This window comes from Geothermobacter hydrogeniphilus, from assembly GCF_002898515.1.
In the GTDB taxonomy this organism is placed as follows: Bacteria; Desulfobacterota; Desulfuromonadia; order Desulfuromonadales; family Geothermobacteraceae; genus Geothermobacter_A.
The window spans coordinates 1-57,671 of record NZ_PPFX01000021.1 but is presented as its reverse complement, the minus strand read 5'-3'; the positions used below and the strand labels follow the sequence as shown (position 1 = coordinate 57,671).

The 57,671-nt window shown below is 56.7% G+C and carries 52 protein-coding genes and 1 other RNA gene (1 of these 53 running past the window's edge); 47 read left to right on the top strand and 6 right to left on the bottom strand.

Features of this window, described 5'->3' with window-relative positions:
- Together C2E25_RS10225 and C2E25_RS10220 are read right to left on the bottom strand one after the other, a co-directional pair.
- Positions 1 to 350, bottom strand: the 5' portion of a protein-coding gene (locus C2E25_RS10225) for a LysE family translocator (protein WP_103115644.1). Its footprint begins 271 nt before the window's first position; the window shows 350 of its 621 coding nt (coding positions 1–350); the start codon lies at positions 348 to 350; the stop codon falls past the left edge of the window.
- Between the two features lie 213 nt (positions 351 to 563).
- On the bottom strand, positions 564 to 2,789 hold the full coding sequence (locus tag C2E25_RS10220) for a vitamin B12-dependent ribonucleotide reductase (RefSeq protein ID WP_103115643.1): 2,226 nt from the start codon (positions 2,787 to 2,789) through the stop codon (positions 564 to 566).
- A 420-nt stretch (positions 2,790 to 3,209) separates the two neighbouring features.
- Between C2E25_RS10220 and C2E25_RS10215 the strand changes: the two genes are divergently transcribed.
- From C2E25_RS10215 to dsr2, 41 genes are all read left to right on the top strand, one after another.
- The gene (locus C2E25_RS10215; protein ID WP_103115660.1) at positions 3,210 to 4,259 is read left to right on the top strand and encodes a GGDEF domain-containing protein; all 1,050 of its coding nucleotides are present in this window, start codon (positions 3,210 to 3,212) and stop codon (positions 4,257 to 4,259) included.
- Positions 4,260 to 4,334: 75 nt separating this feature from the next.
- Entirely contained in the window at positions 4,335 to 5,753 is a 1,419-nt protein-coding gene (locus tag C2E25_RS10210; protein WP_103115642.1) for a sigma-54-dependent transcriptional regulator, read from the top strand.
- Positions 5,754 to 5,925: 172 nt separating this feature from the next.
- Positions 5,926 to 6,375 (top strand): hypothetical protein, encoded by a 450-nt coding sequence (locus C2E25_RS10205; RefSeq protein ID WP_103115641.1) that lies wholly within the window; start codon positions 5,926 to 5,928, stop codon positions 6,373 to 6,375.
- Positions 6,375 to 7,169: a hypothetical protein gene (locus tag C2E25_RS10200; RefSeq protein ID WP_146032943.1), complete on the top strand. Its 795-nt coding sequence runs from the start codon at positions 6,375 to 6,377 to the stop codon at positions 7,167 to 7,169. Before C2E25_RS10205 ends, C2E25_RS10200 begins: the two co-directional genes overlap by 1 nt.
- On the top strand, positions 7,166 to 8,269 hold the full coding sequence (locus tag C2E25_RS10195; RefSeq protein ID WP_103115639.1) for a right-handed parallel beta-helix repeat-containing protein: 1,104 nt from the start codon (positions 7,166 to 7,168) through the stop codon (positions 8,267 to 8,269). The genes C2E25_RS10200 and C2E25_RS10195 overlap by 4 nt, the downstream gene beginning before the upstream one ends.
- Before the next feature lie 63 nt (positions 8,270 to 8,332).
- A complete protein-coding gene (locus tag C2E25_RS10190) occupies positions 8,333 to 9,235 on the top strand; it encodes a PhnD/SsuA/transferrin family substrate-binding protein (protein WP_103115638.1) in 903 nt (300 codons plus the stop codon).
- A gap of 4 nt (positions 9,236 to 9,239) precedes the next feature.
- Positions 9,240 to 9,791 carry a hypothetical protein gene (locus tag C2E25_RS10185; protein ID WP_146032942.1) on the top strand — a complete coding sequence of 184 codons (552 nt, stop codon included), beginning with the start codon at positions 9,240 to 9,242 and terminating at the stop codon, positions 9,789 to 9,791.
- Positions 9,792 to 9,793: 2 nt separating this feature from the next.
- Positions 9,794 to 10,867, top strand: a complete 1,074-nt coding sequence (yedE, locus tag C2E25_RS10180) for a YedE family putative selenium transporter (protein WP_103115636.1) — start codon at positions 9,794 to 9,796, stop codon at positions 10,865 to 10,867.
- Between the two features lie 19 nt (positions 10,868 to 10,886).
- Positions 10,887 to 11,201, top strand: a complete 315-nt coding sequence (gene pqqD / locus C2E25_RS10175) for a pyrroloquinoline quinone biosynthesis peptide chaperone PqqD (RefSeq protein ID WP_103115635.1) — start codon at positions 10,887 to 10,889, stop codon at positions 11,199 to 11,201.
- Positions 11,194 to 12,198: a GeoRSP system radical SAM/SPASM protein gene (locus tag C2E25_RS10170; RefSeq protein ID WP_233189398.1), complete on the top strand. Its 1,005-nt coding sequence runs from the start codon at positions 11,194 to 11,196 to the stop codon at positions 12,196 to 12,198. The genes pqqD and C2E25_RS10170 overlap by 8 nt, the downstream gene beginning before the upstream one ends.
- A gap of 27 nt (positions 12,199 to 12,225) precedes the next feature.
- A complete protein-coding gene (locus tag C2E25_RS10165; protein WP_103115634.1) occupies positions 12,226 to 13,170 on the top strand; it encodes an SPASM domain-containing protein in 945 nt (314 codons plus the stop codon).
- Between the two features lie 103 nt (positions 13,171 to 13,273).
- Positions 13,274 to 14,437, top strand: coding sequence for an aminotransferase class V-fold PLP-dependent enzyme (locus tag C2E25_RS10160; RefSeq protein ID WP_103115633.1), 1,164 nt, complete (start codon positions 13,274 to 13,276; stop codon positions 14,435 to 14,437).
- Positions 14,438 to 14,449: 12 nt separating this feature from the next.
- Positions 14,450 to 14,728, top strand: coding sequence for a hypothetical protein (locus C2E25_RS10155; protein WP_085009867.1), 279 nt, complete (start codon positions 14,450 to 14,452; stop codon positions 14,726 to 14,728).
- A 74-nt stretch (positions 14,729 to 14,802) separates the two neighbouring features.
- Positions 14,803 to 16,119: a PhoH family protein gene (locus C2E25_RS10150; RefSeq protein ID WP_103115632.1), complete on the top strand. Its 1,317-nt coding sequence runs from the start codon at positions 14,803 to 14,805 to the stop codon at positions 16,117 to 16,119.
- 102 nt (positions 16,120 to 16,221) lie between these two features.
- Entirely contained in the window at positions 16,222 to 17,241 is a 1,020-nt protein-coding gene (gene tsaD / locus C2E25_RS10145) for a tRNA (adenosine(37)-N6)-threonylcarbamoyltransferase complex transferase subunit TsaD (RefSeq protein ID WP_103115631.1), read from the top strand.
- 7 nt (positions 17,242 to 17,248) lie between these two features.
- Positions 17,249 to 17,728 (top strand): DUF2062 domain-containing protein, encoded by a 480-nt coding sequence (locus tag C2E25_RS10140; protein WP_103115630.1) that lies wholly within the window; start codon positions 17,249 to 17,251, stop codon positions 17,726 to 17,728.
- Positions 17,728 to 18,525, top strand: coding sequence for a 16S rRNA (adenine(1518)-N(6)/adenine(1519)-N(6))-dimethyltransferase RsmA (rsmA, locus tag C2E25_RS10135; protein ID WP_103115629.1), 798 nt, complete (start codon positions 17,728 to 17,730; stop codon positions 18,523 to 18,525). The genes C2E25_RS10140 and rsmA overlap by 1 nt, the downstream gene beginning before the upstream one ends.
- Positions 18,526 to 18,575: 50 nt before the next feature.
- On the top strand, positions 18,576 to 19,469 hold the full coding sequence (locus tag C2E25_RS10130; RefSeq protein WP_103115628.1) for a peptidylprolyl isomerase: 894 nt from the start codon (positions 18,576 to 18,578) through the stop codon (positions 19,467 to 19,469).
- 171 nt (positions 19,470 to 19,640) lie between these two features.
- On the top strand, positions 19,641 to 24,350 hold the full coding sequence (locus C2E25_RS10125) for an NAD-glutamate dehydrogenase domain-containing protein (RefSeq protein WP_103115627.1): 4,710 nt from the start codon (positions 19,641 to 19,643) through the stop codon (positions 24,348 to 24,350).
- 180 nt (positions 24,351 to 24,530) lie between these two features.
- Positions 24,531 to 25,127 (top strand): flavin reductase family protein, encoded by a 597-nt coding sequence (locus C2E25_RS10120; protein WP_103115626.1) that lies wholly within the window; start codon positions 24,531 to 24,533, stop codon positions 25,125 to 25,127.
- Positions 25,128 to 25,584: 457 nt separating this feature from the next.
- Entirely contained in the window at positions 25,585 to 26,391 is an 807-nt protein-coding gene (gene panB / locus C2E25_RS10115) for a 3-methyl-2-oxobutanoate hydroxymethyltransferase (protein ID WP_103115625.1), read from the top strand.
- Between the two features lie 115 nt (positions 26,392 to 26,506).
- Entirely contained in the window at positions 26,507 to 27,358 is an 852-nt protein-coding gene (gene panC / locus C2E25_RS10110) for a pantoate--beta-alanine ligase (RefSeq protein WP_103115624.1), read from the top strand.
- Positions 27,359 to 27,395: 37 nt separating this feature from the next.
- Entirely contained in the window at positions 27,396 to 29,051 is a 1,656-nt protein-coding gene (gene panP / locus C2E25_RS10105) for a pyridoxal-dependent aspartate 1-decarboxylase PanP (RefSeq protein WP_103115623.1), read from the top strand.
- Positions 29,048 to 30,334, top strand: a complete 1,287-nt coding sequence (locus tag C2E25_RS10100) for an amidohydrolase family protein (RefSeq protein ID WP_103115622.1) — start codon at positions 29,048 to 29,050, stop codon at positions 30,332 to 30,334. The genes panP and C2E25_RS10100 overlap by 4 nt, the downstream gene beginning before the upstream one ends.
- Positions 30,335 to 30,421: 87 nt before the next feature.
- Positions 30,422 to 30,880, top strand: coding sequence for a SoxR reducing system RseC family protein (locus C2E25_RS10095; RefSeq protein WP_103115621.1), 459 nt, complete (start codon positions 30,422 to 30,424; stop codon positions 30,878 to 30,880).
- Positions 30,870 to 31,322 carry an SsrA-binding protein SmpB gene (smpB, locus tag C2E25_RS10090; RefSeq protein WP_103115620.1) on the top strand — a complete coding sequence of 151 codons (453 nt, stop codon included), beginning with the start codon at positions 30,870 to 30,872 and terminating at the stop codon, positions 31,320 to 31,322. Before C2E25_RS10095 ends, smpB begins: the two co-directional genes overlap by 11 nt.
- Before the next feature lie 120 nt (positions 31,323 to 31,442).
- Positions 31,443 to 31,795, top strand: a transfer-messenger RNA (tmRNA) gene (gene ssrA / locus C2E25_RS10085).
- Between the two features lie 318 nt (positions 31,796 to 32,113).
- Positions 32,114 to 33,292: a Fic family protein gene (locus C2E25_RS10080; protein WP_103115619.1), complete on the top strand. Its 1,179-nt coding sequence runs from the start codon at positions 32,114 to 32,116 to the stop codon at positions 33,290 to 33,292.
- Positions 33,293 to 33,410: 118 nt separating this feature from the next.
- Positions 33,411 to 33,701, top strand: coding sequence for a nucleotidyltransferase family protein (locus C2E25_RS10075; protein ID WP_103115618.1), 291 nt, complete (start codon positions 33,411 to 33,413; stop codon positions 33,699 to 33,701).
- A 176-nt stretch (positions 33,702 to 33,877) separates the two neighbouring features.
- Entirely contained in the window at positions 33,878 to 35,029 is a 1,152-nt protein-coding gene (locus C2E25_RS10065) for a hypothetical protein (RefSeq protein ID WP_103115617.1), read from the top strand.
- Between the two features lie 5 nt (positions 35,030 to 35,034).
- On the top strand, positions 35,035 to 37,437 hold the full coding sequence (locus tag C2E25_RS10060) for a TOTE conflict system archaeo-eukaryotic primase domain-containing protein (protein ID WP_233189397.1): 2,403 nt from the start codon (positions 35,035 to 35,037) through the stop codon (positions 37,435 to 37,437).
- Between the two features lie 182 nt (positions 37,438 to 37,619).
- Positions 37,620 to 37,859: a hypothetical protein gene (locus tag C2E25_RS10055; protein ID WP_103115615.1), complete on the top strand. Its 240-nt coding sequence runs from the start codon at positions 37,620 to 37,622 to the stop codon at positions 37,857 to 37,859.
- A 257-nt stretch (positions 37,860 to 38,116) separates the two neighbouring features.
- Positions 38,117 to 39,751 carry a formate--tetrahydrofolate ligase gene (locus C2E25_RS10050; protein ID WP_103115658.1) on the top strand — a complete coding sequence of 545 codons (1,635 nt, stop codon included), beginning with the start codon at positions 38,117 to 38,119 and terminating at the stop codon, positions 39,749 to 39,751.
- Positions 39,752 to 40,012: 261 nt separating this feature from the next.
- Complete coding sequence (locus C2E25_RS10045) at positions 40,013 to 40,345, top strand: hypothetical protein (protein WP_103115614.1); 333 nt, start codon at positions 40,013 to 40,015, stop codon at positions 40,343 to 40,345.
- A gap of 227 nt (positions 40,346 to 40,572) precedes the next feature.
- A complete protein-coding gene (locus C2E25_RS10040; RefSeq protein WP_103115613.1) occupies positions 40,573 to 41,337 on the top strand; it encodes an SIR2 family NAD-dependent protein deacylase in 765 nt (254 codons plus the stop codon).
- A gap of 587 nt (positions 41,338 to 41,924) precedes the next feature.
- Positions 41,925 to 42,683: an HNH endonuclease gene (locus tag C2E25_RS10030; RefSeq protein WP_103115611.1), complete on the top strand. Its 759-nt coding sequence runs from the start codon at positions 41,925 to 41,927 to the stop codon at positions 42,681 to 42,683.
- A 29-nt stretch (positions 42,684 to 42,712) separates the two neighbouring features.
- Positions 42,713 to 42,937: a helix-turn-helix transcriptional regulator gene (locus C2E25_RS18125; RefSeq protein WP_420094627.1), complete on the top strand. Its 225-nt coding sequence runs from the start codon at positions 42,713 to 42,715 to the stop codon at positions 42,935 to 42,937.
- A 5-nt stretch (positions 42,938 to 42,942) separates the two neighbouring features.
- Entirely contained in the window at positions 42,943 to 44,556 is a 1,614-nt protein-coding gene (locus C2E25_RS10020; protein ID WP_103115609.1) for a type I restriction-modification system subunit M, read from the top strand.
- Positions 44,546 to 45,919, top strand: coding sequence for a restriction endonuclease subunit S (locus C2E25_RS10015; protein ID WP_103115608.1), 1,374 nt, complete (start codon positions 44,546 to 44,548; stop codon positions 45,917 to 45,919). Before C2E25_RS10020 ends, C2E25_RS10015 begins: the two co-directional genes overlap by 11 nt.
- Positions 45,916 to 47,211: a hypothetical protein gene (locus C2E25_RS10010; protein WP_103115607.1), complete on the top strand. Its 1,296-nt coding sequence runs from the start codon at positions 45,916 to 45,918 to the stop codon at positions 47,209 to 47,211. The genes C2E25_RS10015 and C2E25_RS10010 overlap by 4 nt, the downstream gene beginning before the upstream one ends.
- A gap of 67 nt (positions 47,212 to 47,278) precedes the next feature.
- Positions 47,279 to 51,007, top strand: coding sequence for an anti-phage defense-associated sirtuin Dsr2 (gene dsr2, locus C2E25_RS10005; protein WP_103115606.1), 3,729 nt, complete (start codon positions 47,279 to 47,281; stop codon positions 51,005 to 51,007).
- Positions 51,008 to 51,146: 139 nt separating this feature from the next.
- On the opposite strand, the gene C2E25_RS10000 is transcribed toward dsr2, so the two are convergent.
- Positions 51,147 to 52,358 (bottom strand): IS256 family transposase, encoded by a 1,212-nt coding sequence (locus tag C2E25_RS10000; protein WP_103115605.1) that lies wholly within the window; start codon positions 52,356 to 52,358, stop codon positions 51,147 to 51,149.
- 73 nt (positions 52,359 to 52,431) lie between these two features.
- Here C2E25_RS10000 and C2E25_RS09995 point away from each other — a divergent pair, with 73 nt between their 5' ends.
- The 4 genes from C2E25_RS09995 (at position 52,432) to C2E25_RS09985 (ending at position 54,845) form a co-directional block, all read left to right on the top strand.
- Entirely contained in the window at positions 52,432 to 52,875 is a 444-nt protein-coding gene (locus C2E25_RS09995; RefSeq protein ID WP_103115604.1) for a DUF6978 family protein, read from the top strand.
- Positions 52,872 to 53,642, top strand: a complete 771-nt coding sequence (locus tag C2E25_RS09990; RefSeq protein ID WP_103115603.1) for a DUF1829 domain-containing protein — start codon at positions 52,872 to 52,874, stop codon at positions 53,640 to 53,642. The genes C2E25_RS09995 and C2E25_RS09990 overlap by 4 nt, the downstream gene beginning before the upstream one ends.
- Before the next feature lie 67 nt (positions 53,643 to 53,709).
- Positions 53,710 to 53,868: a hypothetical protein gene (locus C2E25_RS17490; protein ID WP_158247213.1), complete on the top strand. Its 159-nt coding sequence runs from the start codon at positions 53,710 to 53,712 to the stop codon at positions 53,866 to 53,868.
- On the top strand, positions 53,865 to 54,845 hold the full coding sequence (locus C2E25_RS09985; protein ID WP_103115602.1) for a DUF3644 domain-containing protein: 981 nt from the start codon (positions 53,865 to 53,867) through the stop codon (positions 54,843 to 54,845). Before C2E25_RS17490 ends, C2E25_RS09985 begins: the two co-directional genes overlap by 4 nt.
- A gap of 98 nt (positions 54,846 to 54,943) precedes the next feature.
- Here the strand turns inward: C2E25_RS09985 and C2E25_RS17685 are convergent, their stop codons facing one another.
- Positions 54,944 to 55,336 (bottom strand): hypothetical protein, encoded by a 393-nt coding sequence (locus tag C2E25_RS17685; RefSeq protein ID WP_199177405.1) that lies wholly within the window; start codon positions 55,334 to 55,336, stop codon positions 54,944 to 54,946.
- A gap of 5 nt (positions 55,337 to 55,341) precedes the next feature.
- On the opposite strand from C2E25_RS17685, the gene C2E25_RS17680 reads away from it, so the two are divergent.
- Together C2E25_RS17680 and C2E25_RS09975 are read left to right on the top strand one after the other, a co-directional pair.
- A complete protein-coding gene (locus C2E25_RS17680; RefSeq protein ID WP_199177404.1) occupies positions 55,342 to 55,953 on the top strand; it encodes an AAA family ATPase in 612 nt (203 codons plus the stop codon).
- Positions 55,950 to 56,495, top strand: coding sequence for a hypothetical protein (locus C2E25_RS09975; protein ID WP_103115601.1), 546 nt, complete (start codon positions 55,950 to 55,952; stop codon positions 56,493 to 56,495). The genes C2E25_RS17680 and C2E25_RS09975 overlap by 4 nt, the downstream gene beginning before the upstream one ends.
- 184 nt (positions 56,496 to 56,679) lie before the next feature.
- Here the strand turns inward: C2E25_RS09975 and C2E25_RS09970 are convergent, their stop codons facing one another.
- Positions 56,680 to 57,015 carry a 4a-hydroxytetrahydrobiopterin dehydratase gene (locus C2E25_RS09970; RefSeq protein WP_103115657.1) on the bottom strand — a complete coding sequence of 112 codons (336 nt, stop codon included), beginning with the start codon at positions 57,013 to 57,015 and terminating at the stop codon, positions 56,680 to 56,682.
- Positions 57,016 to 57,022: 7 nt separating this feature from the next.
- Positions 57,023 to 57,671, bottom strand: a 649-nt coding sequence (locus tag C2E25_RS17855; protein ID WP_233189396.1) for a hypothetical protein, incomplete at its 5' end; no start/stop codon positions are given.

The window sequence follows — 57,671 nt, the reverse complement described above, 5'->3', positions numbered from 1 at the left end:
TGCAACGCGAGCTGCCGGGGCGAATCTTCGATTCCGGGTTCACCGTCCAGGTCCAGCGCGAGTTTGCCCCGTGAGAGCCAGAGCTGCAGCCCGAGCCAGCCGAGGTAGAGACCGCCGATGATTTTCAGCAGGATGAAAATAGCGGGGTAGTTCAGCATGATTGCCGCGGCGCCGATGACCGAAGCGCCGGCAACCAGGCCGACTCCGATCAGTTCACCATACATCATCCAGAAAGTGCGCCGCACGCCGATGGTCATTCCCAGGGTCAGGGAGAGGGTCATGCACATCCCCGGGGTCAGGGAAACAAGGAAAAATGTCGGAACGAAGATTGAGAGAGGCGGCAGGGTCATGGGAAAGAAAAGCTCTGTCGAGTGAGGGAATACGCCGGTCGCGGATTCAGCCCGAAGCTTATCATGGACAGGGCGGTCCCGGCCAGAGCCAATCTCGATGGTGCCGCAAAAAATTCACCCTCTTGTTGGCGGGGGAAGGAAAGGACAAAAGAGAGGGGAACGGCTGGTCCGTTCCCCTCTCCTGCAGAGCAGTACTGGAACTGTTCTTATGGCTCAGGCACACTCCGAGTAGCCGCAGGCATGGCAGACGCAGCAGCCGCCTTCGTGCTCGACGGGGCCACCGCAGTCGGGACAGGCGCCGCCGTTGCCGACGAACCTGGTCGGGGCGCCCCCCTCGGGCAGCATGTGCAGCTCGATCGCCTTGGCCACGGCATCGGCGCAGGAGGTGATGCGGTTGGCGCCGAACCCGGCCGGTTTGTGGCAGGAAATGCCGATCATCTGCTTGACCGCCTGGCGGGCCTGGACACCGGAGCGCCAGGCGAGGGAGACCAGTCGGCCGATTGCTTCACATTGGCTGGCCGCGCAGCCGCCGGCTTTGCCCATGGTGGTAAAGAGTTCGAAAGCGCCCTTGTGGTCTTCGTTGATGGTGACATAGAGAGGGCCGCAGCCGGTTTCCATCTGGTAGGTGGATCCCTTGAGAGCCCGAGGGCGTTCCCGTTTGCGGGATTTTTTTTCCACTTCCATCGGCACCTCGGGCGCGCTCTTTTCGTCGGACTTTTTCACGGAAAGAACCTGCATGTCGCGGGACCCGTCACGGTAGATGGTAACCCCCTTGCAGCCGGTCTGGTAGGCCAGTCGGTAGACTTTGGCCACGTCATCACGGGTGGCGTCGTTACAGAAGTTGACGGTCTTGGAAACGGCGTTGTCGCAATATTGCTGAAAGGCCGCCTGCATCCGCACATGGTCCTCGGGAGTGATGTCGTGAGAGGTGACGAAGACGCGGCGGATGTCTTCGGGAATCTCGGCGATATCCTGGACCGTGCCGTGTTCGGCGATTTTCTCCATCAGTTCTTTGGAGTAGAAGCCGCGTTCGCGGGCGATCTTTTCAAACAGCGGATGAACCTCGATCAGCTTGTCGTTGTCGAGAACCTGGCGGATATAACTGACAGCGAACAGGGGCTCAACACCGGATGAGGTATTGCTGATGATTGAAATGGTGCCGGTCGGGGCGATGGTGGTGCAGGTGGCATTGCGGATCTCCCGTCCTCCCTTGACGTCGAAGATCGAGCCGGCAAAATTCGGGAAGGCGCCACGCTCTTCGGCCAGTTCAATCGACATCTGGTGGGAGGTGTCGTTGATGAATTTCATCACCTTGCCGCCCAGTTCAACGGCACTCTCCGAATTGTAGGGGATGCCGAGCAGAATCAGCATATCCGCCCAACCCATGACACCGAGACCGATCTTGCGGTTGGCGCGGGTCATCTGGTCGATTTCAGGAATCGGGTAGTTGTTGACTTCAATGACATTGTCGAGAAAACGGGTCGCCAGGCGCACAGTTTCGCCGAGGCGGTTCCAGTCGACATCACCGTCGAGAATGAACCGGGCCAGGTTGATTGAACCGAGGTTACAGGATTCATAAGGCAGCAACGGTTGTTCGCCGCAGGGATTGGTGGCCTCGATTTCGCCGACCTGGGGGGTCGGGTTGTCGCGGTTGAGACGGTCGAGGAAGATGATCCCCGGTTCGCCGTTGTGCCAGGCCATGTCGACGATGTGGTCAAAGACTTTGCGTGCCGGCATCTTCTGCATCGGTTTCCCGGTGCGCGGGTTGATAATTTCGTAGTCGCCGTCGACTTCCACCGCTTCCATGAAGGCTTCGGTCATGCCGACCGAGATGTTGAAATTGGTCAGCACCGTCTGGTCCCGTTTGGCCATGATGAAATCCATGATGTCGGGATGGTCGACACGCAGGATGCCCATGTTGGCGCCACGTCGGGTACCGCCCTGTTTGATGGTTTCGGTCGCCGCGTCGAAAACCTTCATGAAGGAGATAGGACCGGAGCTGACCCCCTTGGTTGAACTGACGACGTCGTTGGCCGGGCGGATGCGCGAGAAGGCGAAGCCGGTACCGCCGCCGCTTTTATGGATCAGCGCGGTGTTCTTGATTGCTTCAAAGATCTCTTCCATTGAATCGCCGACCGGCAGCACGAAACAGGCGGACAACTGACCAAGTTCGCGGCCGGCGTTCATCAGCGTGGGGGAGTTGGGCATGAACTCCAGGCGGGTAATCATGCGGAAAAAATCTTTTTCCAGTTGTTTGGCGTCAACACCGGTTTTCAGACATGTCTCGGCCGAGGCGATGGTCCGTGCCACGCGCTGGAACATGTCGGTCGGGGTTTCGAGAACCTTGCCTTCTTCGTCGCGCTTGAGATAGCGACGTTCAAGGACCGTGACGGCATTCGGGGAAAGGGGGAGTTCAGGTTTACGAGACTTCTTAGGCATGTTGCAACCCTCCTGAATTAAATCGCAATGTTCGATTTAAGGTTGTCGTAATCGGTTTTGAAAACGTTCGAGGTGTCCTGGGGGAATAACACATACTGTGGTAAGGATGACTTTAAACCACAATATATAGTGGCTGTCAAGCCGGAAAATCGAATTCTTCGGCAAGGAAAAAAGATCGATTTTTTACCTACTTGGAAAATGACTAAAAAGGTATTGAATTTATTGTGAAATTGACTTTGGAAGAGATTGCCGGGTTGATTTTCAGGGCAATAATGGAGGGTGAAAACTGGTTCGGCGAACGGGGTTGCCGGGGAAAAAAGCCGTAGGGAAAACTTGGCTTTGCAGTTTCCTTAAAAGCATGTTAGAAAACAAAGTTGTTCAATGCATTTTCTGCACGAATGCGCCACTCTGGAAACCGCAATGACGCGAAAAAAGGATGACCCGCAGGATCTTGAAAAAGAACTGCGGGGCCTGAAAAATATTCTCAGTGTCGCCCAGGTGGTGGTTTCATCCCTGCGCCTGGAGGAAGTTCTCGACAATATTCTCGGCAGCGCCATGGCAGTTATGGAAATGCCGGCCGGGAGCATTGCGCTCTACGATCGGGCCGGCAACTATCTTTCCCTCAAGGTTCATCATGGCCTCAGTGAAAATTTTATCGCCCGTGATCGCTGGCGGGTGGGTGAGGGGGGGCTGACGGCCACCATTCTCAGCCAGGGAACGGCCTTTGCCGTCGAGGACACTGACGAAGCTGATTTTTTCAACAACCCCCTGGCGGTCACCGAGGGAATCCGGTCCCTGATTGCCGTTCCGTTGAAAATTCAGAACAAGGTGATCGGCATCCTCTACGTCGATGATTTCAAGCCGCGCCGTTTCGACCAGATGGATCTGCGGTTGTTGTCAATCCTCGGGTCTTTTGCGGCGATGAGCATCGACAATGCGCGATTGCACGAAAAAACCCGTCGTCTTGCCTCCACCGACGGGTTGACCGGCTTGTACAATCACCGCCAGTTCAAGCGGCTCTTTTCCGAGGAATTGATGAGGGCGCGGCGTTATCGGAAACCTCTCGGTCTGGTGATGCTTGACGTCGATAATTTCAAACACTTCAATGACAGCTATGGTCACCCGGTCGGTGACAAGGTGCTGGTGGCTGTCGCCGAGATTCTGACCGAGACCCTGCGTGACTGTGATTATATTTTTCGTTATGGCGGTGAGGAATTCATTGCCCTGCTTCCCGAGTCGGATGCCGCTGCCTCTCTGGCCGCCGCGGAACGATGCCGGGCCCTTATTGAACAGGAGTCGGCACGCTATCTTGACGGTCTCGCCACGACCGGCGTCACAGTCAGTATCGGAGTGGCGACCTATCCGCGGGACGGTGACACATTCGATGGCCTGCTCAAGATCGTTGATGATCTGCTCTATGCCGCTAAACGCGAGGGTAAGAACAAGATCCACTATCTGTCGGATAGCTGATGCGTTTTTTGTCGTGCGGCCCTCCCTGCCTGTTTTCAACCCCGGAAGAATCTACCCGTGCTAGAATGCAGAACCATGGCTGGTGAAAAAATACTTATTGTTGACGATGAAGAGGGGATGCGGCGGTTGTTGAGCCGCATTCTCGTCAGAGAAGGTTATGAAACCCATGCGGTCGGCAACGGCGACGATGCTCTGCAGGCGATTGCCCAGGACCCGTATGACCTGATCATCACCGACATCAAGATGCCGGGGATGGGAGGTTTGGAGCTTCTTTCCGAGCTGCGCGCCTACGACCCGCGTCTGCCGATTATCGTCATTACCGCCTACGGTACCGTCGAGAGTGCCGTTCAGGCGCTGCGGGCCGGTGCCTACGACTACATCACCAAGCCTTTTGAAACCGACGAGATCCGGTTGACCGTTGCCAAGGCCCTTGAGCGGGAACGATTGCTGGCCGAGAATCGCTACCTGCATGAAGAACTCGAAGGCCGCTACAAGTTTTCCGGCATTATCGGCAACGCCAGGGCGATGCAGGATGTTTTTGATATTACTGCCTCGGTTGCCGCTTCCAATGCCAATGTCCTGATTACCGGGGAGTCGGGAACCGGCAAGGAACTGATCGCCCGCTCAATTCATTTCAATTCCCCTCGCAAGGATAAGCCCTTCATCGTTCTGAATTGCGCCGCGTTGTCGGAGAGCGTTCTCGAAAGTGAGCTCTTCGGTCATGAAAGAGGGGCTTTCACCGGGGCGTTGCATACCAAGAAGGGCCGTTTTGAATTGGCCGACCAGGGAACCCTGTTCATTGATGAAGTCGGTGAAATGAGTCTTGCGGCCCAGGTCAAGCTGCTGCGGGTTATCCAGGAACATGAATTCGAACGGGTCGGCGGCAATCGCACCATCAAGGTTGATGTCCGCATCGTCGCCGCGACCAACAAGAATCTCGAAGAAGAGGTCAAGAAGTCGACTTTTCGGGAAGATCTTTTCTACCGTCTCAATGTCATCAATGTTCACCTGCCCCCCCTGCGGGAGCGGCGGGAGGATATCGAACCGCTGGCGGCCCACTTTCTTGACAAGTATACACGGGAAACCGGCAAGAAAATTGAGCAGATTTCTCCCAAGGCCATCGCCTGTCTGATCGCTCACGACTGGCCGGGCAATGTGCGCGAGCTCGAAAATGCTATCGAGCGGGCGGTCGTTCTGGCCAAGGGAGAGATCCTGACCCCGCGTGATTTTCCCCAGGGAATCCAGGATCAGGACCAGATCTGCCTGTCTCTGCCGGAGAATGGTGGCAGCCTGACCGACATTCTTGAAGACCTGGAGCGGCAGTTGATCGTTCAGACGCTCAACCGGGAAGGTCGTTCCCAGACGCGCACCGCCGAAGTCCTCGGCATCAAGCGCACCACCCTGCGCTACAAAATGGAGAAGTACCACCTGCTCGGTCATGGTGGGGAAGACGACGCCGCCGGGGGGGATGGTGATGAGGACGGGGAAGAATGACGAAAAAGTGTCTTCCCCGCACGTCACCGAGGGTTTCGCTCTGCCAGTGCTGATGCTCTGAAAATCCCGGCAAGGCTGGACAATTGGGGTTTGCGGGAATGGTACGTTCCTTGCTGACTGATTCGCTGTGTTTTCCTTTCCTCTCCGACATAAATGGATCCTGTGCCTGCTGTTGTTCACCGGTCTGCTGTTGCCCGTTGCCGGTGACGGCTGTTTCGGCTCCAAGCTGTTTATCGGCCTGGATGGTTCCGTCCGCCAGGAAACCCTGTACGCTCTGGTCTCGATCTACATCAAGGAAAAAACCGGAACCGAGACGGTCGCGGTGTATCTTGACGGAGCGACTCCCGCCGAGGCTGTGACCAAGGACAGGGCCGACCTGGTTTTTTGCGAGAACATTCCCCCGGCCGGCCGCGTGGTTTTCAAAAAAGAAGAGATACCCTTCATTGTCAGCGGCGAAAGACCGCAATCCGACCTGCAGTTCACCCTGGTGATTCCCGCCCTGAAAAAACTTTCCGGGCTGTTGCCGGCGGATGACTTTTCCTCCCTGGTCCAGGCCGTCGCGTCCGGTGCGCCTCCTCTTGCAACCGCGCGTGAGTTTCTCGACTCCCGAGGGTGGCTGTAGTGCGTTTTCTTTATCTGGCATTTCTCCTCCCGCTGCTTATTTCCTGCGCTCCACCGCCGTCACCACGGCTCTACGCCCCGCCCCCGCTACCGCGGCTCTCCGGCGTCATCCACGGCCAGGTGGAGGTTTCCGGAGAAATGGTCCTGGCCGATGACCTGCGTATACCTGCCGGGAGCAGCCTGACTTTCGCTCCCGGGTCGCTGGTCTGGGTGCGTCCTGCCGAGTCAACCAAGATCTTTCCGGAATATCTCTCCAGTCTGACCGAGATTCTGGTTTACGGAACCCTGCGGATTTCCGGCAACCGGCAGAACCCGGTCCGCTTTCTCCCGCTGCAGCCGATCGACCCGGTCGCTGACGGTGATCCGTTGTGGGCCGGCATTGAACTGTTGCCCGGCGCGGTTGCGAGTCTCTCCGGTTTCGAACTGCGGCGTGCCGATGTCGGTCTTCTCGTTCAGCAGGCCGAGGTCAGCTTCTCCGGCGGCCGCTTGACCGGTTGTCGGTACGGACTGCTGCTTCAGGAGGGTTCACGGCTGACGGCTGAAAGGATGGATGTCCGACAGGGGGAGGTGGGGCTGTTCTGTTCCGGTGACGCGGTACTGGCTCTGTCCGACAGCAGCTTCAGCCTGATGGATGAAGAGGGGCTCTATCTCGACCGACAGTGTACGGTCCGTCTGCGTCAGGTTGTTTCCCGTCGGAATGATGTCGGTCTGGTCGCGGTTGATCACTTCCGGCCCGGTCTGACCCTGGTCGACAATCGTCTGCCGCGGCTCTATCTCGGGGGAGGGGCGCCATGACCAGACTGCTGTGCCTGGTGCTGCTGCTGGCCTCCTGCCTGCCTGCTGCTGCCGAAACCCGCTACAGCGGTGAACAGACACTGTGGCAGGATACGGTCTGGTCCGGCGATGTTCTCATCGACGGAATCCTGACGGTTGCGCCCGGGGTCCGGCTGGAAATCCGCCCGGGGACAGCGGTCCGGTTCACTTTTTTCGACAGTAACGGCGACGGTCTGGGAGAACATGAAATTTTCATCCAGGGGCGTTTACTGGCCCTTGGCACGGCCGAGCAACCGATCCTGTTTACCTCCGCGGAGGCCGTTCCCCGTCCCGGAGCCTGGGGTGCCATCAACATGATGGCTTCGGAAGATGACAACCTGCTGCGTCACTGCGTTGTCGAATATGCTTATCGCGGTTTTCATGCCCATTTCGGCAAGGGGCGCATCGAGGACAGCCTTTTTCGTCGCAATCTGCGTGCCTTCCAGTTTCAGGATTCGACGGTCAAGGTCAGTCGTTGCCAGGTGCTTGACAATTTCAACGGACTGCAGTTCCGGGACGCCACCGTGGTCCTGGAGCAGTGCCGGATTACCGGTGGCCAGTGGGCAATCCGCGGCATCTACAGCGATCTGACGCTGACCGGGTGCCTGATTGAAAACAACCGGATCAATGCCGTCAGTCTGCGCGAGTCAACCCTGGTTGCCGAGGCCAACAGGATCGCCGGCAACCGCCGGGGGATCTTTCTTCAGCGCGGCAAGGGGACCCTGCGCGGCAACCGGATCGTAGGCAACGCCGAGCATGGCACTTTTTTTGAAGACTCCGAGGTGATTCTGCGGGACAATCGGATCACCGCCAATGGTCGGGCCGGGATCCGCTGGCTTGACTCGCAGGGTGTGATCGCCGGCAATGACCTGTCCGGCAATGGTGAATACGCCCTGATGAACGATGGCAGCGGCGATCTGCAGGTCGGGTCCAACTGGTGGGGCTCGGTCGACGAAAAGCGAATTGATCAGTTGATTCGGGACCGGCGTGATCGACCGGAAACGGGGCTGGTCCGCTATGCGGCTCCCCTGTCCGGGAAACCTTCGGCAGGGACGACCGCAAAACGACTGTTGCCGGAATAAACGCGTTCGCCGCTCTTGCGTGGAATAGACCCCGAGACGGGCTGAGTGAGGATTGTTTTCTTTATGCGAAACATCATTTTTTGTCTTTTCGGCCTGCTCTGCAGCGTCCTGCTGAGTGGTTGCCAGCAGACTGCCGACCAGGGACCGGTCTACAAGATCGGTTACATGAACTGCAACAGTGAACAGGAAACCCGTCTGCGATTTGCCCCGTTGACGCGCTATCTGAGCGAGAAAGTTGGTGTCCGGTTCGAGATGGTGCCGGTGGACACCCAGGATTTCGAGGATCGCTTCAAAAAAGAAGAGTTCGCCTTTACCCACACCAATTCCCTGTTGTACCTGATCCTGCGCCAGGACCATGACCTGCAACTGGTGGCCACTGAAAAGCGCGGCCAGTTCGGAGCGCGGACCGCCGGAACCATTATTTCCCGCAAGGACAGCGGTATCCGCACTCTGGCCGACTTGAAAGGGAAACGGATGATTTTCGGGCCCCAGCTCGCTCCGTCAGGGTACCTGGCCCAGTACGACCTGATGCTCAAGGCCGGGATTGACCCGGAAATGGATCTTTCCTATTACGCCATCCCGCACGGGTCTTTCAAACATGAGAAACTGATCTACGCCGTCTATTTCGGTGCCTATGATGTCGCCGCCGCCCCGGCGCTCGACCTTGAGGTCATGACCCGCGAAGGCAAGATTTCTGCCGATGATTTCCAGATCGTGGCCCAGAGCCCGATCTTTCCCTACTGCACCTTCGGTGCCGCCAAAGGGGTTGATCCCGATCTGATGAAACGGTTCCGTGAGGCACTGGTCTTGCTTACACCCGAGGACACCGTTGACTACAACGGCGAACAGGTGAAGGTTCTCAAGTCCGCCTGGGTTGACGGATTCGAACAGTTGCTCGACAGCGATTATGACATCCTGCGCGGTATGGCCAAACGGGCCAACATGCCGCCTTACCAGGAGTTCTAGAGAGGTGAACAGGCTATTGCAGGATCGTTTTGATCGTTGGCATGTCCTGGTGCTGCTGCTGACCACTCTCGGTGCCGCGGCGTTGCTGTTGACCGCCGGCGGTGGTGGCGATGCCGCCGCGCGCAGTGAGCTCAACCGCCAGTTGGAGCAGGATGTCGCCTATCGTGCCCGGATTGATTTCCTGCAGGATCTCTATCGGCCGGTGTTGGACCTGGAAAAGTCCGGCGCCCGCCAGCAGGCGCTGCTCAAGCTGGAGGAAATCGGCCGGCGCTACCCCGGTGAAGGTTACGGTTTCATTATCAAGGGGCGCATCCTGCTGCAGCTGGACGCTGTCGAAGAAGCCGTGGCCAATTATGTTGAGGGTGTCAGGCTCAACGGCGATTTTGCCGACAGGCAGGGAGCCTTTTCCGCCTGGAACGAGATCGATCAGCTGGTCAGCAAGCAACTTCCCAGCTTTTCTGAGAGAGCCCGAACCCACCCCGACAACGCGTCTCTGAAACGGGTTCTGAACAACCTTCACTATCTGCAGAGCCGCCTGGCGGGAGGATGCGAATAGTCATGCCTGTTTTTGACCGCCACTTCTGGATTGTCGTTGTTGCCGGCGGCCTGCTCGGACTGATCGGGGTTGGCCTGGCCGTACTCGGCAATCCGCAGAATTCAGGAATCTGCATCTCCTGTTTCCTGGAAAACAGCGCCGGGGCCCTGGGACTGCACGGCAACCAGCGGATGCAGTATCTGCGGCCGGAATTGATCGGTTTCGTTCTCGGTGCCGTTTTCAGCGCTGCGGCCGGCCGTGAATTTCATTCCCGCGGGGGCAGTGCCCCGTTGCTGCGATTTCTTTCCGGGGTCTTCCTGATGATCGGCTGCGGCGTTTTTATCGGTTGTCCGATCAAACTGTTTCTCCGCCTGACGGCCGGTGATCTGACTGTTCTGAGCGGATTGGCCGGTCTGATTGTCGGTGTCTGGTTCGGTCTGAAAGGGTTGGCCGGGGGCATCCATCTCGGGGGGGGGCGTCAGGATCCGCGCGGGGCGAGCGGCCTCTGGGTACCGTTGTTTTTCCTGCTGCTGCTTTTTCTGCTTTTGCTGCAGCCCGGGTTCATCCTCTTTTCAACCCGCGGCAGTGGTGCCCAGCATGCTCCGCTGCTGCTTTCCCTGGCCGCCGGCCTGCTGCTCGGCGGTCTGGCCCAGCGCAGCCGGTTCTGTATCACCGGCAGTGTCCGCGACACCTTTCTCATGGGGCGGCGTACTCCCCTGATCTGGGGGCTGGCCGCTTTTATTCTGGCAGCTGTCGGCACCAACCTGGCTGCCGGGCGCTTCCATCCCGGATTCTACGGCCAGCCCGGTGCCCATCTCGACTATGCCTGGAGTTTTCTCGGCATGCTGCTGGTCGGCTGGTTGTCGGTCCTGATCGGTGGTTGCCCTTTCCGCCAGTTGATCAAGGCCGGAGAGGGTGATGCAGACGCCGGGCTGGTGGTGATCGGCATGCTGCTTGGAGGAGGGCTGGTGCAGGCCTGGGGCCTGGCCGGCACGGCGGCTGGTGTTCCTCTTTACGGCAAGGTGGCCGTTCTGGTCGGCCTGGCCTTTGTTGCCGCCAATTCGCTGCTCTGGAGAGAACGGGTGGCGGAAGCCTGAATTGATTGAAGGAGCGATCGTGAACAGACCACAACGTAATACAGCCATTGTCTGGCGGCATGAAGCCGGACGGGAGCGGGAACTCCTGGCCGCTCAACAGCAGGGCGAGGACATCTCCGAAGGTGGAACAGTGATCCTGGTCCACCAGGGAACCATGCACCAGCTCAATCTGCTTGGTGGGGAAATCTGGTTGCGTTGCGACGGAGAGCGCAGCCTGGAGCAGATTATCAATGAGCTGGCGGGCGAATATGAGGTCGACCGGGGTGAACTGGAACAGGATGTCCGCGACTTTGTCGCCGACCTTGAACAGCGGGGGTGGCTGATCGATGGCTGATGCAAACATGGGCCTGCTTTCGGCCCCGCTGACATTCAACTGGACTCTCTCCTACCGCTGCAATTTCAGCTGCAGCCACTGCTACAGTCGCGAAGAGCAGGCGGCCGAGCTGGGGACCGCCGATATCAAGCGTATCGTCGACATCCTGGCAGCCAAGAAAATCCCGTTCATCAATTTCGGTGGTGGCGAACCGCTGATTCGGGAGGACCTGTTCGAGATCGCCGCCTATGCCGCTGAACAGGGGCTGAATGTGTCGATGAACTCCAACGGCTGGCTTGTCGATGCGGACAACGCGTCCCGGCTGGCCGCGGCCGGATTCAAGAGCGTCGGCATCAGTATCGACAGCGCCGAGGCGTCCCTGCACGATGAATTCCGCTGTATGCCCGGTTCCTTCGTGCGGGCCGTTGCCGCCCTTGACCACCTGCGCCGGGCCGGCATCCGTACCACCATGAGCGCGGTGATTTCGCGCATCAATTACCGGAATTTTCGGGATATCCTCGACCTTGCCCGGGAGCATGATGTCAGCCAGGTCTACCTGCATAACTTCAAGTGCAGCGGCCGCGGTTTCAAGAATCGTGAAGAACTCGATCTTGATCCGGGAGAGTGGAAAGCCTTTTATCTTGAGGCTCTTGAGGTCAAGAACAGCACTGATACCCCGGCGATTTCCTTCGACGACCCGGTGATCGCCTCTCTGCCCGGTTACGATGCCGACCCCCTGGTCAAGGGGAGCAGCTGCGGCAAGCTCTCCCTGCACCTGCGGCCGAACGGGGATATCACTCCCTGCGGGTTTATTCCGCTGGTGGTGGGAAATATTCTCAACCAGGATTTCGACGAAATCTGGAACGGTTCCGATGTGCTGCAGAAAATGCGGAACAAGGAAGCCAGGGGCAAATGCGCCGGCTGCTCTTCCTACGGTGACTGCCTCGGTGGCTGTACGGCCCGCGCCTTCGCGACCACCGGCGATTTCTCCGAGCCCGATCCACATTGCTGGAAATGATCGGGACAGCGAACCCGATGTCTTGATATGGCAGCTCTCGATCATCTCGACGCGCCATTGCGCATGACCTGGTTCCTTGATGACCGTCTCGCCCCGGCGCGGCAGCTCCTGCTCGCCGAACGGCTGGTCGAGGCCGGGCTCTTTGAGCTGACCCTGACCGGTCGCCCCCTCAGATGCCCGGTGCTGGGTGAAATTCTCGAGATTCTTGCCGGGCGCGGCATGCAGGTCAGCCTGGTCGTCACCGCTGCAGACAGGGGCCTGCTGCCCGTGACCGGACGGCCGCCGGCGCGGGTGTTGCTCGACCTGGGCCCTGTTTCCGGTGCCGTCGTTCCCGACTGGCAGGGGATTGAGGGGGATGTCCAGTCGCTGCGCGAGGCAGGCTGCCTTCCCGGCCTGCAGCTGCTGCCGCTGCGTTCCTCGATCAGATTGCTGCCCGATTTATTCCTGCTGGCCACCGACCTGGCTGTGGATCAGGTTCTCCTGCCGAACGTGCCGTTGGCCGATTTTTCCGGTGAGGATCCAGGCCCCCAGCTGCTGCGGGCTGAAGACCTGGAGTCTTTTGCCGGGTTCTGGGGCAGGGTCGACCCCCGACCGCCGATTCCGTCCGGGCTGGTGGTTCATGATCTCTTTCTGTGGGAGATCCTCTGTCCCGGTCAACGTCGCGACCACTACAGCGGCTGTCAGGCCGGCAACAGCCTCGGGCATCTCGATGCCGCCGGCATTCTCTATCCTTGTTCTTCCTGGAACCAGCCGCTGGGGTCTTTGTTTGATGCCGCGATCACCGATCTCTGGCAACGGGATCTGCGTCGTTCCATACGGGATGACATCGCGCGTCAGCCCGATGCGTGCAACGGTTGCCGTGTCTACGCCCGCTGTCTGGCCGGATGCCGGGGACTGTCGCGTGCTTTTGCGTCTGAAGCGGATGAATGCCGGGGACGAGATCTGATGTGTTCCGGTCGCAGAGAATCGTGATCGGAACCTGTTTCGCGTCTGCTGAAATTCCGGTTTCCCGAATTCGATATTTTTGCGTTTTTCCAATGGTCAGGGCGCGGCAAATCCATTATGATGCAAACCGATGAGTATTTATCTCGATAACGCGGCGACATCATTCCCTAAACCCGAATCGGTCTATCGTGCCGTCGAACGCGCCATGCGGCATGCGGGAGGCAACCCCGGTCGCGGAGGTCATCGTTTTTCTCTCGACGCCGGTCGTGAGGTCCTGGAAACGCGCGAAACACTGGCGCGTTTTTTTGCTGTTGAGGATGCCGCCCGTATTGTTTTTACTTCGGGCGCCACCGAGGGAATCAACCTGGCGCTGTTCGGTCTGCTGCAACCGGGCGACCGGGTTGTGACCACCAGCATGGAGCATAATGCCCTGATGCGGCCGCTGTATGCCCTGCAGCAGCGCGGCATCGAGGTCGAACAGGTGAAGACCGGCCGTGACGGGATTGTTGACGTCAGCGATCTGCAGCGTGCCTGCCGGGTTCCGACCCGACTGCTCGCCATCGGCCACTGTTCCAATGTCAGCGGCTCCATCCAGCCGCTGGAGACGATCATTCCCTGGTGCCGGGAACATGGCATTCTGACCCTGGTGGACGCCGCTCAGAGCGCCGGTCATCTGCCGCTTTCAGTCAACCGCCTCGGGGTTCATCTGCTGGCTGTCCCCGGGCACAAGGGGCTGCTCGGCCCGTCCGGCACCGGGTTTCTCTATGTTGACCCGGAACTGCGACTGGAGCCGCTGCTTTACGGCGGAACGGGCATCAATTCGACCATGCGGACCATGCCCGAAGATCTGCCCGAGCGTCTGGAGGCCGGGACGCTGAATGTTCCCGGCCTGGCCGGTCTGCGGGCAGGTGTCGAATATCTTCAGCAGCAGGGTCCAGAGCGGCTCGAAACCAGCCTCAATGAGTTGGTGGAACGATTGCTCGCCGGACTTGAAGCTGTTCCCGGTGTCACCCTCTACGGTCCGGCGCGGGGAGAGCGGCGCGGCAATGTCGTGTCCTTCAATCTTGCCGGCATGGATCCGGCTGAAGTCGGTTATCGCCTTGAACAGCAGTTTGGCATCTGTGTCCGGGTTGGGCTGCACTGCGCCCCCGATGCTCATCGCAGCCTCGGGTCGTTTCCGGGTGGGACGGTCCGGGTCAGCCCCGGCATCTTCACGAGTCCGGAACAGGTTGAGAAGCTGCTGACGGCGGTTGCCCTCCTGAGTGACCCGTCAGCCCGCAACGAAAACGGATAAAGGAGTCATGTGATGCGAAAAGTCTTCTGGATATTGCCCCTGTTGCTGCTGGTTTTTGCCGCCTGCTCGTTGCCGCCTGACAAACCGGTCACCCGCGCCGAGCTGATGAAGACCCGGATCTACAACGACTACGTGATCGAGGAGTCTCCCGAGCAGGTACTCAACGCTCTCAACCGGGACGGTGAGGTGGTGCTCAAGAGTAAACGCAATATTCCCGGCAAGAATTATCCCGTTCACCTGAAAATCCTTGCCACTTCGGATGGTCTTGAAGTGGTGGATTACGATCGCTGAAGTCCGACCCGGCTGTTCACCTCAGTGCGTTCGGGGCCTCTGGTTCGGTTGCAACCCTCGGAGAATCGGAATCGATGAAAAAAACCTATATTCTCGACACCAATGTCCTGCTGCATGATCCGCAGGCCATTTTCAAGTTTGAAGACAACAACCTGGCGATTCCGATTACCGTCATCGAAGAGATTGACAGCTTCAAGAAGAATCTCAATGAAACAGGTAGAAATGCCCGCCAGTTCTCACGTTTTCTTGACGCTCTTCGTAAAAATCACAGCCTTACCGAGGGGGTGCCGCTCGAATCCGGGGGCAACCTGACGGTTGAGCTCTACACTGAAGAGGCCCTCAAACGGCTGCCGCCCGAGCTGCGCAGCGACCGGGGGGACAACCGTATTCTCGCCGTGGCACTGAAATTCAAGGAGCGGCTTGACGGTCCGGTTGTCTTTGTCACCAAGGACACCAACCTGCGTATCAAGGCCGACGCCATTGGCTTGACGGCCGAGGATTACGAATCGGACAAGGTGTCCATCGACGAACTTTATACCGGTGCCACTGAAATCCTGGTCGGTAAAGAACAGGTCGATGATTTCTATGCCCACGGATTTCTCGAAATCGATTGTGAATGTCGCGCCAACCAGTTCGTGACCCTGGTGGATGAAAGCAATCCTTCCCACACCGCGCTGGCCCGTTACCAGTGTCCGCTCAATCGTCTTGTCGCCCTGATTCCCACGCCCAAGGAAGGTCTCTGGGGCATTCACCCGCGCAATCGTGAACAGCAGTTCGCTTTCGACCTGCTGCTCAACGATGATATCCAGCTGGTCAGTCTGATCGGTATGGCCGGTACCGGCAAAACCCTGCTGGCTCTGGCGGCCGGCCTGCACATGGCCGCCGACGAGGATCACTACAACCGGCTGCTGGTTTCCCGTCCGGTTTTTCCGCTTGGCCGTGATCTCGGTTTTCTGCCCGGAGATGTCGAGGAGAAGCTGGCTCCCTGGATGCAGCCGATCTTCGACAATATCGAGTTGCTGCTCGGTTCGGTGGACGAAGGGGGCAAACGGAAGCGCGGCTATCGTGAGTTGGTCGACATGGGTCTTCTCGAGATCGAGGCGCTGACCTATATCCGCGGCCGTTCGATTCCCAACCAGTACCTTATTGTTGATGAATCGCAGAACCTGACCCCCCACGAAATCAAAACCATCATCACCCGTGCCGGGGAAGGGACCAAGGTTGTTCTCACCGGAGATCCCTACCAGATAGATAATCCGTATGTCGATTCGTCCAGTAATGGTTTGACCTACGTGGTGGAAAAGTTTAAAGACCAGGATGTCGCCGGGCATATCACCCTGCAGAAGGGAGAACGTTCCTGCCTGGCGGAATTGGCGGCGAACCTGTTGTGAATCTGCCGGCGGTCAGGTGCCTGAAGAATCCTCGTCAGCGTCCCCCCTGGTTGGTGCCGCCGTTCATGTCTGACTGCTGATTGCCGGATACCTTGACTTGCCATGCTGTTGCTCTGTATCGAAAGTTCATGCGATGAGACCGCCGCCGCCGTTGTCCGTGACGGCCGCGAGCCGCTGTCCAGCGTCATCGCCACGCAGATCGATGTCCATGCCCGCTACGGCGGCGTGGTGCCCGAGATCGCCTCGCGCCAACACCTTGAGGCAATCAGCCCGGTGATTGACCAGGCGCTTGAGGAGGCCGGCTGCCGGCTGGACAATATTGAAGGGCTGGTGGTTACCCGCGGTCCCGGGCTGGTCGGCGCGTTGCTGATCGGGGTCTCGGTTGCCAAGGCGCTGGCCTGGTCACGGCAGTTGCCGCTGATCGGGGTGCATCACATCGAAGGGCATATCCTGTCGCCGTTGCTTGAGCGTGAGATTGCTTTTCCCTACCTGGCGCTGGCTGTTTCCGGCGGGCATACCCACCTTTACCGGGTCGACGGTATCGGACGCTACAAGATCCTTGGTCGGACCCTGGATGATGCCGCCGGCGAAGCGTTCGACAAGGTTGCCAAGCTGCTTGGACTCGGCTATCCCGGCGGCGCGGTGATTGACCGTCTGGCCGGCGAAGGCGATCCGCAGGCGATCCGTTTTCCGCGACCGATGCTGAACCGGGACAACCTCGACTTCAGCTTCAGCGGCATCAAAACCTCGGTGATGAATCATGTTCGCAGCGCCGGCGACCTGAGCGAGCGGCAGGTCCGGGATGTTGCTGCCGGATTCCAGGCGGCGGTGGTCGAAGTTCTGACCGCCAAGACGTTGCGGGCGGCCGAAGAAGAGAACCTGGAACGCATCGTGGTTGCCGGCGGAGTCGCCTGCAACAGCGGCCTGCGTCACCGCTTTGCCGCCGAGAGCGGCGCGCGCGGGATGAAGGTCGATTTTCCGAGCCCGGCTCTGTGCGGGGATAATGCCGCGATGCTCGGTGTCGCCGGAGACTACTACCTGCGCAACGGTGCGCGGGCGTCACTTGATTTGAATGCCGTGCCGGTCTGGCCGCTGGACCAGGCCGCACCATTGATGGCATGAGGGGCTGATGTATCGCAGGTGGGGGTTTGTCAGACTGCTCAAACTGCTCCTGATTCGTTTTGTCAGGCTGCAGGGTACGCCGAACGAGATCAGCCGCGGGGTTGCCCTCGGTATCGCCATCGGTATGACCCCGACCTTCGGCTTCCAGATGGTGATCGCTGCATTTTGGGCCTGGGTTCTCAAGGAGAGCAAGGTTGCCGCCATCCTCGGGGTCTGGATCACCAATCCGCTGACCGCGCCGTTTATCTATGCCCTTGAATATGAAACCGGTCGCACCATGCTCGGCATGGACTATGTTTCCCTGCCGCATGAACTGACTTTTGCCACCCTCAGCAACCTTGGATGGCAGGTGATTCTGCCGCTCTGTGTCGGCAGCCTGGTATGGACCGTATTCAGCTGGTTTGCCGCCTATTACCTCTGCCTCAAACTCGCTCCGATGGCCAAGCGTCTACGGGTGCCCCGCTGGCCGAGAAAGCCCACATCCTGATGTCTGTCAATAACGGCCACCGCGCCAAGAAACGGTTCGGCCAGAATTTCCTGCGTGACCGCCACGTGATCGGGGAAATCCTGGCCGCGGCCGAGATCGAACCCGGCGACCGGGTTCTGGAGATCGGTCCCGGGCTCGGTGCCCTGACCGATGGACTGCTGCGGGCCGCCGGCGAGGTTCTGATCATGGAACTGGATCGCGACCTGCTGCAGCGCTGGCAGCAGCGGCCGGAACCCAATCTGAGGATTCTGGCCGGAGACGCCCTCAAGCTCGACTGGCCGCAGTTGCTTGAACCCGCGCCGGTCAAGCTGGTTGCCAATCTGCCGTACAATATTTCCAGCCAGGTCATATTCAAAATTCTCGAACACCGGCATCTGTTTTCGCGACTGGTGCTGATGTTCCAGAAAGAGGTCGGTGAGCGTCTGCGCGCCGCGCCGGGCTGCCGTGATTATGGCATCCTGTCGGTTCTTTGCCGGCAGTGGTTCGATATCCGCCGGGTTGTCAAGGTTCCGCCCCAGGCGTTTAGACCGGCTCCCAAAGTTGATTCGGTGGTGTTGCGGTTCGATCCGTTGCCCGCGCCGCGGGTGGTTGTCGACCAGCCGGAACTGTTTCTGCGGGTGGTCAAGGGAGCCTTCGTTCAGCGCCGGAAAACCCTGCGCAACAGTTTGCTCGCGGCCGGTTTTGAAGCCGGGCCGCTTGATGCCGCCCTGCAGCGCAGCGACATTCTGCCGACCCGTCGCGGTGAAACCCTCGATCTTGAGGAGTTCGCCCGCTTGACCCGTAACCTTCAGGCCTGAGACAGACGCGCCGCCGTCCAGGTCATCACTCTTTTCAGGAGTTGTTATTTATGAGTTCAACCGAACAGGTCGTCGCCCGTGTCAACGGCACCCCCATCAATCGATTTGACCTGGATAATGCTATCCAGGGCTATGCCATGGAACAGCATCGCAAGACCATGGACCAGCTCGACGCCGACCAACTCCGGGAGGCCGAGGATTTTGCTCTCGAAAAACTGGTTGCCCGGGAATTGATATTCCAGGAAGCGATGGCCGGCGGTTTCGTCGCTGATGAACAGACCATCGAAGAGGAGCGGCAGAAGATTGTTGCCAACTTCCCCAGTGAAGAGGAGTTTGCCACAACCCTGGCCAAGGCCGGGCTTGATAGTGAATCCTACCGCCGTATGCTGCGCCAGGATGTGACAGTCAACCAGTTCTCAGAACAGCAGATCATGGACCTTCCTGAACCGGATCTGGACGCGGTCGAGTCCTTTTACCGGGAGCATCCGGAACAGATGATTCGCCGGGGCAGGGTGCGCGCCTGCCACATTCTGGTCAAGGCCGCTGCAGCTGAGCGGGATCAGGCGCTGGAAAAGATCGAGCAGCTTCGCCGGCAGGCTACGGCCGACAACTTTGCTGACCTGGCCCGACGTAGTTCCGACTGCCCGAGTGCCACCGGCGGTGGTGATCTCGGTTATTTCCGCCGTGGTGACATGGTCGCCGAGTTCGAGCAGGCGGCCTTTTCGCAACCGGTCGGTGAAGTTGGCGCGCCGGTGGAAACCCAGTTCGGTTTCCACCTGATCATGGTCCTCGACCGCGAAGAAGACCAGCGGATGAGCCTCGACGAAGCCCGTCCGCAGATCGTTCGTTTTCTGCAGGGCCAGGCGGGAGCGGAAAAATTGCGTGCCTGGGTCGAACAGTTGCGCGACAAGGCGGTGATCGAACTGAACATCGCTGCGGATTGAGCGAACCCGGTCTCTTTTCATCCGGGGAGGCGGCTCGTTGCCGTCTCCCCGGAGCCTTTTTTTTTCTGACGTGCTTGTCAATGCCCTGCTCATGATCTAAACTCCCAAAATGACTGGTAATTATCCAGCCAGTATGTTTGTCTACGCCCTTCATCCGGCCGGGAGCAGATCATGAAGACTATCGTCGATTCACAAGGACATCGTTTGCCGCAACAGCAGATCGAAGAGAAAATTTCCACCGCCCTGATGCTGCTCTGTCAGCGCCGGCCGGAGCGGGCCGATCAGTTGCGAACGCTCGCCGGAATCCTGCGGGATCACACTCCGCTGAGTTTCTTTGTCACCCCGACAACCGACCGCCTGGCAGAATGGGTTGAACAGCTTGATCGTTTTCTCGCCCGGCGGGACTCCCGGGTGATGGTGGACTGCTTCTCGCTGGCTCCGGGAGACCGTTCTTTCCTGGTGACCAACACGCCCGATGTTCCCTACCTGCTGCACACCGTTCAACTCTGTCTTTCCCGTCTCGAAGTCCGTTTCCAGGTTGTCTGTCACCCGATCATCTCGGTTCGCCGCGAGGGGGGAGACATCGTGCGTCTCGGTCCCGCGGGCAGGGATGGCGATGCTGAATCACTGATCGTCATTGAACTGGAAGATATCGGCTGTCGTGACATTCCTGACCTGATGAAGGAGGTGCGTCGCCGGCTTGAACTGGTCCTGCTGGTTGCGGCTGATGACCAGACGTTGCGGCAGCAGCTCAGTGCCGTCGGTCATTGTCGCTCCGCCAATCATGATTTCTGGTCCTGGCTTGAGCAGGGGGCGTTTCTGCCCCTGTCGTACAAAAGGCTCAGACTTTCCGGCAGTGGTGATGCCATGGAAGTGCTTGAAGAAGCCGACAGCGCTCTCGGCATTCCGTGGAAAATGGTTCAGGTTCGCAGTGGAGAATCCCTTTCCCTGAGTGAGCTTCCGGGACGCTTCCAAAGCAGAATTCATCGTCCGACGGCCGAAGTGGTGGAGGAAAGCGACCGCCGCAGTCCCATCTTCCGGGATGAACCCCTGGTCTATGTCGGTTGCCGGGATGGGTCGGTCGAGCATGTTTTCCTCGGCCTTTTTGTTCCTGAAGAGCTGGAGAAGCCGACCCTCGGCATTCCCGCGCTGAAGAACCGGATGGCGCAGGCCTTCGACCAGCTCTGTATCCCCGCCGGCAGCCATGATTACCGTAAAATCACCGAGATCTTCAATTCCTTCCCCAAAACCGAGATGTTTTTCATGGCTGACGAGGAGTTGTTCTGCCTGGTCCGCTCGTTCACCCAGTTGTACCGCCATGCCTCGGTCAAGGTTGTCCCGGCTCACAGCCTGGCGGTACGCGGGCTGACGCTGATGATGATCATGCCGCGTGATTTTTACACGCCGCAGAACATGAGCCGTATGGAGAAATATCTCAAACGCTTTTTCAGCGCCGACGGCGTCGTGACACGCGTTATTCACATGTCCAAGTCCTACCTCAGCCTGCATGTCAGCATCCAGAAGGAAGATTTCGACATCGCCTTCGATGCCGGCAGGCTGGAGCGCGGATTGACGCGTCTTGCCCGCCCCTGGGATCTGTGTCTGGAGGACCTGCTCGATCGACGTTTCGAAACGTGTCGGCGTGATCAGTTGCTGGAACGCTATCGGGACGCATTCCCGATCGAATACCGTCACCTGACTCACCCGCGCTTCGCCCTGCGTGACATCCAGGCCATAGAGCAGCTCTTCATCGACGGCGAAGATTCCTTTGCCCTGTGGGGGCCGCTGCGCGACCCCGAGGAGTTCTTCCGTCTGCAGTTCTACAGCCTTCGGCAGAGCTACCTCAACGAGTTGATGCCGTTCCTGGAAAATCTCGGTGTCAATGTCATCGACGAGGTTGATTTCAGCCTGGTCGTCGATCAGCGCGACGTCTTCATCAAGAGTTTTGCCATCCGCGGCGGCGCGGGAAGTCTGCCGCTCTCACCGCTGCGCAATAAACTGGTCGCCGCCCTGACCGCTCTGCGTCGGGGTGACTTGGAGAATGACTACCTTAATCGTCTGCTGGTTCTCTCCGGCCTCGACTGGAAACAGATCGACCTTTTCCGCGCCTATCGCAATTATTATTTTCAGCTGGGCTCTCCCTACAGTAAGCGGCGGGTGGCCTTCTCGCTGATCAATAATCCGCAGGTGGCAGCACTGCTTTACAATTATTTCGAGGCCCGTTTCAAGCCCGATGTACGTTGGCAGGATCCACTTGAACGGGAAGAACAGGCGCTTTCGCCGATCCGCATGGAGTTGATTGCCGCTCTGCAGCAGGTGCAGGACCCCAATGAGGATGAAATCCTGCGGATCATGTTCAACCTGATCGATTCGACCATCCGCAGCAATTTCTTTCTGCGTCGTGATGCCGAGGACTATTTCCTGGCGTTCAAGATCAGCGCCATCGGCATCATCGACATGCCGGCGCCGCGGCCCCTCTATGAAACCTATGTTCACAGCGCGAAGATGGAGGGCATCCACCTGCGCGGCGGCAAGGTCGCCCGCGGTGGGATCCGCTGGTCCGATCGGCCGGATGACTTCCGCACCGAGATCCTCGGGCTGATGAAGACCCAGATGACCAAGAACGCGCTCATCGTGCCAGTCGGTTCGAAGGGCGGCTTCATCGTCAAGGCACCGTTCAGCACCCGGGAAGAGGGTGGGGCACTGTCGAAGGCGGCTTACCAGACCCTGATGCGCGGTCTGCTTGACTTGTGTGACAACCGGGTCGGCACCAGGGTGGTGCGTCCGCGGGGAATTGTCGCCTATGACGGCGAGGACCCCTATCTTGTCGTGGCCGCCGACAAGGGCACCGCTCACCTTCCCGACACCGCCAACGCGATCAGCTGTGATTACGGTTTCTGGCTCGGAGACGCCTTTGCCAGCGGCGGTTCCAGAGGCTACGACCACAAGAAGCTCGGCATTACCGCGCGAGGCGCCTGGGAGTGCGTCAAGCGCCATTTTCGCGAACTGGGAACCGACATCCAGTCCGAACCGGTGACCGTGGTCGGTATCGGCGACATGGGGGGGGATGTTTTCGGCAACGGCATGCTGCTGTCGAAAAAACTCAGATTGCTGGCCGCCTTCAATCACCTGCATATTTTCCTCGATCCGGACCCCGATCCTGAGGTTTCCTGGGCCGAACGCAAACGTCTGTTCGAGCTGCCGCGTTCCTCCTGGGAGGATTACAACCCGCAACTGATCAGTCGGGGCGGCGGCGTCTTCAGCCGCAGCGCCAAGGATATCCCGCTTTCGCCCGAAGTCCGGGAATGGCTGGGGGTCAAGCACGATTCAATCGACCCCAACGGACTGATCAGCTTGTTGCTGACGGCACCGGTCGACCTGCTCTGGAACGGCGGCATCGGCACTTATGTCAAGGCTTCGGATGAAAAGCACAGTGATGCCGGCGACCGCGCCAATGACGCCCTGCGGATCGACGCCACGCAGTTGCGCGCCCGGGTGATCGGTGAAGGGGGCAACCTCGGCATGACCCAGAAAGCGCGGATCGAATACGCCCTTGGCGGCGGGCGGCTGAACACCGACGCGATCGACAATTCGGCCGGAGTCGACTGTTCCGACCACGAAGTCAACCTGAAGATTTTCCTCCATCACCTGATCACCGAAGGCAAACTCAAGGATGAGCAGCAGCGGGATCGTCTGCTGGCAGAGGTGACGGACGATGTCTGCCGGCTGGTACTGAAAAACAACTACACCCAGAGTCTCTGCCTGAGCATGGACCTGGAGCGTTGCGGAGAGGATGCCGGACCGTTTCTCGATCTTGCCGACCGCCTGACCGATGCCGGTCTGCTTGATCGCAAGGGTGAGGGCCTGCCGAGTGCCAAGCAGGTGATGGCGCGGGCTGACCGCAGCCTGACGAGGCCGGAGTTGTCGATTCTGCTCGCCTACGCCAAGATGCAGCTCTACCAGGCGCTGCTGGAAAGCGATCTGCCGGAAGATGAACTGGCGGGAGACGATCTGAAAAGCTATTTCCCCCCACTGATGCAGAAACGTTTCAGTAAAGAGCTGGCGGGACATCCGCTGGCGCGGGAGATCATCGCCACCGTGGTGACCAACAGGGTTGTCGACCAGGCCGGGGCCTGTTTCTGCGACCGCCTGGTTCGTGGTACCGGCGCGGGCCTGGTCGCCATCGCCCGAACCTACCTGTTCTTTGACCGGCTGCTGCAGGCTGATAATGTCCGGGACTGGGTCTACAGCCGCGACAATCGCATGACGGCCGGACAGCAGCACCAGTTGCTGCGGCTGCTTGAAGGTCATATCGCCGAACTCTGTCGGACGGCACTGGCCGCCGGTTTTCCGATTATCTACAGCCGGCGGCGGATCGCCGCTCTTCGCAAGCAGTTCGTGGAGTACTGTGCCTCTCTTTCCGGAACCGGGACGCTGCCGGTTGAGGTCGAGGACATGCCGCCCGAGGTCGCGGCGGGTCTGACCATGTTGACCGGCCTCGATCATTTTCTGCCGATCGTGGTCCTGGCGGGAGAGGCGAAGAAGCCGCTGCCCGAGGTCGTTGACTGCTACCGGTCGGTGCGGAAAAAACTCGATCTCGATCCACTGCTCGACTGTCTTTCCAGGGTTCCGGTGAAGGATCGCTGGGGACGCCTCGGGCGGGAGGCGCTGCGCACCCAGATCGATGCCCATGTCAGCCGGATTGCCCGCAAGGTGCTGCGGCAGTACGGGGGCCGATCCGCCGAATTCTTCAACGCTCGGCGTCCCCTGATGCAAACCTACCGGGCCCAGCGCAAACGTCTCGGCGCGGCGGTCCCCGACAACCTGCATCCTTTCATGGTCCTGGTCGGCAGCATCAACCGGCTGCTGAGCGAAGCCTGATGGCGTCGCAAAAACTCACCAGCAGCTGCGTTACTGCGTTTGTCTCACTGCTTCAACATACGTAAGTACGCCTCATTGCTCGACAATCGCGCGCCTTGCTGCTGGCGCTTTTTGCTTAGCCAACACACTTGATGCTTTTTTGCGAAAGCATCAAGCCTGATTCCGGCGGAGGTAAAATTAATGCAGAAACGTCAACTGGGCCCCTGTGTCACCTTCTTTCCGCAACCGACCACCCTGGTCAGCAGTGTTGATCATCAGGGGCTGGTCAATGTCATGACCGCGTCCTGGGTCGGCATCGTCAGCAAGACACCGCCGACCATGGCCATCTCTCTGAACAAGGGACGCCTCAGTTACGCCAATATTTGCCAAACCGGCTGTTTTACCGTCAACGCGGTTCCAGCCGACCTGGCCGTCGCGGCTGATTTCTGCGGTATCCGCTCGGGGCGGGATTGTGACAAGCTTGCCGCTGCCGGGCTGAGCCTGACTCCCGGTCTTCATCAACAGGCTCCGCTGATCGAAGAGTCTCCCCTCAATGTCGAATGCCGACTGGTCAGAGAAATCGAACTGGGCGACTATCGGCTGATGCTGGGAGAAATCCTCGATATTCACGCCGTCGAGGCAGCCTTCGATGAACAGGAAACCCTCTCGGTGCCCCCATTTGATCCGTTGGTCTACCTTGGCGGGGTCCGCGAATACTGGTCGTTGGGGGAGAAGATCGCCACGGCCTATCATGACGGCCTGCAAATGGTGCCGGAGGATCTCGACAGAAAGGACTGACAGGCTGATGAAAAACGTCCATCTGCGGTGTTGCCCTCACCCCGCGTCAACGACGTACCTTCCGGTATGCCTTATTCCGTGAGGTTACGGACGCCTTGCATCTGGACATTTTTGCTCAGCCTGGGGGGGACGACTTTTTCAACAACCTTCTAAGGGGTCGATTTCATTTGCTGAATAAAGACATCCGGTTGCGTATACAAAATATTTCCGGATATCAAATTTCTGCTGGACTTGAAAAAAGTCGTTGTGATATAGACTAAAACGCTTTTTGAAACCCGCGACGGGCCCGGAACAGGCTCTGGAGCCGAACAGGTCGCGGGTTTGTGTTTGACAACATACCGCCTGGATCCACGGACCGGGACGGAAGGCACAAGCATTTTGCGGTCACGGATTGTTCGTGGTTACCGTTGCTGCGTCTTTCGGCCCTGCCGAAGGGCGTTTTTTCTTGGAGTAGGCCATGAGCAGGAAACAGACGACGATTCTTGATCTGCAACGCATGAAACGTGAGGGTGAAAAGATTACCGTCCTGACCGCTTACGACTATCCCTTCGCCCGTCTGATGGACGATGAGGGGGTCGACGTTATCCTGGTCGGCGATTCGGTCGGCTCGGTGGTTGCCGGTTACGACACCACCCTGCCGGTGACCATGGACGAAATGGTCTACCATACCCGCGCCGTGGTGCGCGGCAGCGAGAAGGCGCTGGTGGTGGCCGACATGCCCTTCCTCTCCTACCAGGTCGACCTCGCCGACGCCCGCCGCAATGCCGGGCGCCTGATCAAGGAGGGCGGGGCCCAGGCGGTCAAGCTGGAGGGCGGGAGCAACATGGCCGAGACCATTCATGCCCTGGTCGATATCGACATCCCGGTGGTCGGCCATATTGGCCTGACCCCGCAGTCGATTCATCGCATGGGGGGGTACCGGGTCCAGGGCAAACAGGCCGATCAGGCCGAAAAACTGCTTGCCGACGCCCGCGCCGTCGAACAGGCCGGTGCCTGTGCCATGGTGCTTGAGGCGATTCCAGCGTCGCTGGCCAAAGAGATTACCGCCGCCGTCGCGATCCCCACGATCGGTATCGGCGCCGGGATCGATTGTGACGGCCAGGTGCTGGTCATCCATGATATCCTCGGCCTGTGCGAAAAGTATTCGCCCAAGTTCGTCAAGCGCTACGCCGATGCCGCCACCCTGATCCGCGGCGGTATTCGTGACTATATTGACGAGGTCAAGAGCGGCGCCTTCCCGGGGCCTGAGCATAGTTTTAAATAAAAGGCCAGGAGCGGCTAAAGGAAAAAGCCAGGAGCGGCTAAAGGCTAAAGGAAAATCTGCTCCCTTGCCCTTAGCCCTTGTCCCTTAGCCCTTAGCCGATTTCAGACTTTCACTTATGCAAATCATCCGTTCCGTTTCCGAGATGCAGCAGCGCTGCCTGGCCGCCCGCGAGGCGGGGCAGCGGATTGCTTTCGTACCGACCATGGGCTGGCTGCACGAAGGCCATCTCTCCCTGCTGCGTGAAGGGCGTGAGCGAGGGGACCTGCTGGTGCTGTCGATTTTCGTCAACCCGACCCAGTTCGGTCAGGGTGAAGATTTTGAAAGCTACCCGCGCGACCTGAGCCGTGACGCGGCGCTGGCCGAGGCGGTCGGCACCGACATTATTTTCGCTCCGGAGGCCGCCGACATGTACCCGCGCGGCTATGCCAGCTATGTCGATGTCGAGGGGCTGACCGAGGTTCTCTGCGGCGTCAGCCGCCCCGGCCATTTTCGTGGCGTGACCACCGTTGTCACCAAGCTGTTCACCATTGTACAACCGCATATCGCCTTCTTCGGCCAGAAGGATTTCCAGCAGCTGGCGGTGATCCGACGGATGACCCTTGATCTCAACCTGCCGGTTGAGGTGGTGGGGATGCCGATCATCCGCGAGGCGGACGGCCTGGCGATGAGTTCCCGCAATGTCTATCTCTCCGCGGACCAGCGGCGGCAGGCCCTGGTGCTCAGCCGTTCCATCGCCGAGGCGAAACGGCTGGCGGCTGCCGGCGAGAGAGATGTCGCCATTATCCTCGCCGGCATCGAAGAGATGATCCGGGTTGAACCGGAAGCCCGTATCGACTATCTCCAAGTCTGTCATCAATATACCCTGGAGCAGCAGCAGCGGATTGACGCCGACTCGGTGCTGCTGCTCGCCGTTTTTATCGGCGCAACCCGGCTGATTGACAACAGCCCGCTGCTGCCGGAAGGCTGATTGCCGACGTTTCCGGCCCCCCTGGGAAAGACCCGCCATGACCCCGCAAGAAACAGCCAAGGCCAACCTGGAGAACCTCTACCGCATCTTTACGATTCCCGAGGCTCCCGATTCGACCCTCGGGGCCATCGACCAGGCCATCTCCCGGGACGTCGCCGGTTTCCTTCAGGCACACATTGTCGCCCTGGAGCGGAGCCTGGAGGATGTCGAAAGGGACTTCGCCGATCCGTCGATTCCCGAGGAGCCGACCTTCGTTTCCGAATATACCGAATTCATCAAGGAAAAACTGGTTGCCCATTCGGTTCATACCGCCGCCCCGGGATTTGCCGGACATATGACCTCGGCGCTGCCCTATTTCATGCTGCCATTGTCGCGCATCATGACCGCGCTCAATCAGAACCTGGTCAAGGTCGAAACCTCCAAGGCCTTCACCCCCATGGAGCGGCAGGTGCTGGCGATGCTGCACCGGCTGATCTATGCCGAGTCGGACGATTTCTACCGGCGGCGGATGCATGACAGTGTTCATGCCCTGGGTGCCTTCTGCTCCGGCGGCACAATCGCCAACATGACCGCGTTGTGGACCGCTCGCAACCTGCTGTGCGCGCCCCGCGGTGACTTCGGCGGCATCGCTCGCGAAGGATATGCCCGCGCCCTGGACCATCTCGGCTGCCGCGGACTGGCGGTTTTTGTTTCCCGTCGCGGGCATTATTCCCTGACCAAGGCGGTCGACCTGATCGGTCTCGGCAGCGACAACCTGGTCCGGGTCGATACCGATGCCGACAATCGCATCGATCTCAAGTCCCTGCGGCAGCAGATCGTCCGGTTGCGGGACGAGGGAATCAGGCCGCTGGCCATCGTCGGCATCGCCGGCACCACCGAAACCGGCAACGTCGACCCCCTGGAGGGTCTGGCCGATGTTGCCGCTGAGGCGGGATGCCATTTTCATGTCGATGCCGCCTGGGGCGGCCCGACCCTCTTTTCCAGCCGCCATCGCCATCTGCTGGCCGGCATCGAACGGGCCGACTCGGTGACTCTCGATGCCCACAAGCAGCTCTATGTTCCCATGGGGGCGGGGATGGTGCTGTTCAAAAACCCGGCCGCGCTGCGCGCCATCGAGCATCATGCCGCCTACATCCTGCGCGAGGGCTCCAAGGACCTGGGCAGCCATACCCTTGAGGGATCACGGCCCGGCAAAGCGATGCTGGTTCATGCCGGCCTGTCGGTCATCGGCCGCAAGGGCTATGAGCTGCTCATTGATCTCGGCATCGACCGGGCGCGGATGTTTGCCAGCAAGGTCCGCGAACATCGCGACTTCGAACTGATGACCGAGCCGGAGCTGAACATCCTCACTTATCGTTACCTGCCGGACTGGGCGCGGCGGCGGATGGAGTTTGCCGAGGCCGGGGTGCGGCAGGAAGCCAATTCGATTCTCGACCAGGTGATCCGACTGATTCAGAAATACCAGCGCGAGTCGGGCAAGACCTTTGTCTCCCGCACCACTCTGCAGTCGGCCCGCTACGGGCAGCAGAACCTGACCGTTTTCCGGGTGGTGCTGGCCAATCCCCTGACGGACGAAAAGATCATCGACTCCATCCTGAAGGAACAGTGTCGGATTGCTCGCCGCGAAGAGATCCAGGATCTGCTGGATGCCCTGGGAGCGTTGCTCGGGGTTGAGCCGCAGGGGGACTCTTGACCCGGGCCGAGGGCGGGAACTCCCGCATCTACACCGCCCGGTGCCTGCTGCCGATCTCTTCCCCCCCGGTGGCGGGGGGCGCGATGCTGGTGGCCGGGGAACAGATTGTCGCGGTCGGACCCCTGCCCGATCTCCTCGCCGCCAGCGCCGCTGCCGAGGTGGTCGATTTCGGCGACAAGGTGTTGCTGCCGCCGCTGACCAACGCCCATACCCATCTTGAGTTGACCGATTTCCCGTCCTGGGCCGCCGAAGCGGGCGAGGATGAACCGACCGACGCAGAAGATTTCGTTGACTGGGTACTGCGTCTGGTTCGGGTCAAACGGGCCCGGCCTGCGGAAGACTTCGTGCCCGCGATCCAACGCGGCCTGCGCCTCTGCCTGGAATCCGGCACCGGCGTTATCGGTGACATTCTTTCCTTTCATTCGGCGGTTGACGCCTACCGTCAATCGCCATTGCTCGGCAGTGTTTTTTTTGAAACCCTGGGGCGTGACCCGCAGCTGTTCAGTTCGCTGTTGGAAAAGATCGGCAAACGGCTCGACCGTCCGCCCTCGTCCCGTCTGTCAGCCGCCGTGTCGCCGCACGCGCCCTACACCGTCGCCGCTGCACTGCTTCGCCGGGTTTTCGCTCTGGCCGCCGGCCGCAGTTGCCCGGCCGCGATTCATCTCGCCGAATCGCCGGCCGAAAGTGAACTGCTGCGCTCCGGGATCGGTCCGCTGGTCGATAAACTTTACCCTCAGCCCGGTTGGCCACCGCCGTCGCCGTCGGAGTGCGGTCTGTCGCCGGTGGCCTGGCTGGAAGAGCAGGGGGGGCTGCGTCCCGATATTCTGCTGGTGCATGGCGTCCAGGTTGATGCCGGGGACGTCGCGCGGCTGAAGCGGCATGGCTCCGGTGTGGTCCTCTGCCCGCGTTCCAACGAGAAACTGCGGGTCGGTCGCGCTCCGGTTGAACTCTACCGACGGGCGGGCGTTCCGCTGGCGCTCGGCACCGACAGCCTGGCCTCCAACGATTCTCTCTCCATGTGGGATGAACTCGCCGCCGCGCGACGGATCTATGCTGATGCTCTCGACCCGGTCGAACTGCTGTGGGCGGCGACCCTCGGCGGGGCGCGGCTGCTCGGTGTCGATGCGCGTATCGGTACTCTTGAACCGGGGCGGGAAGCACACTTCCAGGTGGTTGATCTGCCGCCTGCCGCCAATCCCTCCGAACTGATCGAGGCACTGGTCGCCGAAGGCTGCCGACAACCGGTGCGGCAGCTCTACCTGCACGGTCGGCCGCAGCTGTAACCGACCTCCATTTTTCTCCCACGAAACAGATGATTCAGGTATAATGCCGTCCGCCCTGCAAACTGGGCAAAGGGTGGAGTCTGAACGATGATGGAAGAAACCGGTACCGTGGTTGAATTGAGGCCCGGCGGCACGGCGATGGTACTCTGCCGCAAGGGCAGCGCCTGTGGGCACTGCAGCGCCGCCGACAAGTGCGAGATGGGCCGCGATTCGGGGGAGCGCCTGGTCGAGACGCGCAACCAGGTTGGCGCGGACGTCGGTGATCAGGTCAGAATCAGTATCAGCAGCCGAACCTTTCTCAAATCGTCCTTTCTGGTTTATATCGTCCCGTTGATCGTGCTGGTCATCGGTGCGGTTCTCGGCGGGCAGGTGTCGGCATTGATCGGCAAAGACCTTGACCCGAACCTGCTGTCCGCCGCCTTCGGTATTGCCGGGCTGGTGATCAGCCTGCTGGTCATCCGCGGTTATAATCGAAAACTTGAGCGTGAACGCTATCTGCCGCGCATTGTCGCCATTCTCGGCTCGGAACAGGATTATGGGCATTAAGGTTGTCGCCAACAACAAGAAGGCCTTCCACGATTACTTCATCGAGGAGAAATACGAGGCAGGGATGGTCCTGCAGGGTACCGAGGTGAAGTCGCTGCGCGAAGCGGCCGTCAACCTGCGCGACAGCTACTGCCGTATCCGCGGGGGGGAAATCTTTGTCGAAAACATGCACATCAGCCCCTACGATTTCGGCAACCGCGAGAACCATGATCCATTGCGCAGCCGCAAGCTGCTGCTGCACGCCGAGGAGATCCGCAAGCTGACCAAGAAGGTTGAGGAGAAGGGGCTCTCGCTGATCCCGACCCGACTCTATTTCAAGGAAGGTCGCGCCAAGCTGGAGATCGGCGTCGCCAGGGGCAAGAAGCTGCACGACAAGCGCCAGACGCTGAAACAGAAGCAGGATGCCCGCGAGATGGCGCGCGCCATCCGCGGCCGCTACTGACACGGATCCAGGGAAACAGCTCGCATCCGGAAAAAGGATGTGGCATAATGGTTTAACAGGATAGACCTGAAGTTGTTTCGGGTCTTGATTGTCGATTTTCAACCTTGAGCCTGAATTCATGGGGGTGACTCGGTTTCGACGGGGATTGGAAGCTAAGGTCGCATGCCGGAGTGGGCTGGCTCCGTAAAAAAGCCCAACTCATACAAACGCCGATACTGACGTTCGTTACGCACTGGCCGCTTAATTAAGCGACCACGTTTCATGCTTTGTCGCCCATGCGGGGCATGAAACGTTAATTCAGTGGGCTAGTTTTCGCGGCTGCCTGTGACGCGGAGGCGAAATCTTAACAGGCTCCCCCGAAGGGAATCCTGTTCGTGGGAGTTCCGAGGGTTAAGCCAATACACGAACTAAGCATGTAGAAGCCTTATGTGAAAGATTTTCGGACGCGGGTTCGATTCCCGCCACCTCCACCAATTAAGAAGGGCCGCCCTGCCGGGGTGGCCCTTCTTAATTGGTGCTGAAGTCGTCGCGGGAATCGAAGCGCAGCGAGCGCGTCCAGTGGACGAAAAGCGGCCAGGGATGGCCGCGTCAGCGAGCGGAGGGGAGCCGACGCAGGGAAGGGCAGGACGCCCTGACCGTAGTGGGCGATTCCCGCCACCTCCGCCAGTCTTGCCGCCCGCCCGGGCGGCTTTTCATTTCCGGCTTGAGCTTTTTTGCCGGTCAGCTTATTTTAAGATACGTAATAAGTTAAAATAAGCTCGATTCTTATTTTAAGTTCAAGGGGGGTGCGGATGAAACGGCAGCTGCAAGGAAAGTATGTGACTATATCGACCGTGGGTGAGAAAGCACGGGCTTTTATCCCTGCGCCCCTGCCGCCTGACCCTCCTGTCAACTGGGGGCCAGAACTGCGGAACAAGTTCGACCGGGCGCTGCTGGCCCTGGGCCGGCTGGACAGTGTTGCCACCCTGCTGCCTGACACCTCTCTGTTTTTGTACATGTATGTTCGCAAGGAAGCGGTGCTTTCTTCGATGATCGAGGGGACCCAATCGTCCCTTTCCGACCTGTTGCTGTTCGAGCTTGATCAGGCCCCGGGGGTTCCCCTGGATGATGTGCGTGAGGTCAGCAACTACGTTGCCGCCCTGGATCATGGTCTGCGTCGCCTGGAAGAGGGGATGCCGCTTTCCCTGCGTTTGTTTCGCGAGATTCATGGGGTTTTGTTGAATCGAGGGCGAGGCAGCCACCAGACCCCGGGTGAGTTCCGCCGCAGTCAGAACTGGATCGGGGGAACACGGCCCGGCAATGCGGCCTTTGTTCCTCCGCCGGCCGAGGTGGTGCCTGAATGCATGGGGCAGCTCGAACTCTTCCTGCACGACCAGCCCGAACCGACACCGGTGCTTCTCAAAGCCGCCCTGGCACATGTGCAATTTGAGACTATCCACCCGTTTCTTGACGGCAATGGCCGCCTGGGGCGCTTGCTGATCACCCTGCTGCTGTGCGAGCAGAAGGTTTTACGAACGCCGATGCTATACCTGAGTCTCTATTTCAAGACCCATCGCCAGTTTTATTATGAACTGCTCAACAGGGTCCGCCTGACCGGGGACTGGGAGGCATGGCTTGATTTTTTTGCCGAGGCGGTTGTGGTGACGGCTACCCAGGCCGTGGAAACCGCTCAGCAGCTCCATGATCTCTCGAACGGGGATCGGCAGAAAATCAGCAGCATCGGCCGGGCTGCGGCTTCGGCTCTCCAGGTTCACAGGGCATTGATGGAGCACCCCATTGCCATGTCCGGTGGCCTGGTGGAGATGACCGGGCTTGCTCCGGCGACAGTCAACCGGGCCCTGGATCGTCTGCGGCACCTGGGAATCGTGCAGGAACTGTCCATGGGGAAGCGTAACCGGTTGTTCAGCTATTCCGGGTATCTGGAGATCATGGACCGGGGGACGGAATTGCCAGACGGAATTGCCGGCTGAGTAAGCCTTTGGCCGGATTGAACGGAATCCCTGCTTTTTGTCCTGGACGCTGCATGATGTTATATTGCACAAATAACGTATTGAACTGATTGGACAACAGGTCCAGGCAGGTTGAGAGATGAGAAAACAACAAGCCCTTGAATTGCTGTCCAGGAGCAAACCTGATCTGGAGGCACGCTTCGGGGTGACGCGCCTGGCTCTGTTCGGTTCAACAGCTCGTGACGCGGCTGCCGGGGACAGTGATGTGGATATCCTGGTCTCCTTTGACGGGCCGGCAACATCCAGGCGCTACTTTGGTGTCCAGTTCTATCTTGAAGACCTGCTGGGCTGTGCGGTCGACCTGGTGACCGAAAAGGCGTTGCGCCCCGCGTTGCGCCCCTTCATCGAGAAGGAACGTGTCAATGTCTGATAACAGCTGTCGCGAGTGGCGATTTTATCTTGATGACATGATCGAGTTCGCCGGCAAGGCTCGCGACTATACCCGCGGGCTGGACCAGGCGGGGTTTGTGGCAAATGGAATCGTCTATGGGCCAGCGCCGGTATTACCTGGCCGTCAGGGCCACGAAAGTCAAGTAAGGTGTTGCTGTGAGTGAGTATCAATATCTTGAGTTTCTCGCCGTCGACCGCCCTTTGACGGAACGGGAGATGGATCACCTGCGGGCTGTTTCCAGCCGGGCTCAGATCACCCCGGTCAGTTTTGTCAACGAATACAACTGGGGCGGACTGAAGGCCAACCCTCGCGATTTTATGCGACATTTCTTCGATGCCCATCTTTTTGTCGCCAACTGGGGAGATGCCATTTTTATGCTGCGCCTGTCCAGGGAAGCCATCGACCGGAAGACGCTCAAGGCTTTCTGTAGCAGTCCGCATCTCGAATTTGAGAAGCTGCCTGAGCACTGGTTGTTGACATGGTCTCTCGGTGAGACGGAGGTCTACGACCGGTTCGATTATGTCGAAGGTCCCGGTTGGATGACCAGGCTTGCCCCTTTACGCGAAGAACTTCTGCGGGGTGATCTGCGCAGCCTGTATATCGGGTGGCTACGGGCCGTGACAACCGAGGAAACAGACCCGGACGAGCTGGAGCCTTTGGCGTTGGATGGGCTGGATCAACTGACAGCCGCGCAGCAGGCGCTGGCAGAATTTCTCGAAGTCGATATCGACCTGCTGGCCGGGGCGGGTGGTGACAGTTCTGCGAAACAGAAAAATGCAGAGGATGACGCGGCGCTCGATCTGTGGCTGGACGAATTGCCGAGGGCGGAGGTCAGGGGATATCTGCGGCAGATGCTGGCCGGGCAGGGAATGGCTGCCGAGCGGGCATTGAAGCGGAGACATGCCGCCTGGAAAGCGCGGTTTTCGCCGGAGCCGGAACGAGGACGGCGTTCTGTCGCTGAATTGTGGCAATTGGCCGAGCAGGCGAAACAAGTGCGGCTGATCGAGGAAGACAAAGCGCGCCGCGAAGCTGAGGCTGAACGCAAGAAACGGCGGGATGCCCGGCTTGCAAATATGGCTCAGGATTTTCCCCGGGCATGGAAAATGGCCCATGAGGAAGCCTGTAAGGGGCACGCTCATGCCTATGATGCAGCCTGTCGTCAACTGGTTGATTTGCGCGATGCCTACAAGCAATATGCTGCACCGGCTGCCTTTCAAAAGGAATTTCAGAAGTTCATGGCTGAACATCAACGTCGCCGTGCTCTGGTGAAACGTCTGGTTGAAGCGGGGCTGCGGCGGGTGGGATAATGCCGGTGAAAAACGGATATTGTCCTGATTGCAGACGTCTTGAAGACGAGAACGCCCGCCTCAGGAAATTGCTGACCCGCCACGGCATCTCTTTGGATGACGCGGCCAGCCCTGAATCCATTTCCTCATCATCAAAGCCCGCTTCGGTACCATCCCACTTCACGGCCAACGACAAAATTACCCTGTTTCGGCGCCTGTTTCGAGGACGTGAGGATGTCTATCCCCGGCGCTGGGAATCGGCCAAGGGTACGTCGGGCTATACACCCGCCTGCGGCAATGAGTGGAAGTCCGGAATCTGCCACAAACCTCGCGTGAAATGCGGTGACTGCAGTCAGCGTCAGTTGCTGCCGGTCACCGATCAGGTGATCTATGACCACTTGGCTGGAAGGCAGACCATAGGCGTTTATCCGCTCCTGAACGATGACAGCTGCTATTTTCTGGCAGTGGATTTCGATGAGGTCGGCTGGCAGGAGGATGCCAAGGCCTTCATGCAAACCTGTCACGAGCTTGCCATTCCGGTGGCGCTGGAGATTTCCCGCTCCGGCAATGGGGCACACGCCTGGATCTTTTTTGTTGAACCGGTCCCGGCCTGTGAAGCACGTTACCTCGGGGCTGCACTGATCAGCCATACCTGCGACCGCACCCGGCAATTGTCTCTGGCCAGTTACGACCGCCTGTTCCCTAACCAGGACACCATGCCCAAGGGCGGCTTCGGCAATCTGATCGCGCTCCCCTTGCAGAAACAGCCGAGGGAATCGGGTCACAGCGTGTTCGTCGATGAATGCCTGCAGCCCTATCCGGATCAGTGGGCTTTTCTGGCCTCGATCTGTTCAATATCCCATCGGGACCTGGGAGACGCCATCCTGCGGGCCAGTGGAGGTCGTCATCCCCTGGATGTCGTCTTTGCCGCCGAGGAAGGGGACCGCAACCCCTGGCAACGTCCTTCGCCCGTGCCCGCACGGATTGCCGGTCCGCTGCCGGAATCGTTAACCCTTGTGCCGGCCAACCAGATTTTTATCTCCAAGGTGGATCTTCCACAGCCGCTGGCCAACCGCTTGATCCGGCTCGCCGCCTTTCAGAATCCGGAATTCTACAAGGCTCAGGCCTTGCGGCTGCCGGTGTGGAACAAGCCGCGCATCATCGGTTGCGCCGAGAACTACCCCCAGCATATCGGCCTGCCCCGTGGTTGTCTCGATGCGGTGCTGGATTTGTTGCAGAAGAACGACATCCGCCCGGAGCTACAGGACGAACGCCTGACCGGCCGGAAAGTGATGGTCAAATTTATCGGCAACTTGCGGAAAGACCAGAAGGCAGCCGTGCGGGAAATGCTCAAACACGAGGTCGGTGTGCTCTGTGCCCCGACGGCTTTCGGCAAGACCGTTGCCGCTGCCGCCCTGATCGCCCGGCGCAAAGTGAGTACGTTGGTGATGGTGCATCGCACCGAACTGCTGCGTCAGTGGCAGGAGCGGTTGACCGGATTCATAGAGATTCAGAAAGGTGGACTGGGAATCATTGGTGGCGGCAAGAAGAAGCCGTCCGGTCAAATCGACATCGCCGTCATGCAGTCGCTGTCCCGGTGGGAAGACCTGGGCGAACTGCTCGACCAGTACGGGCAGATCATCATCGATGAATGTCATCATCTGTCGGCCTTTTCCTTCGAGGTGATCCTCAAGCAGGCCAGGGCCAGATTTGTGGTGGGCCTGACCGCCACGCCGGTACGGCGCGACGGCCATCAGCCCATTATCTTTATGCAGTGTGGACCGATCCGTCACAGTGCCGCCACGCCTGAAACCGCTCCGGTGCGACTGGAGGTCTGGCCGAAGATGTTACCCGCGCCGGAGATTCCGCCGCAGACACCGATTCAGGACGTGTTCCGCATCCTTACCCACGATGCGCTTCGCAACCGGCGCATCGCCGGGGATGTGCTGACCGCTTATCAGGAAGGGCGCAAGGTGCTGGTGCTCACCGAACGGACGGACCATCTTCAGTTGTTACAGGAGGCTTTGGCAGGCAAGGTCGAACACTGCTTTGTCCTTCATGGCCGCTTGTCGAAGAAACAGCGAACGGTCGTGTTCGCAGAGCTGGATGCGTTGGATGAATCGGCCCCGAGGATCCTGCTCGCCACCGGTCGTCTGATCGGTGAAGGTTTTGATCACCCGCCGCTCGACACGCTGGTGCTGGCCATGCCGATCTCCTGGAAAGGCACCTTGCAACAGTACGCTGGACGTCTGCACCGGGAACACGCTGAAAAGCAGGATGTGCGGATTTACGATTATGTCGAGACTGATCAGCCTCAACTCAATCGCATGTGGAACAAACGTCAGCGTGGATACCGCGCCATGGGATATGAAATCAAGCCCGTTGAGACTTGTGTGCCGGGTCACGAGCTGATTAAATCACTCTTTTGACATTGCCACTTTCATTCCGACTCCCGCCACCCGGCCCCATAGGGCCATCGCGGCGAGGCCTCTCCGTGGTTTCCAAGGTTAATCTTTGCTATACTTGCTACGACCTTCTTGCCTTCAGGAATTTCCTCCAATGCCGACCTGATCGCAGCCGCGCCGCCCACAGGCTTTGACGGGAGGACAGCATGAAAAAACAGGGTCCCGTGCAACAGTCCCGCATCCCCGTCATCAGGCAGAAGATGGCGCGCCGGGTCGAGGTGGTGATCCTCTTCATCCTGTTGTTCGTCTCGACCTTGCACCTGATCAGATTGCTGACCGGCGCCGAGATCGTCATCGCCGGCCATGTCATCCCGATCTGGACCAGCCTGGTTGGTTTTTCCGGTCCGCTGCTGCTGGCGGGCCTGTTCTGGTGGTCCAGGCATTGATTCTTCACTGCCATCTCGCGAGTTGATTATCTCCTGTCATCCGGCGTCAACGTCCCGATCTGTTAAACTCCTGAATCAGTGAGTCCCTTGTCGGCGGACAGCACAAGTCATGGATCTGCCTGAGCTCCCCAAAAATCACCAGCGAACCTGTGGGTGCGCTTCAGGTTTTTGAAAATCTCATTCAGGCCAAGCACTTGCACTCTTCATCCAACTGGTACTCACGGATTCAGGAAACTTTCGACAGGGGAGGTGCCATCATGTCGGACGTGATCGATGTCGGGAAGATTGCCGATCAACTGGGAGTTCCGCCGGACTGCCTGCTTCCCTACGGCCGCCGGGTCGCCAAGATCCACCTCGACGCCCTGAAGCGACCCTCGTCGGGTGCCGGGAAGCTGGTGCTGGTTTCGGCGACCACGCCGACCCCGGCCGGGGAGGGCAAGACCACGACCTCCATCGGCCTGGCGCAGGCGCTGGCAAAGCTCGGCGCGTCGGTCTGCCTGGCGTTGCGTGAAGCCTCCCTCGGACCCTGCCTCGGCATGAAGGGCGGGGCCACCGGCGGCGGACGCAGCAGCCTGGTCCCCGCCGAACGCATCAACCTGCATTTCACCGGCGATTTCCACGCCGTCACCAGCGCCAACAACCTCCTGTCGGCGATCATCGACAATCACATCTATCACGGCAATGCTCTCGGTATCGATCCGCGGCGGGTGGTCTGGCGGCGGGTGATGGACATGAACGACCGCAGCCTGCGGCATATCATCGTCGGCCTGGGCGGGACCGGGCGGGGGATCCCCCGTGAGGGAGGATTCGATATCACCGCCGCCTCCGAGGTGATGGCGATGCTTTGCCTGGCCGAAGACAGCGAGGACCTGCGGCGGCGGATCGACCGCACCCTGGTCGCCTATCGCTGGGACGGCGAGCCGGTCTATGCCGGTGAACTGCAGGTGACCGGCGCCATGCTGGCGCTGCTGCGCGACGCCATTCATCCCAACCTGGTACAGACCAGCGAAGGGGTGCCGGCCCTGGTTCACGGCGGCCCCTTCGCCAACATCGCCCACGGCTGCAGCAGCCTGATCGCCACCCGGATGGCGATCCATTTTGCCGACTGGGCGATCACCGAGGCCGGTTTCGGCTTCGATCTCGGGGCGGAGAAGTTCTTCGACATCAAGTGTCGCCTCTCCGGGCTTGACCCTGTCGCGGTGGTGCTGGTGACCACGGTGCGGGCGCTGAAGATGCACGGCGGGCAGCCGCCGGGGAAGTCGGGCGTGAAAAATATCGCCGCCCTGCGGCGCGGACTGGTCAACCTCGACAAGCACATCGAGAATGTCGGCAAGTTCAACAAGCGGCCGGTGGTCGCCCTGAACCATTTTGCCGGCGACAGCGAGCAGGAAATCGCGCTGGTGGTGAAGCGTTGTAAAGAGCAGGGCGTCGCCTGCGCCGTCTGCCGTCATTTCGAGCAGGGCGGCGCGGGAGCCGTCGAGCTGGCCCGGGCGGTGATGGACGCCGCCGCCGTCAGTGAACCCTTCGCTCCCCTCTATCCTCTGGAGCTGCCGGTCGAGGAAAAGATCCGCGTCATCTGCCGGGAAATCTACGGTGCCGACGATGTCGCCTTCACCCGCCAGGCGGAACGTGATCTGCGCCAGGTAGCGCGCCTCGGCCTCAACCAGCTGCCGGTCTGTGTCGCCAAGGCGCCGACCTCCCTCTCCGACAATCCCGCCCTCAAGGGCCGACCGCGCGATTTCGACATCACCGTGCGCGCCGTGCAGGTCAATTCCGGCGCCGGTTTCCTGGTGGTGCTGACCGGGGATGTGCTGCGCATGCCGGGATTGCCGAAGGCGCCGCTGGCGGAGCGGATTGATCTCGGCGCGGATGGCCGTATTGAGGGACTCTGATTCCTGTTTCAGTCAAGCCTTGCAGAACGTCCTCCTTCGGCATCAGCAACTCAAAAGTCCTGTGAATCTAGAAACCTTCCTCAAATTTGAAAATCCTGTACACCAAATCTGTCGACCTGCGTCTAAGGAGTATGTCCGGAAGGAATTGAGAGTTGCAGGATTGGCCTGTCTGTTTCGGACGCAGGCGCCCCTTCGCTGAAGGGGTGGAACTCAACATGGCAGTAACTGTAAAAAGAATGATTGGCCAAGGAGAAACAAAAAATGTCGTCTAAAAAAATGCTTATCGTAATGCTCGCCCTGGTTGTCAGTGTTGGTAGCGCCGGTATGGCAGTCGCCGGAAGGGGAGGCGGAGGCTCTCACGGTGGGGGAAGCTTTTCCTCGGGGCATGGAAGCATGAACCGGTCGATGGCGGATCGGTCCTACAATACGATGTCGTCCAGGAGCATGAATCAGAACCAGCATCAGTACCAGAATCAGCATCAGAACCGCTCAATGACAGGGAATCAGGACCATTCGCAGGCAGGAAATGGACTGCATAACAACTTTCAGACCCACAACGGCACCGATATGCAGCCGCAAACCTCCGATGAGTGATAACCGCTGCTGATTTTTGTCCCGCCAGAATAAACATCAAGAGCCGTCACAGGAAATTCTGTGGCGGCTCTGTTGGTGTAAGCTGTCGTTTCACATTGATAACCGCCGGGATTTTAACCCCGTGGTTCCAGGTTTTGAAGGCTTGTCGGCACCCATCCGCACCATCGGCGGCTGATAAGATTTCTGCTTCTTTCCGAATAGTCCGCTCCCGATGCTATGATGGCTCCATGCAGCCCATCTCCCCGGCAGATTGCGCCGCGCTGATCCGTGGCTCCCGATCTATTGCCGCCCTGACCGGCGCCGGCATCTCCACCGCCGCCGGCATTCCCGACTTCCGTGGCCCGAAAGGGCTCTACGTCACCCGGCGCTACGACCCCGAGAAGACCTTCGAGGTCCGCTGGTTCAGGCGTAAACCACGCTGGTTCTACCAGTTCTCCAACGACTTTGTCGCCGCCGTGAAGGATATCCAGCCGACGTTCAGCCACCGCTTTCTCGCCGAACTGGAGAGGGCCGGACAGTTGGCCGGGATCATCACCCAGAATATCGATATGCTTCACCAGCGGGCCGGAAGCCGCAATGTCATCGAACTGCATGGCTCCTACGGGTCGGCCACCTGCATGGGATGCGGAAAGGTATTCACCGGTCTCGACTATGCCTTCTGGCAGCAGGCGATGACCGACAGCTCCGATGCCCCGGTGGTCCACTGTTCCTGCTGCGACGCCGTGCTCAAGCCCGACATTGTCTTCTTCGGTGAAATGGTCAACCAGTTCGATCGCGCTGAGCAGCTGGTGCAGCATTGCGATCTCCTGCTGGTGCTCGGCTCCTCCCTCCAGGTCGCCCCGGCGTCGCAGCTGCCCTACAGCTGCCGCGCCCCGATTGTGGTGGTCAACAGGGGGCAGGTGGCGTTGCCGCCCGGTGAGGAGCGGTATTTTGTCGATGCGGATCTGGACGGGTATTTTGCGCAGTGTCGGGAACGTCTTGGAATGGGTTAGACGCAGTCCTGCCGATAGCGCCGGGGTGTTGTTCCGTCATTTACATTCCCGCCGAAATGGGATAAGTTGTCGGCATTGTTTGACTTGTCCAGGAGGGATTCATGCAGTACCTGAGGGGGACAGCTTGAGGGATTGATGACCGTTCGTGTCGGCCTGTGCCGAGCGGGCGGTTTTTTGATGGCGTCGTAAAAGACTCCGCCCTACGGCGTTGCCGTGGTTTTTCGAGACCTCGACATACGGTCGTATGCCTTCGCCCTCGAAAAACCACCGCGCCTTGTAGGACGAAGTTTTTACTTAGCCATCGGCTAGTTTATATCGTGGACCATGTTTCGGGAGGGGGGAGAGTATGAGCCCCATGGTTGTGCTGCCTGCCGTCGAAAGGACCCTGGACGGGTTCCCTGCTGATGTCATGTTTCAGTTGACAAATCAGGGAGTTAAGGACTTGAGATCACAAGTTGTGACCTCAAGTCAGTGGGGTGGCAGGCGCACGCTCGGGTTCCAGGTCGAAGAAACGTTTGCTGGTTACAGTTGAGTTGGGTGAAGTTGGGACATCGGAATTGGAGTTGTACCGCGTTTGGGGGGGATGAATGTCTAAGAGGACCGGTTGGACCCGCCAGCAGCTGTTGATCACCTTCAAGCTCTACTGCGAGTTGCCCTTCGGCAAGCTGCACCATCGCAATCCAGAAATCATCAAATATGCCGAACTGATCGGCCGCACCCCATCGGCCCTGGCCATGAAGTTGACCAATATTGCCAGCCTCGACCCGGCGATTACCGAGACCGGCCGGACGGGGCTGCAGGGCGCGTCGGCCGCCGATCGGGCCATGTGGGCCGAAATGGAATCGGACTGGAACCGGTTCGCCCTTGAACTGCAGCAGGCAGCGGCCGGTTTGGAGATCCCGGTTGACGACCAGGCCGATGACGCGATGGACTACACGGGACAGGAGAGGGCGGTTCAGGGCAGGGCGCGTGTCGGGCAAGCCTTCTTTCGCAACACCGTGCTGAGCGCCTATCGCAATCGTTGCTGCATCACCGGCTTGGCCGAGCCGAGGCTGCTGGTTGCCAGTCATATCGTTCCCTGGAAGGATGACAAGGCCAACCGTCTCAACCCCCGCAACGGGCTTTGCCTGTCGATGTTGCATGACAAGGCCTTCGACGCCGGAATGATCACCCTCAATGAGGATTTGACGGTGCGGGTGTCGAGGAAATATTGCCGGGAAGGGGATGCCTTTTTTGCCGATGCGTTGCTGGGTTATGAGGGGAAGGTTATAGTGGTTCCTGAGAAATTTCGGCCGGATGAGGAGTTTTTAGCGTTTCATCGGGAGAGGGTTTTTGAGAGGGCATAGGTGGTTTTGGGGGGTATGAAAAACTGGTATTGTGTCCCCGGAATTTGCGTGAATTGGTAAAAGAGGTCCGCAAGCAATTGGGGCTCAGTCAAGAGGAACTTGCCCATGAGCTTGGGGTGAGCATTGCCACAATCAACCGATGGGAAAACGCCAAGACAGTTCCCTTCAAGCTTGCAAGGGCGCAGTTTAATGCGTTTTGCGCAAAGATGACAAAACAGGGGAAGTTGAAACTGCCCGCTAAAGGTGAGGAATAAAATTGATGAGTGCAAACACTGGAGCCAATCTCGGGTTTGAGGACAAGCTGTGGAATGCCGCCGACAAGCTACGTGGCACTATGGATGCGGCTGAATACAAGCATGTCGTTCTTGGGCTCATTTTCCTGAAATACATTTCAGACTCCTTCCTCGAAAAGTATGAAGAACTGACGACCGAGGAATTCGCTGATCCTGAAGATCGAGATGAATATTCCGCCTCGAATATTTTCTGGGTTCCACCAGAGGCTCGTTGGACATACCTGCAGGGCCGCGCCAAGGACCCGAAGATCGGTCAGCTCATCGACGAGGCCATGGCCTCTATCGAGCGCGATAACACCTCATTGAAGGGCGTGCTGCCCAAGGACTATGCCCGCCCCGCGCTGGATAAATCGCGTCTCGGTGAGCTGATCGACCTTATCGCCACCATTGGTTTGGGTGACAAAGAGAGCCGCAAAAAGGACATCCTTGGCCGAGTCTATGAATATTTCCTCGCCCAATTTGCCGAGAAGGAAGGCAAAGGCGGCGGCGAGTTCTATACGCCGCAATGCGTGGTCAAGCTGTTGGTGGAGATGATCGAGCCGTTCAAGGGGCGTGTCTATGACCCCTGCTGCGGCTCCGGTGGTATGTTCGTCCAAGCGGTGCGATTTGTCGAAGCTCACGCCAATGGGAATGGCAACGGCACACAAGCCAGGCGCGAGATAGCCGTTTATGGCCAGGAGATGAACTACACCACTTGGCGGTTGGCCATCATGAACATGGCGATTCGCGGCATTGATGCCGACATCCGCTGGAATGAGAAAGGCTCCTTTCTGCGGGACGCCCACAAGGATCTCAAAGCCGACTTCATCCTGGCCAATCCACCCTTCAACGACGAAGACTGGGGTTTTTCCAAGGTAAAAGACGATGTGCGATGGGCCTTCGGCACACCTCCGGCCGGAGGCCCCCGCAAGCAAAAAGACGGCTCGGTCATTCATGTGGACGGCGGCAACGCCAACTATGCCTGGATTCAGCACTTTATCCACCACCTGGCGCCGGACGGCATCGCCGGTTTCGTGCTGGCCAACGGCTCCATGTCCACCAACACCTCTGGTGAGGGCGAAATACGCAAGGCACTGATTGAAGCCGATATGGTGGACTGCATGATCGCCCTGCCGGGCCAGCTCTTTTACACTACCCAGATCCCGGTCTGTCTCTGGTTCCTGGCACGCTCCAAAAAGCCAAACGCCAAGCGCGGTTTCCGGGGCCGCGTGGGTGAGACACTCTTTATCGATGCCCGCAAGTTGGGCAGCCTGATCGACCGCACCCATCGCGAGCTGTCCGATGAGGAGATCGCGGAGATCGCCCGCACCTACCACGCTTGGCGGGGAGAAAAAAAAGACGGTACCTACGAGGACAAATCCGGCTTCTGCAAATCGGCAACCCTGGACGACATTCGCGCTCATCACCATGTGCTTACGCCGGGGCGCTATGTCGGTGCTGAGGCCATCGAGGACGACGGCGTACCCTTTGAAGAAAAGATGGCCGAACTTTCCGATCGCCTCTATGAACAGATGCGGGAGTCGATGGAACTGGATGGCGTGATCCGCAGGAATCTGGAGGTGTTGGGTTATGGGGAGTGAATGGCAAGAGCTTCCATTTACCGAGGCGGTTCAGGTCAACCCTAAGATCAAACTAAAAAAAGGGGAACGCTATCCCTTCGTAGAAATGAAGGCAATTGATCCCTCATGGCGGAGTGTTGCAGAATCTGAGTACCGTACATTCAAAAGCGGTGGTGCCAGATTTGAACCTTACGACACCTTACTGGCGAGGATTACTCCATGCCTTGAAAACGGAAAAATTGCCCGATATGCGCCAACAAACGGTTCAGATGGTCCAGCTTTTGGTTCAACTGAATTTATTGTCATCCGTGGTAAAGACGGTATCACGGACAATAATTTTGCGTACTACCTCACGAAGTGGCAGGACTTCCGCCAGTTTGCCATCTCTCAGATGACAGGCAGTTCGGGGCGTCAACGCGTACCGGCTGGATCGCTTGGTGCATTTTATGTTCCAATCCCGGAACTGCCGGAACAACGCGCCATCGCCCATATTCTCGGCTCACTGGATGACAAGATCGAACTGAATCGGCGCATGAACGAAACCCTGGAGGCCATGGCGAGCGCGCTGTTCAAAAGCTGGTTTATCGACTTCGACCCGGTCATCGACAACGCCCTTGCCGCAGGTAACCCCATCCCCGAGGACCTTCAACCCCGTGCAGCTTTGCGTGAGTCCCTCGGCGACGCCCGTAAACCCTTGCCGGATGATATACGTGATCTGTTTCCCTGTGAATTCGAGTTCACAGAGGAAATGGGCTGGATTCCGAAGGGGTGGAACTTAGACATTCTAGATACGCTCACCTCAGAACTTCGTCGTGGGATTTCCCCGAAGTACACAGAACAAGCTGGTATTCGTGTAATCAATCAACGGTGTATAAGAAATCACGCTATCGACTATTCGTTTGCACGAAGGAACGATGAGAAGCAAAGAAAAGTTGATGGAAGGTTGCTTGAAAAAGGAGATTTGCTGGTTAATTCCACCGGCGTTGGCACACTGGGCAGGATGGCACAGGTGATTTTTATTGATGAGCCTACCGTTGTTGACTCGCATGTAACCGTTGTTCGAGCCGCTTCAGAAAAATATAAACCTTATACATTCTCTCGAATGATGCTCTCATTGGAACCTACAGTTGAAGCAATGGGCGAAGGAAGTACTGGGCAAACAGAACTTAGCAGGACAATCCTTGCCAATATGAAAGCAATTGTTCCTCCGCTAGAAATTCAGGAGTTAGTTGAAAACAATTTTCTAGATATCGCAGAAAAGGTCTCCGTGAACACCCGGTATAATGAAGCTTTGGCTGAGACTCGCGACACCCTTTTGCCGAAACTTCTTTTAGGAGAAATTCGTATTCCTGAAGCTGAAAAACTAGTGGAGGCGTCCGTATGAGTACAGCGGTCAAGATCGCCAACTGGGTTGAAAGGAAACCCTTGATTTTGATTTGCTTCGATGAAGCGTTTTCGGAATCCTTGCTCAACTCCAGGCAAGGGTTTGAACACTTGACCATTGTAAGACCTCACTCTGTTTTCCAAAATTTCAAACTGCCGACGCTCTGCTTGCTAGAAATTCAAGACCATGACGGGACCCTATGCTACCTGGGTACGGTAACCCGCAAAACCTCCGTGAGTACTTTTGATTCGCGCTTGACCATCAAAAAGCTTCGCATTGTTACGCCATCTTCACTGCAGGGGATAGAAAGAAAGGTTACCGATACGCGAATGAAGCGTTTGCTCAATGGTCGGGTCCCGGTCGAGGGGGGCTTCTCAAACCTTTCGCCAAAACTCAGTGCTCACCTCATTGAGGTGTTGGCGAGAGACGCGGGTAACCATACTGCGATGGACACTGCACTGTCCTTGCTGCCTCGATTACGGCGTACACCTCATACCAATTGGGCGCAGGAAGACGCAATACAGTCTGCCATGGCCGCATTCGGCATCCGAGCCAATGTGATACCGGATCAAGTCGTGTTGAAACGCGGTGCTTCGTCGGGCCTCGGCCTAATCGGTGCTCATCTTTATGAAGACAATGTGGTTCATGCGGACGCATCCCATATACCGGGTTTTGATGCCATAGCACCTGATGTTACGGGCAGGGCGGTTTTTGAAAAACGTGACGAGCGATTGGTGATCTACACCGCTAACAAGCTTCCTCTGGAAAAGATGCTCGGTGTTGACCTGATCTATATCAACGAGACCCGGGGCAATATTGTCATGGTCCAGTATAAAATGCTGGAGGAAGCAAAACAAGAGGACGGAAGACATGATTGGCTATTCAGGCCGGACAAGCAATTCCGTGATGAGATTTCGCGAATGCAGCTCCCTGAGTTAGAAGGGGTGCTAACGGATTATCGGCTAAACCGAAACCCTTTCTTCTTCAAGTTTGTGAAGCGGAAGATCGTTGATGACTCGCACCAATCTTTTCTGGTCTCGCTGGATCACTTGAACAAAATCCTGACATCACCTGAGGCTAAAGGACCGAAGAATGGAATTCGCCTGAGCTATGATGCTTTGGACGGAACATATTTGCGCGAAACTGACATGATCAGCTTGATTCGGTCAGGTTATGTCGGCACACACCGAACAGAAACCCAAGCGCTGGCCATGATTATCTCCGAGGTTGTCAAAGGCAATAAAGCGTTGGTACTGGCTTGGCAAAGGAAAATTCAGGAAGGGGCACAATGACCAAGCGGATACCACGTGTTAGCTCCTATGAAAGCGAATCTCTCAAGAAATCGAGGGAGGCGGCGGCATGAGCAAAACAATTCCATCAGTGATTCCAAGTAGCATTAGTCCATATCTGAATGAAATTGCTGAACGTTTGTGGTCTGGTCATGCGGCCGTTATGGTCGGGGCCGGATTCAGCAGGAATGCCAGACCAAACGGCACATCATGTTCCGTCTTTCCAGATTGGCATCAATTGGGGGACCTGTTTTATGAGGGAGCTTACGGGGGTACGCCTGATACTAAAAGTAAATATCTCAATGTCCTTAAACTGGCAGATGAGATGCAGGCCGCATTGGGAAGACCAGCATTGGACCAAGCATTGCGTGACGCCATACCAGATTATGAATATGAACCATCACCACTACATGTAAAGTTGCTTGATCTTCCGTGGACAGATGTTTTTACAACTAATTATGACACATTGCTTGAACGGGCATGCACTTCCATTACCTCACAAAAATATGATGTCGTGGTTAATAAGGAGGACTTGGTCTACTCAGCAAAACCCAGGATAATTAAATTACATGGAAGTTTTCCATCTGAACGACCTTTCATCATCACTGAAGAAGATTACAGGCGATATCCCAAAGATTTTGCACCGTTCGTTAATACTGTCCAGCAGGCACTTCTGGAGAATACGCTCTGCCTGATCGGATTTTCAGGTGATGATCCAAACTTCTTGCAATGGATAGGATGGATACGCGACAACTTGGGCAACCAGAATTCCCCCAAAATATACCTTATTGGCGTTCTCAATTTGTCTGTTGCTCAGGTGAAACTTCTGGAGCAGCGCAATATAGTTCTGGTCGATATGTCTAAGTGTGCAGGAATAGATGGGGATCACTATAAAGGATTGGAGCAGTTTCTTGAGTACCTAATTTCAAGAAAAGCAGAAGATAATAGGCTTGAATGGCCAAAGGTTTTGAGCCACTTGCATCCAGATTTAAATAAAGACAAAACAGATCAAATTGAAGAGCTGCTGCCTGTGTGGAAAGAACAGCGTCTTTCTTATCCAGGGTGGATAATAGTTCCGGAAGATCGTCGCAGTTCCCTCTGGACATTTACTCAATCTTGGATCAGTTTTGCCTCCTCTAAAGATAGTTTTTCTAAGCTTATCGATCTTGAATTTGCTTTTGAACTTAACTGGCGCATGGAAAAATGCCTGTGTCCAATACTAAACCAGCAAATAGAATTCTTTGAGGCAGTACTGGGTAGGTACTTGCCACTTGGAGTTATGGCGACATCGGATAAATCGCTTCCTTTGGCAACAAAGGAGATAAGTGGACGCGGGTTAGACAGAAAAGAGATCAGAAGAATGTGTATTTGTCTTTTGCTGTCGATGATGCGATTTTACCGTGAAGAGGGCCTGCTGGAAAAGTGGAAAGAGGCCGACGGCAAAATCGAGAGTTTAAGAGAGCATCTATCTTCTGAACAAAAGGCGAGTTTGTACTATGAACGTGCTCTTTATGCCCTTTTTGGATTAGATATGCCAGAACTAAAAAATAGACTTAGAGAATGGCAGGTTAATGAATCCTTGCCATTCATGGAAGCCAAAAAGGGCGCTCTGCTCGCCGAAATTGGACAAGTGAATGAGGCGGAGCAACTTCTTGAACAATCATTGAAAAACATCCGCGCAAAGCTCAACCTAAAGCCGATTACAACGGATTACTCTTTGGTTTCCCAAGAAGCCATTGTAATGCTATTGCTTCAATATGTACAAACTTCTGTCGCAGCGGGCAATGGAAAATGGTCAGAAACGCAAGAAATCCGGAAGGCATTCTCTGAACGTTGGAATGTACTCAAACAATATAAGTGTGAGCCATGGAATGAGCTAAAGATTTTCGAAGGTTCTCTTGAGCGACCACCTGTTGCAAAACGGAATGTTACGGAAAAAAAAGAATTTGATATTGGACGTGTTACTCGCATAAATCATTTTGCTGGCTGGGATAATGAAGCCTTGATTGCATATAGCTTCCTTCGCTTTTGTGAAGATGCAGGCATACCGTTCAGGATACCTAGCAGCACTTTTGGGAAAAAGAGCGCAGAAGGAACATTGTCTCGTATCTCGAAATATTCACCTTACTGGGCAATGGCCACTATGGTTCGGATCGGGGATGAGAAGGTCGTCGATCATGTTTTCAATCGTGAATCACTATTCAAGATAGAGACGGCCTCTGTTAATAGTCTCGTTGAAGGGTATTTGGAATCTCTTGAGAAAAGCGTAGGAGATATTCGGTCAGGAAACCGTTTTTATGCAGACAATTTTGGGATTATATTGGCTAAAGTCGTTCCCGAAATTTTGTCCAGATTGTGCTGTAAATGTTCTTTGGAATCAAAAGAAATGCTTATTAACTTTCTTTTGAAAGTTTACAAGTCAGATCACAGAGGCAACTATGGTGGAATCCGGCACCTAACAGAGAGACTTCTAAGTGCTTTTTCAGTTCGTCAGCGTTTTGATTTGATTCCAATATTGCTGGATTTTCCTGTTCTCGAAAATCTTGGTCCCATCGAAGAGCGAGAATTTGTCAACCCGTTTCAATTTATCAATCTGGAAAGAGAACTGATCCAAACCTGGGTTAAGCCGATAATCCCTGATGAAAAAATAAATATTCTTCTTGAGAAGGCATCGTCCGATAATTCAAATGCCAGAAAATGGGCAATATTTACACTTGTTCAGTTGCATAATTTGGGATTTTTAGAGCGCAGACAGACGGATAAATTTACTGAGGCACTTTGGTGCAAGTTGGATGATTACGGACTCCCATCTCAAACTGATTATTATAAATTCGCCTTTATTGATCTGCCTCACCCCACGAACGTCGATCCAATATCGTTGTTGAAAAAATACATTCAGCGCGAGTCATTTCCTATCCAGAAAAATCGCGCAGAGAAGAGTATCTCCATTACAGGAGGAGATGTTCCGCTCTGCCGCGAAATCGTTGGTGCAAGCAAGTATCCTCAATGGTCTGATGCAGACGTTATTATGATATTCGATCGTCTTGTTGAGTGGTGGGATGCTGACAAGGACTATTTAAAGAAAGAGAACACTCCATCGACATTTAGCTCCGTCGCAGATGAATTTAGAGGCAGGTTTGCAAAATTGGTGGATGTTCTTGAGGCCTTCATTGCGCCGAATTTTAATCAGGATACAGAGAATGAGAAAAAAGAGACATTACGGCGTCTTATTTGTGAACTGCGGGAACACGGATTGCCCGCACTTCGTCTGGAGAGTGCCAGTCTCCACATATATCCTGACTGGAAAAGTGACATTCTGGATAAAATCGAAAACGGATTGGCATCAAGTATTGGTGAGACAGTAATTGACAGCCTAAGGGCAGTTTTGGTCATTTTAGAAAAAAATGCGCTTTATCCGGACGAACAGGATTTGTCGAACATTCTTAATGTGTTGGGGCAGATCGTGCGTTGGCAAAAGAAAACAGGTCTGCCGAGTGTCCTGAATGTGCTCACAAGGATAGTAAAAAAATACCCCTCGCTATTTTCTAATGAACTTGAAAGGTTAGTACTTGTTGGGCTTCAGAAATTAGCTAAAGATACAATTATGGGTGAGGATGGGATGGAGCTTCATGAGGGGCTTGCCATTCGTCAGGAAGCGGCAGGGTTGGCATATGGATTATTTATGCATTACACCAGGCAAAGCCAGACTGTTCCGGATGCTATAACAGAATGGCAGGAGATTTGCCGATCAGATAATGAATTCGCGGAAATCAGGAATCAATGGATACAGGAGAATTGAGCATGAGCCTGGCTATTGGAAAAGCTGAGTATTCGATTGGCTCACAGCCGGTTACTGGTTGCGGTTGCTCTTGGACAAACAAAATTCCAGAAGCGGAAAAACTGATGGAGGCGAGGGTGTTCAAAAATCTGTGTCAGCGTCACAGGCTGAGGTATTTTTCCAGCCGACCCGGAAAATGGATAGTCAGCTGAGCCAGGGTCAGGTTCCAATTTTGAATCGGATGTGTCCAACGCTCTGACGCTTTGAGTATGCCCGCATAGAGCAGCTTCAGCAAACTGTTTTCGTTGGAAAATCCGCCCTTTGTCTTGGTCAGCTTACGAAACTGGCGATGGACGGCTTCCACGGCATTGGTCGTGTAGATCGCGGTACGGACGTAATCCGGGTATTTGAAATAGTTCGACAAGGTCGGCCATTTACTCCGCCAGGACTTGATGACCATAGGATACTTTTCGCCCCACTTGGCTTCTAGTTCGTCCAGGGCCAGTTCTGCGGCGTTGAGGGTCGCGGCTTTGTAGACACATTTCAGATCAGCCATAAAGGCTTTCTGGTTTTTGGAGGCCACGTACCTGATGGAGTTGCGAATTTGATGGATGACACAGTGCTGAATTTCAGTCTCCGGATAGATGCTCTCAATCGCTTCGGGAAAACCCTTGAGGCCATCTACGCAGGCGATCAGGATATCTTGAACACCGCGATTTTGAAGATCGGTCAGAACGCTCAGCCAGTGGTGAGCTCCTTCCTGGTCGGAGAGATAGAGACCAAGAAGCTCTTTCTTCCCCTCGATGTTCAGACCTAAAATGGTGTAGACCGCCTTGCTGACATAGCGACCGTTCTCTTTGATTTTGTAGTGAATCGCATCAAGCCAGAGGATCGGATAAATCGCCTCCAGGTCACGTTCACGCCAGGCTTGCAATTCGGGAAGAAGCTTGTCCGTTATTGCGTTGATAGTGCCATTGGATACGGATATACCGTAAAGATCAGCAATGTGGCTGCGGATATCCTGATAGCTGGTTCCCAGGGCAAAGAGAGCGATAATTTTTCTTTCGAGCTCATCCGTCAGCCGAGTTTGGTTCTTTTTGACCAGCTGCGGCTCGAAAGTACTCGCACGATCACGAGGAGTATCGAGTTCGAAGCTACCGGAGAGGGTTTTCACGGTTTTGGAAGATGTGCCATTCTTTCGATTCGGCGTTTCTTCCTCGGCCAAATGTTCTTCAAGCTCTGCCTGCATGGCTGCTTCAGTCAGTTGCTTGATCAGCGGGGTCAGGACACCACCTTTGCCTGTAAGGTTTTGACCTTCACGCAGCGCTTTGAGGGCGGCTTCCATGTCGAAAGGGATCTTGGATTGAGTCATGAGTCATTCCTTTGCTTTTAGCTATTGTAGAGAAATGACACAGAATTTTGAACACTACCATGGAGGCTGCCGCATGAGTCTTTCATTGACCCAACAGGAAGCTGATGCGCTTCTGGCCCTTGACAAGCATTATCACGGTTCAGACCGGTATTCATTTCCAAGTCTGGGTGGTGCGCTGCGTATACCGTTGCATTCGGAGGACAACCGTGAGGAATTCAGTCTTGATATCACCCGGGGCCGTATTGAATTAAGAAAAAACACCTTTCAATCGCGCGCCCGGAAGGCGGTGATTCTGGCTCGTATTGATATCGGCGGGCCGCCGCATCGCAACCCGGATGGCGAGGAGATTGCTTGCCCGCATCTGCATCTTTACCGGGAAGGCTGGGGTGACAAATGGGCGATGCCGTTACCGGATGTTTTCACCAATCATGCGGACGCATGGCAAACCCTTGAAGAATTCATGGCGTTTTGTAATGTCGTTACCCGGCCACCCATATTGAAGGAGTTGTTCACATGATAATCGAAGAAGTCGAAAAACTCCTGAACGACTATACGCGCTGGCTTAAGGACAAGACCATCCTGAAGCAGGTCGGAAAAGATTGGGTCGAAATCACGACACCTCACCTGGATCGCCACAACGATTGTTTGCAAATCTATGCCAGAAAAGAAGGAAACGGCTTTGTGCTTACGGATGACGGCTACATCATCACCGACCTGGTCAACTCCGGCTGTCCGCTGGAGTCCCCCAAACGTCAGGAGCTGCTAAAGACCACTCTTGCGGGGTTCGGTGTTCAAATTGACCGTGACCAGCTTGTTGTCCACGCCACACCGGATAATTTCTCGCTTAAAAAACATAACATTATTCAGGCGATGCTGGCGGTTAATGATCTTTTTTTTCTGGCCTCTCCCTATGTTGCGAGCCTGTTTGTTGAGGATGTAACCAATTGGCTGGAATTGTCGGACATCCGTTACACGCCAAATGTGAAATTTACCGGCAAAAGCGGCTACGACCACATGTTCAATTTCGTCATCCCTAAATCCCGGAAACAACCGGAACGGATTGTCCAGGCATTATCCAATCCTAAAAAGGACGCGGCAGAGGCCTTGGTGTTCAAATGGCTGGACACCCGGGAGACGCGTGCGGCCGACTCCCAGCTTTTCGCATTCCTGAACGATAGCAATGTCAGTGTTTCACACTCGGTCATTGATGCTTTGAAAAACTATGCACTCGAACCGGTTCTGTGGTCTCAACGCGAACAGGCGAAGGAGCGATTGGCGGCATGAGGCGGATAAAAAACATAGTCGGTGACAACCGTATTCCGGGAGCTGAAAAACTGGTGGAGGCTGCCGTATGAGCAGTCTCAAGACCATCGAAAAAAGGGTTTTCGAAGATTTGTTTGGCATGGCGAGTGGTTATGTGCTCGATTTCTCTCCCGACAAGCATACAGCTGAAATCTGCCTTCAAGTTTTGAAAGCGGCCATCGCTGATTTGAGCGGAGGCCGGAAATGAGCAAGCGGATTCGGCGAGTCGGTTCCATTAAGAAAGAACTTCTCAAGAAATCGCGGGAAGCGGCGCTTGCCGCTGTGCAGATATTCAACAACCCGAACATCAGCTTCAAGTCGGAATCCTATGTGGTTCTGATGATCATCGCCTGGACCTATCTTCTTCACGCCTATTTCCGCGATCAGAAAATCGAGCACCGTTATTGCCAGCAAAACGGCAAGCGACGGAAATTCGATAAAACCAAGCATGGCGCATACAAATACTGGGAGCTTGAGCGCTGCCTGAACGATGTGAATTCGCCGATTGATAAAGACACGGCCAACAACCTGCGGTTTCTTATCGGATTGCGCCATGAGATCGAGCACCAGATGACAACCCGGATCGACGACATTTTGAGCGCCCGTTTTCAGGCGTGCTGTCTAAACTATAACGAGTACATCAAAAAGCTGTTCAAGGCAAATAATGGAATAGAAAAACACCTTTCATTCAGTCTGCAGTTCTCAACTATATCCATCGAACAAAAGGAGTTACTCGAAGAGCATCCAGGACTACCCGCCAATATCCGGGGCTACATCCAGGATTTCGACGCCGGTTTGTCCGATGAGGAATTCGCCAATCCGCATTACGCCTACCGGATTCTGTTTGTTCCAAAGACTGCCAACCGCAAAGGCCAGGCCGACCGCGTGATCGAATTTGTCAAAAGCGATTCTCCATTGGCCGAGGCCATCAACAAGGAATATGCCGTCATCAAGGAAACGGAAAAGAGGAAGTACCTGCCCAAACAGGTTGTTGATTTGATGAAGGCGGAAGGTTATCCCGGCTTTTCAGTCCACTACCATACGCAACTCTGGCAATCGTTGGATGCAAAGAACCCCGCCAAGGGTTACGGCACCATGGTGGCGGGTAAGGTCTGGCACTGGTATGAGCGCTGGGTCGATGTGGTACGAAAATACTGCCGGGAGAGCGGAGGAAAATATTTATGAACCCGCATCAAATTATTAATAACGACTTGCACCGTCAATAAGAACACATATCTATCCGCCTCATGGAGAGGGTGCACGATAAAAGGAGGCCGTTTATGTTAAATAAAATTAAGCTCAATAACTTCGGGCCACTCGCAAAATTGGACTGGCCAAACCTCGGTCCGATCAATCTGGTGATAGGAGGAAATGGTAGCGGAAAAACCTTTCTTCTGAAGGCGCTTTATAGCACCATGCGCACACTGGAGGAGTAGAAACGTGGAAATGACCAGCGCACGGCGGCGGAAATTCTTGCAGAAAAACTTTACTGGACCTTCCAGCCGGATAAAATTGGCGACTTGGTCACAAAGGGAGCGAATGCGGCCTTGTCTTGTACCGTCCAGTTTGACAGGCGCAATTTCATTTACACCTTCGGCAAGGATACGACCAAGCAGATTTCGTCGCTGGAAAACCATGTGCTGCCCGTGCCAGAAATTCGATTTTTTTACCGGCAAAGGAAGTGCTCTCCTTACATCAGATCATTCTCAAATCCCGCGAGCAAGATAAGGCATTTGGCTTTGATGATACTTATCTTGATCTGGCCCGTGCCTTACGACAATCTCCCAAGGGCGGAAAAAATTATGCGGAATTTGCCGAATCCCGCCGGAAACTGGAGGACATTTTAGGCGGCAAAGTCGAGTATGATGAAATCTCCGGGCGGTGGCAGTTTAAAAAAGGCAAACAGAAATTCCCAATAGGAGTTACTGCGGAAGGAATCAAGAAAATAGCCATCCTCGATACATTGCTTGGCAACCGCTACCTGGATACCGGCTCGATCATTTTTATCGACGAACCGGAGTCCGCTCTTCATCCTGTAGCGGTCTCACAGTTGCTGGATATTGTTGCCGTTCTGGCAGAGCGAGGAATTCAATTCTTCCTGGCCAGTCATTCCTATTTTGTGGTCAAAAAGCTGTTTCTAATAGCGCAGGAGAAAGGCATCTCCATTCCCGTTATTTCAGCGCATAACAGCCAGTGGACAACGGCGGATCTGAAAAACGGAATGCCGGAAAACACCATCATTGATGAGTCAATCCGGCTCTACAAAGAAGAAGTGGAGCTGACACTCAAATGACAACATCTCCTATTATTGAATCCGGGATGACCTTTGGCCCATACCCAGAGGGTCATTGCTTCTACATCGAAAAAAGCGCGACTTACAAAAATGTTCAACAAGGTGTGCGGATGGCGGAGTTTCTCTTGTTCCGTCTCGATAACGGCAAGCCTCCTGTTATCTTGGTGATTGAGGCTAAATCGAGCACGCCGCGACCTGAAACACAGCCCAACTTTGATGCTTTTATCGAGGAGATCCGCGAAAAGCTGGTCAATGCGTTTTCTTTGGGCGTAGCTTCCTGTCTTAAGCGACATCTGCAAGCTGAAGAAGAACTCCCTGAACCATTCAAGACATTGGATCTCTCGGCGGCGGAATTCCGGTTTGTACTGGTTGTCAACGGACATCAGGAAGCGTGGCTTCCGCCAATTCAGGAGGCCCTCAAAAAGTCACTTCATCCTGCAGTTAAAACCTGGGCGTTGCCACCTACATCTGTTGCAGTTATTAATGACGAACTAGCAAGGCAACACGGATTAATCCTTCCTGATAACGAGGAAGCGGCATGACCGGCATAACCGAAAATATTCTCGAAGAAACAACCCTGTAACACCTAGGGGACGTTGTTAAGAAATTCACTTTCTCATCCGTTCAAAGTCCTGCTCCTTGAGCAAGCCCATGTTCAGATAACACTTTTGTCCCCCCCCCTTGGTGCCGGCAATGTGATCCGGGGCTGATCACACCCGGCAGGTCCTAGAGCAACCGGTCGGTCTTGGCGGCCATGATAAAGTCGTTGCGATGTAGACCGCCGATCTTATGCGTCCACCAGCTGACGGTCACCCGACCCCACTCGGTCAGGATCGCCGGATGGTGCCCTTCGGCTTCGGCGATCTTGCCGACCTCGTTGGTGAAGGCGATCGCCTGCTTGAAATTTCTGAATTTGAAGCTGCGCCTCAACTGGTTGACGCCGTCAACGCTGACAACTTGCCAGCCGGTCAACTGGCGCATGAATTGTGCGGTCTCTTCCGCGGTTGCCAACCGGGCGCCGGCATGGCAGGCCTCACAGCGGGTTTGGCTCAGGTCGGTCATAACGCCCTCACTTTCTCTGTTTCTCCAATGCTGGATATTGAAGCTGGTCGGTGCCTGGATGGCGGCCTGCAGCAGCTTGAGTTCCTCTTCCCGGGCCATCAGGTGGGCCGGGTCGAAATGCTTGAATGGCGGCAAAGGTATCCATCGCGGTCTCCTTGAACGGGGATGCCGGGACGCGCAGCTGGCGTGATCCGGCTTTGAGTTCGGTTGTCAAAACAGTATAGTATCTGAGCTGTAGTTGTCTTCCCGAAACGGGAAATATGCCTGCAGGAAAGGCGGCCAGGAGCAGTGAATGAAATCCGGTGGTGTAAAGATTTTCGATCGTGTTTCCGCCGTCGAGGCGATCAAGCGCCTCGGCGAAGATGCCCTGTTGTTTCTCAACCGGCTGATCGTCGAGCGGCTCAAACTGATCGCCCAGGCGAAAAACACCAACCTGATGGCCGGCTTCAGCATCGGCGACCGGGTTGGTGTTGCGGCTCATCAAGAAGACGGTCAGCATCATTGCCGATGACGGCCAGCGTTGGAATGTGGCGCCCGGTCTGTTGCGATTGCTGAAATCCGCAGGCACGGGACTGGATTTCTGATATTCTGGACGCTGAACTGCGGATTCCGAGCCATGCCGACCAGTGATTCCGAGCCAAATCGTCCACCCAATC

Bases quoted from the DNA above. Each gene is read 5' to 3' on its own strand.
- C2E25_RS10220 (WP_103115643.1), bottom strand. From the start codon at position 2,789: ATGCCTAAGAAGTCTCGTAAACCTGAACTCCCCCTTTCCCCGAATGCC.
- C2E25_RS10215 (WP_103115660.1), top strand. From the start codon at position 3,210: ATGACGCGAAAAAAGGATGACCCGCAGGATCTTGAAAAAGAACTGCGG.
- C2E25_RS10210 (WP_103115642.1), top strand. From the start codon at position 4,335: ATGGCTGGTGAAAAAATACTTATTGTTGACGATGAAGAGGGGATGCGG.
- C2E25_RS10195 (WP_103115639.1), top strand. From the start codon at position 7,166: ATGACCAGACTGCTGTGCCTGGTGCTGCTGCTGGCCTCCTGCCTGCCT.
- C2E25_RS10190 (WP_103115638.1), top strand. From the start codon at position 8,333: ATGCGAAACATCATTTTTTGTCTTTTCGGCCTGCTCTGCAGCGTCCTG.
- yedE (WP_103115636.1), top strand. From the start codon at position 9,794: ATGCCTGTTTTTGACCGCCACTTCTGGATTGTCGTTGTTGCCGGCGGC.
- C2E25_RS10170 (WP_233189398.1), top strand. From the start codon at position 11,194: ATGGCTGATGCAAACATGGGCCTGCTTTCGGCCCCGCTGACATTCAAC.
- C2E25_RS10165 (WP_103115634.1), top strand. From the start codon at position 12,226: ATGGCAGCTCTCGATCATCTCGACGCGCCATTGCGCATGACCTGGTTC.
- C2E25_RS10160 (WP_103115633.1), top strand. From the start codon at position 13,274: ATGAGTATTTATCTCGATAACGCGGCGACATCATTCCCTAAACCCGAA.
- C2E25_RS10155 (WP_085009867.1), top strand. From the start codon at position 14,450: ATGCGAAAAGTCTTCTGGATATTGCCCCTGTTGCTGCTGGTTTTTGCC.
- C2E25_RS10150 (WP_103115632.1), top strand. From the start codon at position 14,803: ATGAAAAAAACCTATATTCTCGACACCAATGTCCTGCTGCATGATCCG.
- tsaD (WP_103115631.1), top strand. From the start codon at position 16,222: ATGCTGTTGCTCTGTATCGAAAGTTCATGCGATGAGACCGCCGCCGCC.
- C2E25_RS10140 (WP_103115630.1), top strand. From the start codon at position 17,249: ATGTATCGCAGGTGGGGGTTTGTCAGACTGCTCAAACTGCTCCTGATT.
- rsmA (WP_103115629.1), top strand. From the start codon at position 17,728: ATGTCTGTCAATAACGGCCACCGCGCCAAGAAACGGTTCGGCCAGAAT.
- C2E25_RS10130 (WP_103115628.1), top strand. From the start codon at position 18,576: ATGAGTTCAACCGAACAGGTCGTCGCCCGTGTCAACGGCACCCCCATC.
- C2E25_RS10125 (WP_103115627.1), top strand. From the start codon at position 19,641: ATGAAGACTATCGTCGATTCACAAGGACATCGTTTGCCGCAACAGCAG.
- C2E25_RS10120 (WP_103115626.1), top strand. From the start codon at position 24,531: ATGCAGAAACGTCAACTGGGCCCCTGTGTCACCTTCTTTCCGCAACCG.
- panB (WP_103115625.1), top strand. From the start codon at position 25,585: ATGAGCAGGAAACAGACGACGATTCTTGATCTGCAACGCATGAAACGT.
- panC (WP_103115624.1), top strand. From the start codon at position 26,507: ATGCAAATCATCCGTTCCGTTTCCGAGATGCAGCAGCGCTGCCTGGCC.
- panP (WP_103115623.1), top strand. From the start codon at position 27,396: ATGACCCCGCAAGAAACAGCCAAGGCCAACCTGGAGAACCTCTACCGC.
- C2E25_RS10095 (WP_103115621.1), top strand. From the start codon at position 30,422: ATGATGGAAGAAACCGGTACCGTGGTTGAATTGAGGCCCGGCGGCACG.
- smpB (WP_103115620.1), top strand. From the start codon at position 30,870: ATGGGCATTAAGGTTGTCGCCAACAACAAGAAGGCCTTCCACGATTAC.
- C2E25_RS10080 (WP_103115619.1), top strand. From the start codon at position 32,114: ATGAAACGGCAGCTGCAAGGAAAGTATGTGACTATATCGACCGTGGGT.
- C2E25_RS10075 (WP_103115618.1), top strand. From the start codon at position 33,411: ATGAGAAAACAACAAGCCCTTGAATTGCTGTCCAGGAGCAAACCTGAT.
- C2E25_RS10055 (WP_103115615.1), top strand. From the start codon at position 37,620: ATGAAAAAACAGGGTCCCGTGCAACAGTCCCGCATCCCCGTCATCAGG.
- C2E25_RS10050 (WP_103115658.1), top strand. From the start codon at position 38,117: ATGTCGGACGTGATCGATGTCGGGAAGATTGCCGATCAACTGGGAGTT.
- C2E25_RS10045 (WP_103115614.1), top strand. From the start codon at position 40,013: ATGTCGTCTAAAAAAATGCTTATCGTAATGCTCGCCCTGGTTGTCAGT.
- C2E25_RS10040 (WP_103115613.1), top strand. From the start codon at position 40,573: ATGCAGCCCATCTCCCCGGCAGATTGCGCCGCGCTGATCCGTGGCTCC.
- C2E25_RS10030 (WP_103115611.1), top strand. From the start codon at position 41,925: ATGTCTAAGAGGACCGGTTGGACCCGCCAGCAGCTGTTGATCACCTTC.
- C2E25_RS10020 (WP_103115609.1), top strand. From the start codon at position 42,943: ATGAGTGCAAACACTGGAGCCAATCTCGGGTTTGAGGACAAGCTGTGG.
- C2E25_RS10015 (WP_103115608.1), top strand. From the start codon at position 44,546: ATGGGGAGTGAATGGCAAGAGCTTCCATTTACCGAGGCGGTTCAGGTC.
- C2E25_RS10010 (WP_103115607.1), top strand. From the start codon at position 45,916: ATGAGTACAGCGGTCAAGATCGCCAACTGGGTTGAAAGGAAACCCTTG.
- dsr2 (WP_103115606.1), top strand. From the start codon at position 47,279: ATGAGCAAAACAATTCCATCAGTGATTCCAAGTAGCATTAGTCCATAT.
- C2E25_RS10000 (WP_103115605.1), bottom strand. From the start codon at position 52,358: ATGACTCAATCCAAGATCCCTTTCGACATGGAAGCCGCCCTCAAAGCG.
- C2E25_RS09995 (WP_103115604.1), top strand. From the start codon at position 52,432: ATGAGTCTTTCATTGACCCAACAGGAAGCTGATGCGCTTCTGGCCCTT.
- C2E25_RS09990 (WP_103115603.1), top strand. From the start codon at position 52,872: ATGATAATCGAAGAAGTCGAAAAACTCCTGAACGACTATACGCGCTGG.
- C2E25_RS17490 (WP_158247213.1), top strand. From the start codon at position 53,710: ATGAGCAGTCTCAAGACCATCGAAAAAAGGGTTTTCGAAGATTTGTTT.
- C2E25_RS09985 (WP_103115602.1), top strand. From the start codon at position 53,865: ATGAGCAAGCGGATTCGGCGAGTCGGTTCCATTAAGAAAGAACTTCTC.
- C2E25_RS09975 (WP_103115601.1), top strand. From the start codon at position 55,950: ATGACAACATCTCCTATTATTGAATCCGGGATGACCTTTGGCCCATAC.
- C2E25_RS09970 (WP_103115657.1), bottom strand. From the start codon at position 57,015: ATGACCGACCTGAGCCAAACCCGCTGTGAGGCCTGCCATGCCGGCGCC.